This window comes from Porphyrobacter sp. MBR-155 (assembly GCF_040547625.1).
Taxonomy (GTDB): Bacteria; Pseudomonadota; Alphaproteobacteria; order Sphingomonadales; family Sphingomonadaceae; genus Erythrobacter.
Map to the genome: position 1 here is coordinate 1 of NZ_JBEPQB010000007.1, position 55,055 is coordinate 55,055.

General features: G+C 63.1%; 59 protein-coding genes and 2 tRNA genes (1 of these 61 running past the window's edge). 37 read left to right on the top strand and 24 right to left on the bottom strand.

Features of this window, described 5'->3' with window-relative positions:
• Window positions 1–670: 670 nt before the first annotated feature.
• The 3 genes from ABIE62_RS08870 to terL are packed head-to-tail and all read left to right on the top strand — an operon-like array spanning window position 671 to window position 4,036.
• Window positions 671–1,987 carry a site-specific DNA-methyltransferase gene (locus tag ABIE62_RS08870; RefSeq protein WP_354325322.1) on the top strand — a complete coding sequence of 439 codons (1,317 nt, stop codon included), beginning with the start codon at window positions 671–673 and terminating at the stop codon, window positions 1,985–1,987.
• Complete coding sequence (locus ABIE62_RS08875; protein ID WP_354325323.1) at window positions 1,984–2,553, top strand: DUF5681 domain-containing protein; 570 nt, start codon at window positions 1,984–1,986, stop codon at window positions 2,551–2,553. The genes ABIE62_RS08870 and ABIE62_RS08875 overlap by 4 nt, the downstream gene beginning before the upstream one ends.
• Entirely contained in the window at window positions 2,546–4,036 is a 1,491-nt protein-coding gene (gene terL, locus ABIE62_RS08880) for a phage terminase large subunit (protein ID WP_354325325.1), read from the top strand. The genes ABIE62_RS08875 and terL overlap by 8 nt, the downstream gene beginning before the upstream one ends.
• 158 nt (window positions 4,037–4,194) lie before the next feature.
• Here terL and ABIE62_RS08885 read toward each other — a convergent pair whose 3' ends face one another.
• A complete protein-coding gene (locus ABIE62_RS08885; protein ID WP_354325641.1) occupies window positions 4,195–6,306 on the bottom strand; it encodes a prolyl oligopeptidase family serine peptidase in 2,112 nt (703 codons plus the stop codon).
• Window positions 6,307–6,404: 98 nt separating this feature from the next.
• Complete coding sequence (locus tag ABIE62_RS08890) at window positions 6,405–6,632, bottom strand: Fe-Mn family superoxide dismutase (RefSeq protein WP_354325327.1); 228 nt, start codon at window positions 6,630–6,632, stop codon at window positions 6,405–6,407.
• Window positions 6,633–6,830: 198 nt separating this feature from the next.
• Between ABIE62_RS08890 and ABIE62_RS08895 the strand changes: the two genes are divergently transcribed.
• The 11 genes from ABIE62_RS08895 (at window position 6,831) to ABIE62_RS08945 (ending at window position 11,892) form a co-directional block, all read left to right on the top strand.
• Window positions 6,831–7,121, top strand: a complete 291-nt coding sequence (locus tag ABIE62_RS08895; protein WP_354325329.1) for a hypothetical protein — start codon at window positions 6,831–6,833, stop codon at window positions 7,119–7,121.
• A gap of 257 nt (window positions 7,122–7,378) precedes the next feature.
• Window positions 7,379–7,891, top strand: a complete 513-nt coding sequence (locus ABIE62_RS08900) for a hypothetical protein (protein WP_354325331.1) — start codon at window positions 7,379–7,381, stop codon at window positions 7,889–7,891.
• A gap of 29 nt (window positions 7,892–7,920) precedes the next feature.
• Window positions 7,921–8,310, top strand: coding sequence for a DUF4440 domain-containing protein (locus tag ABIE62_RS08905; protein ID WP_502930313.1), 390 nt, complete (start codon window positions 7,921–7,923; stop codon window positions 8,308–8,310).
• A gap of 15 nt (window positions 8,311–8,325) precedes the next feature.
• Complete coding sequence (locus tag ABIE62_RS08910; RefSeq protein ID WP_354325334.1) at window positions 8,326–8,529, top strand: SDR family oxidoreductase; 204 nt, start codon at window positions 8,326–8,328, stop codon at window positions 8,527–8,529.
• A gap of 16 nt (window positions 8,530–8,545) precedes the next feature.
• Window positions 8,546–8,947: a nuclear transport factor 2 family protein gene (locus tag ABIE62_RS08915; protein ID WP_354325335.1), complete on the top strand. Its 402-nt coding sequence runs from the start codon at window positions 8,546–8,548 to the stop codon at window positions 8,945–8,947.
• Window positions 8,944–9,711, top strand: coding sequence for an SDR family NAD(P)-dependent oxidoreductase (locus tag ABIE62_RS08920; protein ID WP_354325336.1), 768 nt, complete (start codon window positions 8,944–8,946; stop codon window positions 9,709–9,711). The genes ABIE62_RS08915 and ABIE62_RS08920 overlap by 4 nt, the downstream gene beginning before the upstream one ends.
• Window positions 9,712–9,724: 13 nt before the next feature.
• Window positions 9,725–10,678, top strand: a complete 954-nt coding sequence (locus tag ABIE62_RS08925; protein ID WP_354325338.1) for a sulfotransferase domain-containing protein — start codon at window positions 9,725–9,727, stop codon at window positions 10,676–10,678.
• A 23-nt stretch (window positions 10,679–10,701) separates the two neighbouring features.
• Window positions 10,702–10,983: a hypothetical protein gene (locus tag ABIE62_RS08930; protein WP_354325340.1), complete on the top strand. Its 282-nt coding sequence runs from the start codon at window positions 10,702–10,704 to the stop codon at window positions 10,981–10,983.
• On the top strand, window positions 10,980–11,147 hold the full coding sequence (locus ABIE62_RS08935; RefSeq protein ID WP_354325342.1) for a hypothetical protein: 168 nt from the start codon (window positions 10,980–10,982) through the stop codon (window positions 11,145–11,147). The genes ABIE62_RS08930 and ABIE62_RS08935 overlap by 4 nt, the downstream gene beginning before the upstream one ends.
• Window positions 11,148–11,150: 3 nt before the next feature.
• Window positions 11,151–11,684 (top strand): purine-cytosine permease family protein, encoded by a 534-nt coding sequence (locus tag ABIE62_RS08940; protein ID WP_354325344.1) that lies wholly within the window; start codon window positions 11,151–11,153, stop codon window positions 11,682–11,684.
• Window positions 11,650–11,892, top strand: a complete 243-nt coding sequence (locus tag ABIE62_RS08945; RefSeq protein WP_354325346.1) for a hypothetical protein — start codon at window positions 11,650–11,652, stop codon at window positions 11,890–11,892. Before ABIE62_RS08940 ends, ABIE62_RS08945 begins: the two co-directional genes overlap by 35 nt.
• A gap of 306 nt (window positions 11,893–12,198) precedes the next feature.
• Here ABIE62_RS08945 and ABIE62_RS08950 read toward each other — a convergent pair.
• Window positions 12,199–12,285, bottom strand: a tRNA-Leu gene (locus ABIE62_RS08950).
• Window positions 12,286–12,369: 84 nt separating this feature from the next.
• Window positions 12,370–13,323 (bottom strand): MJ0042-type zinc finger domain-containing protein, encoded by a 954-nt coding sequence (locus tag ABIE62_RS08955; RefSeq protein ID WP_354325348.1) that lies wholly within the window; start codon window positions 13,321–13,323, stop codon window positions 12,370–12,372.
• Window positions 13,324–13,489: 166 nt separating this feature from the next.
• On the opposite strand from ABIE62_RS08955, the gene ftsE reads away from it, so the two are divergent.
• The 6 genes from ftsE to ABIE62_RS08985 all read left to right on the top strand — a co-directional run bounded on the left by ftsE (window position 13,490) and on the right by ABIE62_RS08985 (window position 18,520).
• Window positions 13,490–14,227, top strand: coding sequence for a cell division ATP-binding protein FtsE (gene ftsE, locus ABIE62_RS08960; RefSeq protein ID WP_354325349.1), 738 nt, complete (start codon window positions 13,490–13,492; stop codon window positions 14,225–14,227).
• A complete protein-coding gene (locus tag ABIE62_RS08965; protein ID WP_354325351.1) occupies window positions 14,224–15,174 on the top strand; it encodes a cell division protein FtsX in 951 nt (316 codons plus the stop codon). Before ftsE ends, ABIE62_RS08965 begins: the two co-directional genes overlap by 4 nt.
• Before the next feature lie 8 nt (window positions 15,175–15,182).
• Window positions 15,183–15,713: a YdcF family protein gene (locus ABIE62_RS08970; RefSeq protein WP_354325352.1), complete on the top strand. Its 531-nt coding sequence runs from the start codon at window positions 15,183–15,185 to the stop codon at window positions 15,711–15,713.
• On the top strand, window positions 15,710–16,402 hold the full coding sequence (locus tag ABIE62_RS08975; RefSeq protein ID WP_354325354.1) for a lysophospholipid acyltransferase family protein: 693 nt from the start codon (window positions 15,710–15,712) through the stop codon (window positions 16,400–16,402). Before ABIE62_RS08970 ends, ABIE62_RS08975 begins: the two co-directional genes overlap by 4 nt.
• Window positions 16,403–16,542: 140 nt before the next feature.
• Window positions 16,543–17,871: a TrkH family potassium uptake protein gene (locus ABIE62_RS08980; RefSeq protein ID WP_354325356.1), complete on the top strand. Its 1,329-nt coding sequence runs from the start codon at window positions 16,543–16,545 to the stop codon at window positions 17,869–17,871.
• Complete coding sequence (locus ABIE62_RS08985) at window positions 17,861–18,520, top strand: potassium channel family protein (protein ID WP_354325358.1); 660 nt, start codon at window positions 17,861–17,863, stop codon at window positions 18,518–18,520. Before ABIE62_RS08980 ends, ABIE62_RS08985 begins: the two co-directional genes overlap by 11 nt.
• A gap of 325 nt (window positions 18,521–18,845) precedes the next feature.
• On the opposite strand, the gene ABIE62_RS08990 is transcribed toward ABIE62_RS08985, so the two are convergent.
• The gene (locus ABIE62_RS08990) at window positions 18,846–19,754 is read right to left on the bottom strand and encodes a prephenate/arogenate dehydrogenase family protein (protein ID WP_354325360.1); all 909 of its coding nucleotides are present in this window, start codon (window positions 19,752–19,754) and stop codon (window positions 18,846–18,848) included.
• Window positions 19,751–20,851 carry a pyridoxal phosphate-dependent aminotransferase gene (locus ABIE62_RS08995; protein ID WP_354325361.1) on the bottom strand — a complete coding sequence of 367 codons (1,101 nt, stop codon included), beginning with the start codon at window positions 20,849–20,851 and terminating at the stop codon, window positions 19,751–19,753. The genes ABIE62_RS08990 and ABIE62_RS08995 overlap by 4 nt, the downstream gene beginning before the upstream one ends.
• 131 nt (window positions 20,852–20,982) lie before the next feature.
• Here ABIE62_RS08995 and metX point away from each other — a divergent pair, with 131 nt between their 5' ends.
• Together metX and metW are read left to right on the top strand one after the other, a co-directional pair.
• Window positions 20,983–22,071, top strand: a complete 1,089-nt coding sequence (metX, locus tag ABIE62_RS09000; protein WP_354325363.1) for a homoserine O-acetyltransferase MetX — start codon at window positions 20,983–20,985, stop codon at window positions 22,069–22,071.
• The gene (gene metW / locus ABIE62_RS09005) at window positions 22,068–22,655 is read left to right on the top strand and encodes a methionine biosynthesis protein MetW (RefSeq protein ID WP_354325364.1); all 588 of its coding nucleotides are present in this window, start codon (window positions 22,068–22,070) and stop codon (window positions 22,653–22,655) included. The genes metX and metW overlap by 4 nt, the downstream gene beginning before the upstream one ends.
• A 5-nt stretch (window positions 22,656–22,660) precedes the next feature.
• Here metW and ABIE62_RS09010 read toward each other — a convergent pair whose 3' ends face one another.
• Window positions 22,661–23,050, bottom strand: coding sequence for a VOC family protein (locus tag ABIE62_RS09010; protein ID WP_354325365.1), 390 nt, complete (start codon window positions 23,048–23,050; stop codon window positions 22,661–22,663).
• Between the two features lie 110 nt (window positions 23,051–23,160).
• Between ABIE62_RS09010 and ABIE62_RS09015 the strand changes: the two genes are divergently transcribed.
• From ABIE62_RS09015 to ABIE62_RS09030, 4 genes are all read left to right on the top strand, one after another.
• The gene (locus ABIE62_RS09015) at window positions 23,161–23,508 is read left to right on the top strand and encodes a hypothetical protein (RefSeq protein WP_354325366.1); all 348 of its coding nucleotides are present in this window, start codon (window positions 23,161–23,163) and stop codon (window positions 23,506–23,508) included.
• A gap of 67 nt (window positions 23,509–23,575) precedes the next feature.
• Window positions 23,576–24,244, top strand: coding sequence for a glutathione S-transferase family protein (locus ABIE62_RS09020; protein ID WP_354325367.1), 669 nt, complete (start codon window positions 23,576–23,578; stop codon window positions 24,242–24,244).
• 19 nt (window positions 24,245–24,263) lie between these two features.
• Entirely contained in the window at window positions 24,264–24,671 is a 408-nt protein-coding gene (gene msrB / locus ABIE62_RS09025) for a peptide-methionine (R)-S-oxide reductase MsrB (RefSeq protein WP_354325368.1), read from the top strand.
• Window positions 24,672–24,788: 117 nt separating this feature from the next.
• Window positions 24,789–26,921, top strand: a complete 2,133-nt coding sequence (locus ABIE62_RS09030; RefSeq protein WP_354325369.1) for a transglycosylase domain-containing protein — start codon at window positions 24,789–24,791, stop codon at window positions 26,919–26,921.
• 57 nt (window positions 26,922–26,978) lie between these two features.
• Here the strand turns inward: ABIE62_RS09030 and ABIE62_RS09035 are convergent, their stop codons facing one another.
• From ABIE62_RS09035 to hflK, 3 genes are all read right to left on the bottom strand, one after another.
• Window positions 26,979–28,511 carry a Do family serine endopeptidase gene (locus ABIE62_RS09035; protein ID WP_354325370.1) on the bottom strand — a complete coding sequence of 511 codons (1,533 nt, stop codon included), beginning with the start codon at window positions 28,509–28,511 and terminating at the stop codon, window positions 26,979–26,981.
• A 176-nt stretch (window positions 28,512–28,687) separates the two neighbouring features.
• Window positions 28,688–29,533, bottom strand: coding sequence for a protease modulator HflC (hflC, locus tag ABIE62_RS09040; protein WP_354325371.1), 846 nt, complete (start codon window positions 29,531–29,533; stop codon window positions 28,688–28,690).
• 4 nt (window positions 29,534–29,537) lie between these two features.
• Window positions 29,538–30,644, bottom strand: coding sequence for a protease modulator HflK (hflK, locus tag ABIE62_RS09045; RefSeq protein ID WP_354325372.1), 1,107 nt, complete (start codon window positions 30,642–30,644; stop codon window positions 29,538–29,540).
• A gap of 132 nt (window positions 30,645–30,776) precedes the next feature.
• On the opposite strand from hflK, the gene ABIE62_RS09050 reads away from it, so the two are divergent.
• From ABIE62_RS09050 to ABIE62_RS09065, 4 genes are all read left to right on the top strand, one after another.
• Complete coding sequence (locus ABIE62_RS09050; RefSeq protein ID WP_354325373.1) at window positions 30,777–31,778, top strand: Mrp/NBP35 family ATP-binding protein; 1,002 nt, start codon at window positions 30,777–30,779, stop codon at window positions 31,776–31,778.
• Window positions 31,779–31,781: 3 nt separating this feature from the next.
• Entirely contained in the window at window positions 31,782–34,067 is a 2,286-nt protein-coding gene (locus ABIE62_RS09055; RefSeq protein ID WP_354325374.1) for a molybdopterin cofactor-binding domain-containing protein, read from the top strand.
• Entirely contained in the window at window positions 34,064–35,110 is a 1,047-nt protein-coding gene (hemH, locus tag ABIE62_RS09060) for a ferrochelatase (protein ID WP_354325375.1), read from the top strand. Before ABIE62_RS09055 ends, hemH begins: the two co-directional genes overlap by 4 nt.
• Before the next feature lie 65 nt (window positions 35,111–35,175).
• The gene (locus ABIE62_RS09065) at window positions 35,176–36,591 is read left to right on the top strand and encodes a cytochrome P450 (protein ID WP_354325377.1); all 1,416 of its coding nucleotides are present in this window, start codon (window positions 35,176–35,178) and stop codon (window positions 36,589–36,591) included.
• Between the two features lie 176 nt (window positions 36,592–36,767).
• Here ABIE62_RS09065 and ABIE62_RS09070 read toward each other — a convergent pair whose 3' ends face one another.
• Window positions 36,768–36,938 (bottom strand): DUF1674 domain-containing protein, encoded by a 171-nt coding sequence (locus tag ABIE62_RS09070; RefSeq protein WP_354325378.1) that lies wholly within the window; start codon window positions 36,936–36,938, stop codon window positions 36,768–36,770.
• A 112-nt stretch (window positions 36,939–37,050) separates the two neighbouring features.
• Between ABIE62_RS09070 and ABIE62_RS09075 the strand changes: the two genes are divergently transcribed.
• On the top strand, window positions 37,051–38,319 hold the full coding sequence (locus ABIE62_RS09075; protein WP_354325379.1) for an RsmB/NOP family class I SAM-dependent RNA methyltransferase: 1,269 nt from the start codon (window positions 37,051–37,053) through the stop codon (window positions 38,317–38,319).
• 100 nt (window positions 38,320–38,419) lie between these two features.
• Here ABIE62_RS09075 and msrA read toward each other — a convergent pair whose 3' ends face one another.
• On the bottom strand, window positions 38,420–38,965 hold the full coding sequence (gene msrA, locus ABIE62_RS09080; RefSeq protein ID WP_354325643.1) for a peptide-methionine (S)-S-oxide reductase MsrA: 546 nt from the start codon (window positions 38,963–38,965) through the stop codon (window positions 38,420–38,422).
• 107 nt (window positions 38,966–39,072) lie between these two features.
• On the opposite strand from msrA, the gene ABIE62_RS09085 reads away from it, so the two are divergent.
• The 4 genes from ABIE62_RS09085 to ABIE62_RS09100 all read left to right on the top strand — a co-directional run bounded on the left by ABIE62_RS09085 (window position 39,073) and on the right by ABIE62_RS09100 (window position 41,483).
• Window positions 39,073–39,969, top strand: coding sequence for a class I SAM-dependent methyltransferase (locus ABIE62_RS09085; protein WP_354325380.1), 897 nt, complete (start codon window positions 39,073–39,075; stop codon window positions 39,967–39,969).
• An 18-nt stretch (window positions 39,970–39,987) separates the two neighbouring features.
• Complete coding sequence (aguB, locus tag ABIE62_RS09090; RefSeq protein ID WP_354325382.1) at window positions 39,988–40,866, top strand: N-carbamoylputrescine amidase; 879 nt, start codon at window positions 39,988–39,990, stop codon at window positions 40,864–40,866.
• Window positions 40,863–41,363 (top strand): 2-amino-4-hydroxy-6-hydroxymethyldihydropteridine diphosphokinase, encoded by a 501-nt coding sequence (gene folK, locus ABIE62_RS09095; RefSeq protein WP_354325384.1) that lies wholly within the window; start codon window positions 40,863–40,865, stop codon window positions 41,361–41,363. The genes aguB and folK overlap by 4 nt, the downstream gene beginning before the upstream one ends.
• A 44-nt stretch (window positions 41,364–41,407) precedes the next feature.
• Window positions 41,408–41,483 (top strand) — tRNA-Lys (locus ABIE62_RS09100).
• Between the two features lie 129 nt (window positions 41,484–41,612).
• On the opposite strand, the gene ABIE62_RS09105 is transcribed toward ABIE62_RS09100, so the two are convergent.
• Both ABIE62_RS09105 and ABIE62_RS09110 read right to left on the bottom strand, forming a co-directional pair.
• Complete coding sequence (locus ABIE62_RS09105) at window positions 41,613–42,140, bottom strand: hypothetical protein (RefSeq protein ID WP_354325385.1); 528 nt, start codon at window positions 42,138–42,140, stop codon at window positions 41,613–41,615.
• 295 nt (window positions 42,141–42,435) lie between these two features.
• Window positions 42,436–45,324 carry a M16 family metallopeptidase gene (locus ABIE62_RS09110; RefSeq protein WP_354325386.1) on the bottom strand — a complete coding sequence of 963 codons (2,889 nt, stop codon included), beginning with the start codon at window positions 45,322–45,324 and terminating at the stop codon, window positions 42,436–42,438.
• 379 nt (window positions 45,325–45,703) lie between these two features.
• Between ABIE62_RS09110 and ABIE62_RS09115 the strand changes: the two genes are divergently transcribed.
• On the top strand, window positions 45,704–46,045 hold the full coding sequence (locus ABIE62_RS09115; RefSeq protein WP_354325387.1) for an ArsR/SmtB family transcription factor: 342 nt from the start codon (window positions 45,704–45,706) through the stop codon (window positions 46,043–46,045).
• Window positions 46,042–47,112: an ACR3 family arsenite efflux transporter gene (arsB, locus tag ABIE62_RS09120; protein WP_354325388.1), complete on the top strand. Its 1,071-nt coding sequence runs from the start codon at window positions 46,042–46,044 to the stop codon at window positions 47,110–47,112. Before ABIE62_RS09115 ends, arsB begins: the two co-directional genes overlap by 4 nt.
• Here arsB and ABIE62_RS09125 read toward each other — a convergent pair.
• The 10 genes in view from ABIE62_RS09125 to ABIE62_RS09170 are tightly spaced (at most 24 nt apart) and all read right to left on the bottom strand, a layout consistent with a single transcriptional unit that may run on beyond the window.
• Window positions 47,062–48,057, bottom strand: coding sequence for a flagellar motor protein MotB (locus ABIE62_RS09125; RefSeq protein WP_454184806.1), 996 nt, complete (start codon window positions 48,055–48,057; stop codon window positions 47,062–47,064). The two genes, arsB and ABIE62_RS09125, sit on opposite strands and share 51 nt — an antisense overlap.
• A 1-nt stretch (window position 48,058) precedes the next feature.
• Entirely contained in the window at window positions 48,059–48,922 is an 864-nt protein-coding gene (gene motA, locus ABIE62_RS09130; protein WP_354325390.1) for a flagellar motor stator protein MotA, read from the bottom strand.
• A gap of 15 nt (window positions 48,923–48,937) precedes the next feature.
• Complete coding sequence (locus tag ABIE62_RS09135) at window positions 48,938–49,858, bottom strand: flagellin N-terminal helical domain-containing protein (protein WP_354325392.1); 921 nt, start codon at window positions 49,856–49,858, stop codon at window positions 48,938–48,940.
• A 14-nt stretch (window positions 49,859–49,872) separates the two neighbouring features.
• Entirely contained in the window at window positions 49,873–51,213 is a 1,341-nt protein-coding gene (gene flgK / locus ABIE62_RS09140) for a flagellar hook-associated protein FlgK (RefSeq protein WP_354325393.1), read from the bottom strand.
• Window positions 51,210–51,530, bottom strand: a complete 321-nt coding sequence (locus ABIE62_RS09145) for a rod-binding protein (RefSeq protein WP_354325394.1) — start codon at window positions 51,528–51,530, stop codon at window positions 51,210–51,212. The genes flgK and ABIE62_RS09145 overlap by 4 nt, the downstream gene beginning before the upstream one ends.
• Window positions 51,527–52,633: a flagellar basal body P-ring protein FlgI gene (locus ABIE62_RS09150; protein ID WP_354325396.1), complete on the bottom strand. Its 1,107-nt coding sequence runs from the start codon at window positions 52,631–52,633 to the stop codon at window positions 51,527–51,529. Before ABIE62_RS09150 ends, ABIE62_RS09145 begins: the two co-directional genes overlap by 4 nt.
• 14 nt (window positions 52,634–52,647) lie before the next feature.
• On the bottom strand, window positions 52,648–53,361 hold the full coding sequence (locus tag ABIE62_RS09155; RefSeq protein WP_354325397.1) for a flagellar basal body L-ring protein FlgH: 714 nt from the start codon (window positions 53,359–53,361) through the stop codon (window positions 52,648–52,650).
• Window positions 53,362–53,366: 5 nt separating this feature from the next.
• Window positions 53,367–54,158: a flagellar basal-body rod protein FlgG gene (flgG, locus tag ABIE62_RS09160; protein WP_354325399.1), complete on the bottom strand. Its 792-nt coding sequence runs from the start codon at window positions 54,156–54,158 to the stop codon at window positions 53,367–53,369.
• 24 nt (window positions 54,159–54,182) lie between these two features.
• Window positions 54,183–54,941 carry a flagellar basal body rod protein FlgF gene (locus ABIE62_RS09165; RefSeq protein ID WP_354325400.1) on the bottom strand — a complete coding sequence of 253 codons (759 nt, stop codon included), beginning with the start codon at window positions 54,939–54,941 and terminating at the stop codon, window positions 54,183–54,185.
• A gap of 3 nt (window positions 54,942–54,944) precedes the next feature.
• Window positions 54,945–55,055: the 3' end of a flagellar hook-basal body protein gene (locus tag ABIE62_RS09170; RefSeq protein WP_354325402.1), read on the bottom strand. It continues 702 nt past the right edge of the window; the window shows 111 of its 813 coding nt (coding positions 703–813); the start codon falls outside the window, past its right edge; its stop codon occupies window positions 54,945–54,947.

Sequence of the window (55,055 nt, forward strand, 5' to 3'; positions counted from 1 at the left end):
ATCCAAAGCCCTTCGTCTGGAAGGCGGACCCCGACGAAATCATCGCCGCACGTAACCGGGGGTTCCAAACGTTGGAGTCAATCCACTAGGCGCGGCACGTTAGCAAAGCCCAGCCATTTCTACACTAATGTCTGTAGCGCGACAAATGTCTGTTAAGCCGCATGCTGACCTTCGAGCGCGCGGCCTTATTGCTGATGAAGAACTTGCCGCATTGAAGGCCAAGTTGCTGGAGCAATAGCCCGCCTATGGCGCGCCTCAGAGGGGATGGAAAGGTGGATTAAAATCCCCCCCCATCACAATTTATTTTTAAAACAATTCGTTACTTGACAAATTTGGTGCGCGACGCAGTCCGTAGCGAACCTGTCTCGACACGCGTTTTTCCCATTTGCTGGGAAAGTAGTGGGAAAATCCCCATAAATGGCTTCGGAGCCGCCAAATTCGCAGTGATCCCAAGCGCGTTTCCGCAGTGTTGTGGCTTTGTTTCCCATATCCAGAATTCGTGGGAACTCCGGCTTTTTTTCTGTGAACGGGCATTCCATATCCTCCCTCTGTTCGAAATCGGCTTTTCGCGGAGTGCGCGTTGAGCTATATGCCGTTCCGCAAGCCGCATGCGGTCGGCAGATCCCACCACGGAAAAACAAGAAAGTCTGTTTTTCAGGAGTGGTGAATCATGCCAGTTTCAAATCCAAACAAGCTTCTCGCGGTCGAGTATCGACTGATCAGCGAGCTCATCCCGTATGCGAAAAATGCAAGGCGGCACTCGCAGGCGCAAATCCGGAAGCTTCAGCAAAGCTTGACGGCGTTCGGCTGGACTAACCCACTTATCATCGACGATGCCGACAACCTTCTGTGCGGCCACGGCCGGATCATCGCTGCGCAGGCAAATGGTGAAACCAGGGCCCCGGTGATCAGCCTAGGCTCCATGAGTGAAGCCGACCGGCGCGCTTACATCATTGCGGACAATCGGCTTGCTGAGGATGCCGAGTGGTCGAAGGAGCTGCTCCGTTCGGAGCTCTCAGGCCTGATCGAGCTCGGCTACGACGTCGAGCTAACGGGGTTCGATACATTCGAGATCGACGGAATCCTGTCGTTCGATGAGGTTGATGACGAAGGCGGAGAAGACAACGTCGAGCTGCTGGCAGACCAGGCTGTCCCAGTCACCCGGCCCGGAGACATCTGGCACATTGACGAACAGCGGCTTGCTGTAGGCGACTGCCGGGATATCGCCCTCGTCGAACGGCTGCTGCACGGGAACCGGATCCGGCTCGTCCAGACCGACCCGCCCTACGGCTGCAAGATCGCTAACAACGTTTCCGGCAATGGCCGGGTCAAACATGGCGACTTCCTCGCCGGTGCAGGCGAAACTTCGATGGCTGAGTTTGGCATGACGCTGCTCCGCCCGGCATTCCGTACGATCGCCGCCCACTGCCTGCCGGGCGCGATTGCGTTTGTGTGGACCGACTGGCGAGCACTGCCCTTTATGCTCGACGCGGCGCAAGGGGTGTTCCACGAACTCAAGAACCAGATCGTCTGGGTCAAGGACCCGGGGATGGGAGCATTTTACCGCTCGGCCTATGAGCTGTGCCTCGCGTTCAAGGTCAGCGAGGGCAAGCACACCAGCAACATCGCGCTCGGCCGGCGCAACCGCAGCAATGTGTGGAGGTACCCGGGTGCAAATGCATTCCGCAAGGGCCGACTGCAGGACCTTGCTGATCATCCGACGATCAAGAACCGAAAAATGATCGCCGATGCCATCCTCGATGTCACGAAGCCTGGCGATGTTGTGTTCGACGGTTTTGCCGGGTCGGGAACGACGCTTGTTGCATGCGCGCTTACCGGGCGGCGCGGGTTCGGAATCGAGCTCGACCCGAAGTACGCCGATGTGGTCCTGCGCCGGGTCAGCGAAGTGTCGAAATGCGAGCCGCTGCTGAATGGAAAGATTCCGCTGTCGCAGGTGGCTGCCGAGCGCCTGGGGGACCTGTCATGAGCGGGCAGGACGAGGGCGGAGATGCTCCGCGGTCGCCGGCAGGAGGCCGCCGCAAGGATGGCAGGCCTTACCGCGAAGACAACATGCGCGAGGACGGGAGCTACAAGGTTGGAAAGGGACGTCCGCCGGCAACTGGCCGGTTTGCGGTCGGGGACGGGCGCAAACGCGGGCGCCGGGCGAAGGGGGTGCAGAACGCCGACACCGAGTTCGCGCGCGAGCTCAACCGCAGAATGGTGGTGAAGGAGAATGGCGTAGAGCGAAAGGTGACCAAGAGTCATGCCGTCGACCTGCGGCTGATCGACAATGCGACCCGCAAAGGCGACAACCGGGCCATCGAGATGGTCGACCAGCGAAGGCGCCGGATTGCCGATGCCGCAGAACTTAACCGTCACCGCCACATCCAGAGCGATCAGGCCATCCTCGAAGCTTACCTGCGCGAGCGCGCCGATGAGCTGGCCCTCGATCCCGCCCTTCTCGGTGACCCCGTCCGCGGCGGCGACATTGCCTCCCCTGATAGCCCAGATGATGTTTCGCCGGGCTCTGGTCAGGAGAACTGCGATGGCTGACATTGATGCATCAGATGCCCTTGCGGCTGCGACCCGGCTCGACTTCGGGCTGTTCCTGCAGCGCGCGTTTGGCGAACTCGGCGGCGAAGGCGGTTACTGCCACAACTGGCATATCGACGCGATTATCCACCAGCTCGACCTCGTGCGCGGACGCGGGAATCGCCGGCTTCTCGTCACCATGCCGCCAAGGCACCTGAAGTCGCGGATCATCTCGATCGCATGGGTCGCATGGATGCTGGGTCACAATCCGGCCCTCTCGTTCCTTTGTGTGAGCTACGGGCAGGATCTCTCGGATGATTACGCGCGTGATTGCCTGAAGATCATGCAGTGCCGCTGGTATCGCGAGGCGTTCCCGAACACCGTCATCAAACGTAGCGCGGTCTCCGACATACGCACGACCGCTGGCGGTCGGCGGATGGCGACATCGGTCGACGGGGCAACAACTGGGTTCGGGGCCGACTTCATCATCGTAGACGATCCGATGAAGGGGCAGGACGCAATGTCTCAGGCCGCACGCGACAAGGTCGTGCGCTGGTTTGACGAGACCCTGTCGCAGAGGCTCAATAACCAGATGTTTGGCTCCATCATTGTAGTGATGCAGCGGCTCCACGAAGGCGATCTGGTGGGCGTGCTGAATAAACGCGAGGGCTGGCACGAGCTATGTCTGCCGGCGATCGCCACTCACGACGAGGACGTGACGCTGACGCGCGGCAGGGTCTACCGACGTCGTGAGGGCTGCGCATTGCATCCTGCACGCCTGCCGCTGTCCGAGCTGCTACGCAAGAAAGCCGACAACCCATTCGTGTTTGCGGCCCAGTTCCAGCAGCAGCCAGTGCCGGCGCACGGCAACATGATCGAGGCAAGCTGGCTGCAGGTTTACGACCCTGCAACGCTTGATCTTGGACAAGGTCAGATCGTGATGTCGCTTGATACCGCCTCGAAAGACAATCCGTTCAACGACTGGTCTGTTTGTCTTGTAGCGCTGGTGGCCGGCAAGCGCGTGTACGTGCTCGACGTATTCAGGGCGCGCCTGCAGTTTAATCCACTGAAGGCAAAGGTAATCGAACTAGCCCGCACGCATCATGCGACTACACTGCTGATCGAGGATGCTTCCTCGGGCACGGCGCTGATCCAGTCGCTCGAGGGGGACGAGCCAGTTGGTGTACCTTCTGCGATTGCGCGGCGGCCCGAGGGCGACAAGATTGCCCGCGTCATGAACGTCAGCTCGATGATCATGTCCGGGCGGCTGTTCCTTCCGTCTTGCGCGCACTGGCTTGGTGAGTTCACCGGTGAACTCCTTGGGTTCCCCTCGGCCCGATACGACGATCAGGTCGATGCCCTGTCGCAGCTTCTTATCTGGGTACAGGAAAGGGACCGCTGGCGAGCACCTGCCAACGAAGGGCCGATGGAGATGCTGCTGACCGGATCGGCACTCACCTTTGCTTCGCCGGGCAACTACAATGATCCGTGGGGAGCCTACTGAAACCTGTCGGGATCAGTTGGCATTGAACCCGAATTTGCCATCGAGGAAGCGGCGGTTGTCCATGATCACCGTGATGAGGGCGCTAAACCGAATGCCCGCTTCATGGCTTTCAGAGTTTCTGATCAGGGGCAGGTCGCCGAACGGCTGGGCGCGAAAGTTCAGGGCGGCGGGGCCGCCGCTCTAACTGTCCCCACCTTGTATTTTTCGAACCATGCGAGGATCGCTGATGCCTTGGCCGCGCTTTGCGATGGGCGAGCGGCAATCCCGCCGTGGCTGGCGCCGGGGACCTTGACCAGAGCCGTCGGCACGCCGCGCAGGCGCAGCGCGGTGTAATATTGCTCGGACTCGCTCACCGGGGTGCGGAAATCCTCGGCACCAACCACCACCAGCGTCGGCGTGGTGACGTTGCCGACCAACGAGAGCGGCGACTGCTTCCAGTATAGGTCCGGTGCTTCCCACGGCTGCGCGCCCAGCCAATAGCGCCCGAAGAAAGCGGGATTGTCGGCGGTGAGCACCTGAGTCGTCCAATTGATCACCGGCTTTTGCGTGGCGGCGGCCTTGAATCGGTTGGTCTTGCCCACGATCCAGCTGGTCAGCACACCCCCGCCAGAACCGCCAGTGACAAACAACGCGTCAGGGTCGGCAACGCCTTCTGCAATCGCGGCATCGACGATGCTGATGAGATCATCATAATCATTGCCGGGATAGGCTTTATCGATCCGATTGGCGAAATCCTCGCCATAACTGGTCGAGCCGCGCGGATTGGCCGAGAGGACGGCGTAACCTGCTGCGGCATAAAGCTGATTGTCAGTGGCGAAATGCGGGCCATAGGCAGCAAACGGCCCGCCGTGAATTTCAAGGATCAGCGGCACCCGCGTGCCCGCCACATAGCCCGGCGGCAGCGTTAGCCAACCTTCGATAGGAAGGCCATCAAAGCTCGACTTTGTAGTGATCTTGCGCACTTCGCCCATTGTCTTGACCGCCTTCAATGAGGCATTGAGATCAGTGAGCGTCCGGGTCTTGCCTGCCGCTGCCAGTATCAACTCCGCAGGTAAGACTGGCGCACCGCCGGTAAAGGCAATGGCATCGTTGCCTGCGACCGAAAAGTTGCCGCCAGTATAGGGCCGATCGAAGCTGCTGCCGGTCAGCCCCAGCACAACATCGCGGATCGCCCCATTGAGGCCAATCCGCGCGACCCGCGTTTCTCCGCTGATGTCGTATTGCGCATAAATCGCGGTGCCGTCAGCATCCCAGACAATCCCCATTGGGCTGAAATCCCAGCTCTCGGTAAGATTGCGAATCCCCGTACCGTCAGGGGCCATGATGTAGAGATCGTCATCCTCATAAGCGCGGCCCGCATCGTCGAAGCCTAGAAATGCGATCAGCTTGCCATCTGGCGAGACTGCGGGGCTGTGATCGGGGCCATTTCGGTTGGTGAGCGCAGTGATGGCCTCGCTGGCGATGTCAAACTCGTAAAGCTCGCTCTCGACCGGCTGGTTCTGCCAATCGGGCTTGCGATTGGCGCTGAAATAGAGCCTGCGCCCGTCCTTGGAAAAGGCCAGCATGCCGCCATCGTGATAGTCGCCAAAGGTCAGTTGGCGCGGCGCTCCGCCGGTGGCAGGAATGATGAAGACCTTCTCGAAACCGGGCCTCAGATATCCCGCCCCGTCCGCACGGTAGGCAAGCAGGTCGTAGGTTTCGAGCGGCTCGGCCCACTTGGCGCCCTCGGGCTTGCCTTCGGGGGCCTTGCCCAGTTTCAAGCCTTCGCCTTCAACCAGCATAGTGTAGGCTATTGCTGCGCCATCGGGCGACCACGTAATGCCAGAGGGACTGCTCGGCAAACTCGTGAGCCGCACTTCCTCGCCGCCTTTCAGCCACTTTACCCACAACTGCGCATCCCCGCTTGCGGTGGAGACATAGGCGAGGCGCGTGCCGTCTGGCGACCAGCGCGGCGCAAAGGCATCAGCCTCCCCCGATCCGCCCGCCAGCGGGACCTGCTCGCTTGTGCGGGTGTCGACGAGCCAGATCGAGCGACGCGCCCGGTCGGTCATGATGTCGTTGCTGACCCGAACATAGGCAATGCGACTGCCATCCGGGCTGATCTGCGGATCGCTCGCCATCGACAGGTCGAACAGGTCCTGCGCGGTAAAGCGCCGCTCCGGACCGCTAGGTGCGGCAACAGAGGTGGCCGCTTCCTCAGGTGTTGATTGCGCCAGCGCGCCATCGGCAGCCAGCAGCACCAGCGCTCCGGCAAGGCAGGTTGTCTTCATCATCAACCGCAATCCCTTGTTGTCCGTCCGACAATGAAGCGCGAACGTGCGTTGGTCAAACCCGCTTACTTCGTCCCGGATGCCGCCGCGAAGCGAAGCTAGACCTTGCCCCAATTCACCACCTGCCACCATCCTTCCAGATGGTTGCTCCGGCGGCTCTGGTGCTCAAGGAAATAGGCGTGTCCCCACACTTCATTGCCAAGGATCGGCGTGTCCTTATCGGTGGCATAGAGAGGCGAGGTCGGCAACGACTCAGTCAGATACTGGAGAATCAAAGGCTGCCAAGTTTCTTGGTAGCAATCCTCCTTCTTGGCTCTGGTACGCATTTGCAGGTTCTCTCACCCTGTCCGCGGTCGCACTTAGATGGTGACTAGAGATTTTTGGGGATGGCGTGGTTCCCGTCGCACTTTTCTTCCCTGTCATTCTTGTTTGCACGCTGGTCGGAGGGATTGGCCCCGGCTTGTTCGTCCTCATCATTGCGATGGTTGCTGTCAAAATCCCTTGGTCCGCCCGGGATGCCGCCGATGGATGACGCGGCACGCGATGCCTATTTCGGCTTCGCCGCTCGTGGGATCTTCAATGGCAACCAAGCGGACCGCGCGGCCTATTGCCCAATGCTCGATGGGCTGCACGCCGCCATGCCCGACCCATTTGATAGCTCGATTGCCTTCCCCGCGATCTGGATAAGGCATAGCAATCTCGTCATGAAGATCTATTCGGAGTGCATCCACCCCGCCAACATGTTCGGCTTGATGAACCTGTGGATCGATATTGATCCCTTCAACCGCACGATCCGCGATCCCCGCTGCGCTTGAGCGCGCACGAATTGACGCTTTTTTGACGGTCTGCCCGGTTGACCGAACGCAGCGTTCAGCCGCATTCATTGGCCCACAAGCAAACGTCAATCTGGCTCCTGCACTGACGCTCACCAAACGGCTTGTTCAGGGCGCAGGAGAAGTGTTGCCGTCGAAATCCGCAGTCGAGGGGGGCGCGGATAGAGTGGGCCCCGGAGGGCGATAATGCGACCCGGTCGCCCGCTGGCATTCACCCCCCAGGCAAGGGGGCATTCAAGATGACCAGCACCGCAACACCCGCAAGCGATCTGCATCACGCCTATGTCGCGGCGATCAATCCCAACGATACCGGCCGCAACGGGGGCGCTGATATGGCCAAGCTCCCTTTCTGGTCTGCCGCCGCGTTCTTCTTGGCGCCGCTTGCGGCTTCCGCCAACAGCAGCACCACTCTCGAACAACAGGTCGTCGAGGACGATCAAATCAACTATGTGACCGGCGACCCCGCGACCTGGCCTATTGAGCTGGAGGCAACCATTGCCGCGCCGGACAATCACAAGATCCTGTTGGAGAATGAGCGCGTCCGTGTGCTTGAGGTCACGCTTGGCCCCGGCGAGGTCGAGCCGCTTCATTTCCATCGCTGGCCCAGCGTTCTCCATATCATGCAGGCCGATGAATGGATTGACCGCGACGCCCACGGAAACGTGATCTTCGATTCGCGCGCTGGGCCTTCCTTAGAGCTGCCCCTAACCATGTGGAAAGGCCCTGAAGCCCCCATTCTCCAGTCAACCTGAGCGATAGTGTCGAAGTCCGATTGATCCGGGTGGAGATCAAGGACGATACTGGCAAGGCCGATCTGACGCCAATACTCGACAACCGCACCCGCGTGATAATCAAAGGCATCCGCTCAGGCGATGTGTCGGGGATCATGGCGCTTTATGGCCCCGGTTCGGTGTATTCGGCTGATAATGCAACGCTGCTTTCGGACCTCGAAGCCATCAAAGCCTTCTGGGTTGGTGTTGCCTCCAGCGCTGCGCATGATGCCACGCTAGAAGTGCTGAAGATCGAACGGCTTGGCCCCGATTCTTTTGTGGAAATTCAGAAATACGATGTCTTCGACGCGGCAGGCGAACGGCTGTTCGGCGGCTATGCCTCGCTCCTTTGGCGCCGCGTGGACGGCCGCTGGATCATCGCGGCGGACGTGTCGAATTGACCGGCCTTTCCGCCTTTGACCTCACCGGCAAGGTCGCCGTCATCACCGGCGGCAATCGCGGGATCGGGCGCGCTATTTCGGTGGGTTTCGCAAAGACGGGCGCGGCGGTCGCGAGAGGCCGAAGAATGTGCAGGTGCAGCGGTGTTCCTCGCCAGCGCGGTGGCGGACTTCGTGACCGGCATCACCCTGCCGGTCGACGGCGGATATTCGGTTTTCTGAGCAAGGACTGCGACTAATGAGCAATCGCGACATCATCATGGCGCTATATGCAGAGTTCGACCGGGGCGACATGGATGCCGTGCTGGCGCTAATGGCCGACGATATCGTCTGGCACGAAGCGGAAAACAATAAGTGGGCTGACGGCAATCCCTATGTCGGGCCGCAGGCCGTGGCCGCAGGCGTGTTCGCCCGCGTTCCCGAAGAATACCACAGTTTCGCGGTCGAGGTGGGGCAGGTCGTCGCAGATGACGACACGGTGGTGATGCAGGGGCGATACCGCGCCAGGGTCAAGGCAAGCGGGGCCGAGATCGCGCCGCAGATCGTCCACTGGTGGACCTTGAAGCACGGCAAGATCACCGGCTTTCAACAGCACGTCGATACCTTCGCGCTCGCCAAGGCAATGGGTGAACCGGCGTGACGCCGTTTGCCAACAAGGTCGCGATCGTTACCGGCGCGAGCACCGGGATTGGCGAGGCAACAGCGCGTTTGCTTGCTCAGCGCGGCGCTATTGTGGTGCTCGCCGCGCGGCGTGAGGAAATGATTGCCGCACTTGCCGGGGAGATTTTGGGCGCCGGGGGCACGGCCAGTTTCATCCGTACGGATGTCAGCGATGCGGGCGAAGTCGAGGCGATGGTCGCGCATGCGATCGACACCCACGGCCGGCTCGACATCGCGGTCAACAATGCAGGCATCGGCGCACAGGTCCATTCGATCGTGGAATTGCCCGATGATTATTGGGACAGCGTGCTGAACACCAACCTCAAAGGCAATTTCCTGTGCCTGAAACATCAGGCGCGCGCGATGGTGGCGGCGGGCGATGGCGGGGCGATCATCAATGTCGGTTCGGTCAACACCTTCCTCGGCCGACCGGGCGCGGCGGCCTATTGCGCTTCCAAGGCGGGGCAACTGGCGCTGACCACCAGCGCCTCGGCGGAGTTGGCGGCGCAGGGGATCAGGGTCAATCTGGTGTGTCCCGGTGTCACCGACACACCATTGCATCACCAGATCAAGGGCAATCTCGGCCCCGATGCCTTTGAAGGCCTGAAAGCGCAGACCCACCAGCGCCGCATCGGTGAACCGGCAGAGATCGCCCGCGCCATCGCCTTCCTCGCCTCCGACGAAGCCAGCTTCATCACTGGCACCACGCTGACCGCTGATGGCGGCTTTCACATGACGCTTTGAAAGGGATCCCTCCATGCTGATCCGCAAGCCCGAAAAGGTCATTCGCACCTGGCACACCGACAGCCGGATCTGGGACAGTTTCGAACTGCACGCCGGTGACATCATCGTCTGCACCCCGCCCAAGACCGGGACGACCTGGACGCAGCGCATTGTCGGCATGCTGCTCGCGCAGTCAGCCGAGCCGCGCCAGATCATGGAAGAGCAGCCTTGGCTCGATGCGCGGTTCATCCCGCAGACCGAAGTCGCCGCCGCGTTATCCGCTGCGGAAGGGCGGCGCGGGCTCAAGTCTCATTCGCCGCTCACCGCGCTGCCGCTGCATGACGATGTGTTCTATATCAACGTCGCCCGCGACCCGCGCGATGCGGTAATGTCGTTTCATAATCATTCGATCAATTTGAGCGACGATTTTCTCGCCGGTCGTGATCAGGATGGGCTGGCGGACCCGTTGATCGCGGCCACTTATCCGCGTGCGCTGGAAGACCAGCGAGCATTCTTTCGGCGCTGGCTGCGAGATCCCGACTACGCGCCGTTTGACGATTTCACGATCGCCGAATTCATGGAGCTCGAGACCAGTTTCTGGGAAGCACGCGAGCGGTCCAATGTGCTGCTGGTCCATTACAACGACCTCAAGGCAGATCGCGAAGGCGAAATGCGCCGGATCGCGCACTTCTGCGGCATCACGACACCTGAGCCGCTGTTAGCAGAAATGGTCGAGGCAGCCGGGTTTGCCAGCATGAAGCGCGACGGGGCGAAGCTTCTGGGACTGGCCGAACAGGCCTTCAAGGGCGGGGCCGATGCCTTCCTCCACAAGGGCACAAACGACCGTTGGCGCAGTGTTCTGACCGATGAAGACCTCGCCGATTACCGCGCAGCCATCGAGGCTAGCGTTCCCGCCGATCTTGCCAACTGGCTGGAACATGGGCGCCTGACCGCCCTTGATACGACATCGGTTTCCACGCGAGCTTAAGCCGCAAAAAAGGGGGCACAATCATGGCACAGGCAATTCCGGCGGGCGCAGCGGCGCTTGCGGCAAGGCTTCCGGCGCTTTCCAAACATCGCAACGCGCAGTTTGCGACGATCACCGTGCTCTATTTCCTGCAGGGCGATGCGGCGATGCGGCGGGCGGTAATCGCTGCAACGCAGCAGGCCGCGTCCCAGCCATTGCCGCTCTGGCTGCAAGTCACCGAGGCGGGGCGACCGCTCTGCCGCAGCATGGGCTTTCGCGATGCTGCGCACATGCGGCTGCATGTTCTCCAAGGAGCAGCGCATTGACCCGCCCGCGGCCCACCGCATTCGAGGGCGAGCTTGAACGGCGTCTGGCGATCCTCGCGCAGGATGAAGGAGCCGATCGGCGCCTGCCTGTGGCGGACACCATGGCGCTCGCAGCGATCACCATCGGATCCTTCGCGGTCGTTCTTATTGCACAGGCGTTCTAGGGCATGGCGGTCACCAACAATATCGAAGCTGCGCTTGCCGAAACGCTTCCCCTGCTACCAGAAGAACGCAGTTGGTCGTTCCGCGATATGCTGGCGGTCAAAAGCGGGCTTTCGATCGCTACGTGGGGATTCTTGTTCGGCGGAGCGACCGGGCAGCTTGTCGGCTTTGTTGATGGTGCTATCGCGCTGTTCTTTGGCACGGCCATCGGCCTTGGCATCCTGTTTTTCGCGCTGCTGCTGCCGGTTTATCGAACCGGCACCGAAAGCTTCGTCTACATGCGCAGCGCGTTCGGCCCGAGCGGAACAAGCCTGCTGGCTGTGCTGCTGGTGATGAGTGTTGTCCCGTTCAGTTCTGCAATCCTTTCGATCATGGCAGGCGATGCCACACGCGAAGTGCTGATCGGGCTCGATTTTCTCGCCCCAGCGCCTGTCTGGCCGGTCGCGCAAGCGACAGCTCTTGGCGTGCTCGTAATCAGCTGCCTGCTTGCCGCGCGGGGAGGCGATGGAGGTTCGGCAATTGGTTCTGGCCTCTCCTGAGCTCAGTCTCAATCAGCTTGGTAAGCGTGAGGGCCGCTGCCGCACCCAGCTTGGCAAGCTGTTCCGGATATCATGGTTGAGCCCGCGCATCGTGGAATCGATCATCGATGGTCGTCAGCCGGCGCGGCTCGATCGCAGGATGCTGCTTGAGGCGGACCTGCCGCAGTGCTGGACAGATCAGAAGCGGATGCTTGGGTTCGCCATCTGAGGTCACCGGTCTCTTGAAATATTCGACGCGGAGCGGCGTCGGCTCCGCGTCCCTCGTTCGATGACTCCATGGCCAAGCAAAGAGTCTCAGCGCACTTTGTGCCAGTGATCTCAACGCACTCTGCGGTGACTTGCGGTCAGTTTTTCAGGGGCAGAGATTGGGCTGAGATTTGCGCCTACGTTTGGGCCTCAAACGCCGTCTCTGGCACACACTCGGCACTTTCCACGCGCAGAAAGGCGCAGAACTGCGCGCTTTCTGGCGATGCTTTAGGGAAGTAAAATCCTTGCAAAACAAGGACTTACTGTTTGGTGCGGTCGAGAAGACTCGAACTTCCACGGGCTTTCGCCCACAACGACCTCAACGTTGCGCGTCTACCAGTTCCGCCACGACCGCACTCGGGTATGTCGGGGCAGCCAAGGTGCTGGCCCCGCGGTAGGAGCGGCCCACTAGCAAGGGGTTTAGCACCGCGCAAGCCGCTTAATTGGGCGCCCAACCCAGATCGGCAACCGCCGCGCCGGGAGGAATGTTGGCGATCGCTTCGGTCACGGTGACGGTTTCTCCTGGAGCCAGCTGGCGTTTGGCCGGAACCACCACCCAATCACCGACCTTGCGTTCGCGCGCGTCGCTGAACACCACCAGCAGGTTGGGCGCGGTCAATGTTTCGCGCGCGGTGTTGGTTATGGTGCCGCGCACCCGGAACATGGTCTCGCCGTTCTCCAGCGTTTCGGGGCGCTGTTCGGCGGGTGGGAAATCGAGTTCAAGCCCCGGTTGGCCGATGCCGAAGGTCGGTTGGCTTAAGGGAAACCAGTCCGGCAGGCTGTAGTAATTGACCGCAACAATTGTCCCGGTTGCCAGCACAGCAAAGATTGCCGCAGCAAAAGTCCACAATTTTAACGTGTTGCGCCGCCGGATGAAGGGGGCGCGGTACCCGAAGCGCGATTCCTCATCTGCAAATTCCTCATCTGCAAACGGGGGGTCAGCATCCGGTTCGGCATAGGCCTCACGTTCGTCAGGCGCGGCGGGCGGATCGGTGCGGGGGATTACCCGGCTTTCATCGCCATCTGCCGTGTTCTGGCTAAGCCCGCGTCGCAAGGCGCGCACCGCAATCGACGATTCGTCATAATCGGTCGCTGAAGATGCGGGGGTATCCGATGTGCGCCAATGGTTGATCGAAGGGCCTTCGCCGGACGCTTCAGGAGCGGGCTGCGGCATCGCTGGTTCTGGTGCAGGGGTAGCGGGCGGCGGGGTGGGGGCAGCAGCGGCGCGGGGCGGTGCCGCCGCAGCGTCAACCGGGTTTTCCAGATCGAGCACCTGCGGGTCCTGAAACCAGCTATGCTTGCACTTGGCGCAGCGCACAGTCCGCCCGTCGCTGCCGATGGCAGCATCGGGCACCGCGTAGCGGGTGCCGCAGGCTGGGCAGGCGATGATCATCTCTTGAATTGCAATAGCCTTCGTTCATCCGCGCACAAGGGCAAGCACCCCCACACAGGCGATTTCAGCGGGTTTTTCCACATCGTGAGCGATTTTTCGGCACTCTTTGTTACGAGCGTGCGATGTTCGCCTTCCCCCGGCCTTGCCGCGCTGATAGGTGCGCGCAATGAATGATCGCCTTGCCGGACACGTGAAGTTTGACAATGTCGGCCTGCGTTACGGCACCGATCCCGAAGTGCTGAGCAACCTGTCTTTCACGCTTTACCCCGGCAGCTTCTATTTTCTGACCGGCGCGAGCGGGGCGGGCAAGACCAGTTTGTTGAAACTGCTTTACCTCGCGCAGCGGCCATCGCGCGGGGCGATCCGGATGTTCGGGCAGGATTTGATCACCATGCCGCGCGAACGCCTGCCCGATCTGCGGCGGCGGCTGGGGGTGGTGTTCCAGAATTTCCGGCTGGTGCCGCACCTTACCGCCTTTGACAATGTCGCTTTGCCGCTGCGGCTGGCAGGCGCGGATGAAAAGCGGGTGGTGAAGGCGGTTGCGGAGATGCTCGACTGGGTCGGGCTCACCCACCGCGCCCATGCGATTCCGGCGACGCTGTCGGGTGGGGAGCAGCAGCGCGTGGCCATTGCCCGCGCCGTGATCGCGCGCCCGCAAATGCTGATCGCGGACGAGCCGACCGGCAACGTCGATCCCGAAATGGCGCTGAAACTGCTGCGCCTGTTCGAAGCCTTGAACAACCGCGTGGGGACGACCGTGGTGGTGGCGACCCACGATGTCCACCTGCTCAAGAAAGTGCCCGATTCGCTGATTATGCGGCTGAACAAGGGGCAGTTGTCCGATCCGACCGGCGCACTGCGTTATCCCCCTCGCCCAGCCGCCTCGGGTGAGAGTGGGGCATGAACACGCCGCCGCCGCCTCTGTCGGATGCACCCGAAACCGATAGCGCCGCCGATCTGGCCACCCCTGCGCGCAACCGGGCAGCGGCGCGGCTGCTGCCTGCAAGCCGCTTTGCCGGGCCGATCCCTTGGGTCATCGCGATCCTGATCGCGCTGGTGGTGATCGCGGCGGCGGGCGGGCTGGCGTTAAAGAACCTGGCGACCAGCGCCAGCGCCGATCTGTCGGCGGCGGTGACGGTGCAGGTGATCGAACCCAACCCCGATTTGCGCGCGGCGCGCGGCGCTGATGCGGTGCGGGTGTTGACCGCAATGGATGGGGTGCGCGCGGTGCGACTGGTGCCCGAGGCAGAATTGGTCGCCCTGCTTGAACCCTGGCTGGGTGAAGGCGCGGCGAGCGGCGATGTGCCGATCCCGGCGCTGATCGATGTCGAGCTGTCGCGCAGCGCTGCCCCTGATGATATCGCCCGGATCGCGGCGGCGCTTGAACAAACGGTTCCCGGCGCGCGGGTTGATGCCCAATCGGACTGGCTGCAACCGGTCTATCGCGCGCTGTCGGCGCTGCAATGGCTGGCGCTGGGGCTGATTGCGCTGGTGGCGCTGGCGACCGCGGCGGCGGTATGGCTGGCGGCGCGCAATGCCTTTGCCGGCGCGCGCGACACGGTTGAGATCATTCACCTGCTCGGCGCGACCGATCGTCAGATTTCCGCCGTGTTCCTGCGCACCGTGCTGCGCGAAGCCGCTTTCGGAGCGGTGGTCGGCGCGGGTCTGGGCGTGGCCGCGGTGTTGCTGCTGGGACAGCAATTCGCCGCGCTGGATAGCGGTTTGACCAGCGGCGTTGGATTTGGCCTTGCTGAGTGGCTGGTGATCGCTGCCGTTCCGCTTGCCGGGGTGCTGATTGCGTTGCTGACAGCGCGGATCACCATTGCGCTTGCCCTCAAGGACATGCTCTAGGGGCAGGCATGATCCGGCGCGGTGTTTCTTTGGTGTTTCTGGTCTGGGTGATCGGCTTCCTGTGGTTCGTCGTGACGCTTCCGGAGGAGGCATCCGACGTGACAACCGACGCGGTGATCGTGCCGACCGGCGGGGCCGGGCGGATCGCGCGCGGGCTGGAGGTGCTGGATCAGGGGTTGGCCGCCAAAATGCTGGTCAGCGGGGTCGATTCCGAAGTGCGCCCCGGCGAATTCGCTGCCGAATTCGGGGTTGCGCCGGAACAGATGGAATGCTGCGTCACGCTGGGCTTTGCGGCGGTGGATACCCGTTCCAATGCGGCGGAAACTGCCAAGTGGGTGGCGCAGAACGAAGTCACATCGATAAGGCTGGTGACGACCGATTGGCATATGCGCCGCGCCGCGGGTGAGGTTGAACGGACGCTGCCCGACCATGTCACCGTGATTCGCGATGCCGTGCCTTCGCAACCGGATTTCGGCACATTGTTTCTGGAATATCACAAACTGATCGCCAGCCGGGCGGCGGGGCTTGCCGAGTTATGATCTTCCTCCTCGCCGCGCTGCGCAGCCTGGCGTTTTATGTGCTGTTTTATGGCGGCAGCGTATTTCTGGTGAGCGCATCGGTGATCGCGATTGTCGCGCGCAAGGCGTGGCTGCGCCCGGTGGTGGCCAAGTGGGGCGGTTGGCATTTGTGGTGTGTGGAACACGTGCTCGGCATCGAAGTGGTGATCGACGGCGAAATCCCCGATATGCCGGTGCTGATCGCGGTCAAGCATGAGAGTTTCTTCGAAGCGATTGATACTCCGCGCCTGTTCACCTTCCCGGCGGTGTTCGCCAAGCAGGAATTGTTCAGCATCCCGGGCTGGGGCTATTCGGCGCTGACCTATGGGTTGATCCCGGTGGCGCGCGACAAGGGGGCGAAGACTTTGCGCGAAATGCTCGCCGTGGCAAAGCAGCGCGTGGCAGAAGGGCGTCCGCTGGTGATCTTCCCCGAAGGCACGCGCGTGGCGCAAGGCACGCGGCCGGGGTTGCAGGCGGGGTTTGCCGGGCTTTACAAACTGCTGCGCCTGCCGGTGGTGCCGATCGCGGTGGATAGCGGGGCGGCCTATCACCACGTGGTCAAGCGCCCGGGGCGGATCACCTACAAGGTCGGCGAGACGATCCCCGCGGGCCTGCCGCGCGATGAGGTCGAGGCGCGGGTGCATGACGCGATCAACGCGCTGAACAGGTGAGGTTTCCATCTGCCATGTCCGCTGTCGGGAGAGAACGGCAGCGGCGCTGATGACCGGAAGTGGGTCGATTGCTGCCATACTCACACTGGTAATTCCACCAAGCTGTTGCCTACCGAACGATTCGTCGGCAATTCACCCTGATGAAGCTAATGCGCAATCCGATCCGGCTGGTGCCGAGCCTTTTTCTGCTCGCAATAGCTGTGGGAACTGTGCTGCTAAGCCTGCCGATTGCTACCGCTGACGGCACCCGGGCGCCGTTACTGACAGCCTTGTTTACAGCAACTTCGGCGATCGCCGTCACCGGGCTGGTGGTGGTCGATACGGGTACCTACTGGTCACCTTTTGGGCAAGCCGCGATCCTGTTGATGTTTCAGATAGGCGGACTTGGGATCATGACGGCGGCAACCCTGTTTGGCCTGATCGCCGGTCGCGGCTTTGGCTTGCATGATCGCATGGCCACGCAGGTTGAGCGCGGACGGCTTGAACGCGGCGATGCGCTATCTGTGCTGAAGCTGGTTTTCACCATCACGATTATCGTCGAGGCGGCGGTGGCCACAATCCTCGCGCTGCGCATGGCAGCAAGTTACGATATGAGTGTGGGCAGCGCGATATGGCACGGGGTGTTCCATGCGGTCAGCGCCTTCAACAATGCTGGGTTCTCTACCCATGCCGACAGCGTGATGGGGTATCAGTCCGATCCGGTGATCCTGGTGCCAATCATGCTCGCTGTGATCCTGATGGCGCTCGGCTTTCCGGTGATGCAGGATTTGCGCGACAAGCGGTTCGCGTGGAAGCGGTGGTCGCTTCATTCCAAGATTACCGTCTACGGCACAGCCGCTCTGCTGGCGTTGGGCTTTGTCGCAATCCTGGCGATGGAATGGACCAATGCGGCAACGCTTGGCCCGATGGGCGTGGGAAGCAAGCTGCTCAATGCCGCGTTCCATTCGGTGATGCCGCGCACCGCCGGCTTCAACAGCGTCGATGTGGGCGCGTTCCACGATCAGACGCTGATGGTAAATTACCTCCTCATGTTCATTGGCGGCGGCAGTGCGGGCACAGCGGGCGGGATCAAGGTAACGACCTTCATCGTGCTGTTCGCGATCGTCCTGTCCGAAGTGTTGGGCCGCCGCGATGCCGGATTGTTCGACCGCCGCTTCGGCAGCGAGATTGAGCGGCAGGCGCTCACCGTGACCGCGCTGGCGGGCGGCATCATCTTCGTCGCCGCCACTTACATCTCCGCGATCACCACGCTGCCCCTTCCCACGATCCTGTTCGAGTGCATCTCCGCCTTTGCCACCGTCGGCCTGTCTACCGGCATTACCGCCGATCTGCCGCCATCCGCGCAGGTGGTGCTCGTGCTGTTGATGTTCATCGGCAGGGTGGGAACAATAACCGTCGCCACCGCGCTTGCCGTAGGACGGCCGCCGCGGCCCTATCGCTATCCCAAGGAGAATCTCATTGTCGGCTGACAAGCGCAAACCCGTTCTGGTCGTGGGCCTTGGCCGCTTCGGCGGCGCGGTTGCCCGGACGCTCACCAACATGGGCAGCGAAGTGCTGGGGGTGGATAGCGATCCCCACCTGGTGCAGGAATATGCAGCAGACCTCACCAAGGTGGTCGAGGCCGATTGCACCGATGGTGATATGCTGCGGCAGTTGGGTGTCGCTGATTTCGAGGCGGCGGTGGTCGCGATCGGCAGCGATATCGAAGCTAGCGTGCTGACGGTGCTGGCGCTCGCCGATCTGGGCCTCACCAACATCTGGGCCAAGGCGAGCAATGCGAAGCACGCGCGGATCCTCGAACGCATCGGCGCGACCCATGTCGTGTTCCCCGAACAGCGCATGGGCGAACGGGTCGCGCATCTGCTTAACGAGCGGCTGCTGGATTTCATCGCCTTTGGCGATGAGTTCGCGATTGCGCGCCTTCGCGCTCCCGAGCCGATAATCGGCCTGCCGCTGGTGACCAGCGCATGTCGCAAGAAATATGATGTCACTGTTGTGGGCGTGAAGCGTGCGGGTGAGGCGTTTATTCATGCTGTGCCCGACACGATCATCTTCCCCGACGACGAATTGGTTGTGTCAGGCAGGATCAAGGATATCGAGCGCTTTTCGGCGATCTGATCCAGCATGGGGCAGCTGTCGGGTCGTCAGTTCCTTTCGCGGATGTCTAGTTCGGCGCCATTCCCCGAATGGCGGCTTTTATCGCGAAGGCTCGCCAAGCCGACCTGCTTTCCTACTCTGGCGCGACCTGTCAGCGTGGCCTGCATGAACCGTCCGAAATCCGCCTTCGCCATCCCGCAAAACCGCCCTGTGGCGGCCGGCGCGGGGCGGCGGATTTTTCTGCTTCTGGACAGTGTAACATGTGTCTCCAACAGGCGGGCCGGAAGGAGGCGCAGGAATGAGGGAGCGGGCGTCTATTCCCCGTGCCCCCTATTCCCCGTGCCCCCTATTCCCCGTGCCCACGTCCGAAATCGGGCCGCTCATCATCCTGCCCCTGTTCGATCACCTGCCGCCGGATCGCGCGGGTGCGGGTGAACAGATCGAACAGCGTATCCCCGTCGCCTGATCGGATCGCGCGTTGCAGCGCGGTGAGGTCTTCGGAAAAGCGCCCCAGCATCTCCAGCACCGCGCCTTTGTTGGTCAGGAATACATCGCGCCACATCACCGGATCGGACGCGGCGATGCGGGTGAAGTCGCGGAAGCCCCCGGCGGAATATTTGATCACCTCGCTTTGGGTGACATCCTCCAGATCGCTCGCCGTGCCGACAATCGTGTAGGCGATCAGGTGCGGGATGTGGCTGGTCACGGCGAGCACCAGATCATGGTGCGCGGCGTCCATCAGTTCGACCTTCGAGCCGAGCGCCGCCCAGAAGTCCGAAAGCGCCGCCAGCGCCGCCGGGTCGACGCCATCGGGCGGGGTGATGATGCACCAACGGCCCGCGAACAGCGTGGCAAAGCCCGCCTCCGGCCCGCTCTGTTCGGTGCCTGCGACGGGGTGGGCAGGGATGATGCAGGCCTCCGGCAATGCGGCGGAGAGCGCGTCTGCCACGGCTTCCTTGGACGAGCCGACATCGCTGATGATCGCGTGGGGGGAAAGGCCGGGGGCAAGTTCGCGCGCCGCATCGCCCATCGCGCCAACGGGCACGCAGAGGATGACAAGATCGGCACTGGCAACGGCCTCAGCGGCGGTATCGCATACCCGGCCCACCAGCCCGCGCTCCGCCGCCTTGGCGCGCACCTGCGGGTCGCGGTCCCAGCCGGTGGTGGCAATGTCCAGCCCGCGCGCCTGCACGGCGAGCCCGATCGAACCGCCGAGCAGCCCCAGCCCGATGATCGCGACGCGTTCGATCGTCACGCCGGTTCTCCGCACAGGGCGCGCAAGGCGGCGATCACGCCGGTCATGGCGTCCGCCGTGCCGATGGTAATGCGCAGCGCGTCTGGCAGGCCCTGTCCGGGCAAATGCCGCACCGCATATCCCGCGTCGGCCAGCGCAGTGAGTGCGGCTGCGGCGGTCACACCGCCGCCGAAATGCACCAGCACGAAATTGGCCTCGCTGGGGGAGGCGGTCAGGCCGTGATTGCCCAGCGCGGCGATAGCATCGCAAAACCGCGCGCGTTCCGCCGCGTTGTGGGCGCGGCTGGCGGCGACGAAACCCTGATCGCCGAGCGCCGCAATCGCTGCCTTCTGCCCGCTGGTGGAAACATTGAACGCCCCGCGCAGCCGGTTGATGAGGTAGATCAGCTCCGGCGCGCCGGTCGCCCAGCCCACGCGTTCCGATGCAAGTCCGTAAGCCTTGGAAAATGTCCGCGTGACCAGCACGTTGTCATGCGCTGCCGCCAGATCAAATGCCGCGTGCTGATGCGCGGGGTCGACATATTCGGCGTATGCTTCATCCACCACCAACAGCACCTGCGGCGGCAGGCCCGCGTGCAGCCGCGCCACTTCGGCAGGCGGCAGGAAGGTGCCAACCGGGTTGTTGGGGTTGTCGAGCAGCACGACCTTGGTGTTCGGCGTGACGGCGGCGATCAGCTTGTCGACCGACGCGGCATAGGCTGCATCATCCGCAAACACCGGAACCGCGCCGACCCGGTGCGCCAGCAGTGGGTAAAGCGAAAAGGAATAGCGCGAAAACACCACCTCATCCCCCGGCCCGGCCACGGCCTGCACCGCGCATTGCAGCAATTCGCCCGAACCCGCACCACACACGATCCGGTCGGCATCAAGCCCGTGCAACGCCGCGATGGTTTCGCGCAGCGCCCGCGCATCGGGATCAGGATAATCGGCGGCGATATGCGGCATTGCCAGCGCCGCCAGCGCCGCCGGGCTGGAGCCGAGCGGGTTTTCATTGGCGGACAGCTTGACCAGCGGCGTGCCGCTGGCCGAGCGCGATGCGCCCGGTTGATAGGCGTGGATCTGGGCGATCCAGAGTTTGGGCTGAGGTTTGGTTGTCATCGCAAGCCCGATTAAAGAAAAACAGCCCTTCGACAAGCTCAGGGTGAGCGGTTATGGGGCTAACCTCAAAATTAATCCGCTCGTGCTGAGCTTGTCGAAGCACTGCCCCTTGTTCGGTTAAGTGCCACGTGTTGAACCCTTCGCTTGTATTTCAGATCCCCCAGCCCCTGCCGCTCGATAGCGGGCAGGCGCTCGACGGCGCGCAGATTGCCTATCAGACCTATGGCGCGCTTGCGCCCGATGCGTCGAATGCGGTGCTGGTGTGCCATGCGCTGACCGGGGATCAATATCTTGCCAGCGCACACCCGATCACCGGCAAGCCGGGGTGGTGGGAACGCATGGTCGGCCCCGGCAAGCCGATCGATACCAACCGCCATTTCGTGATCTGCGCCAATGTGATCGGTTCCTGCATGGGATCAACTGGCCCCTCCAGCATCGCGCCCGATGGGCAGCCCTATGCGATGCGCTTCCCCGTCATCACCATCCGCGACATGGTGCGCGGGCTGGTGGCGCTGCTTGATGGGCTGGGGATCGCGCAACTCCACGCCGTGGTGGGCGGATCGATGGGCGGGATGCAGGCATTGAGCCTCGCCGCCAACTGGCCCGAACGCGCCGCGCGGGTGCTGGTGCTGGCGTCAACCGCGCGCCATTCGGCACAGAATATCGCGTTTCACGAGGTTGGGCGTCAGGCGATCATGGCCGATCCGGCGTGGGCGGGCGGCGATTACTACGCCAGCGAGGCGCGGCCCGATAATGGCCTCGCCGTCGCCCGGATGGCGGCGCATATCACCTACCTGTCCGAGGCTGGGCTGACCGAAAAGTTCGGGCGACGCTTGCAGGATCGTGAGGCCAAGGGTTTCGGCTTTGATGCCGAATTCCAGGTGGAAAGCTATCTGCGCTATCAGGGCAGCGGGTTTACGCGGCGCTTCGATGCCAATTCCTATCTCTACATCACCCGCGCGATGGATTATTTCGATCTGGCCGAGGAACATGGCGGCAAGCTCGCCAACGCCTTTGCCGGGACGCAGGCGCGCTTCTGCCTGATCAGCTTTGATACCGACTGGCTGTATCCCACTGCGGAAAGCCGCCACATCGTCCACGCGCTCAACGCCGCGGGCGCGAAGGTCAGCTTTGTCGAACTCAGCGCAGCCCATGGGCATGACAGTTTCCTGCTCCCCCACGATCAGTGTGATCGGGTGGTTAAGGGGTTCATCGAATGACGCTCCGACCCGATCTGGCCGCTATCGCCGCCCATGTCGCACCCGGCAGCCGGGTGCTCGATATCGGCTGCGGCGACGGCGCGTTGATGGCGGAACTCCAAAGCGTCAGCGGATGCGATGCGCGCGGGATGGAGCTGGACGGCGCGCTGGTGGAACGCTGCGTTGCGCGCGGGCTATCGGTGGTGCAGGGCGATGCCAATGTCGATCTGGCCGAATATCCCGACAAGGCGTTTGACTACGCGATCCTCAGCCAGACGTTGCAAACCGCGACCCGGCCCGATCTGATCCTCGATGAGCTGCTGCGCGTCGGGCGGCGGGCGTTTGTTTCCTTCCCCAACTTTGCCCACTGGCGCACCCGCGCGGCACTGATGTTCGGCGGGCGGATGCCGGTCACGCGCGCCTTGCCGGTCAGTTGGTACGAGACGCAGAACATCCACCATGTGACGGTGGAGGATTTCCGCGATCTGGCGCGGGAAAAAGGCGCGAGGATCGAACGTGCGTGGTTCTTTGCCAATGAAAGCGAAATCGGCGCGCCAGCAGCGAACTGGCGCGCCGAATTCGCGGTGTTTGAATTAAGCCGGTAAGATCATCACGCGCGGTGCAACATACACAGCTTGTGACCATCAAGATCGAGCACATAGCCGAGGTTCATCGTCCCCATCGCGCCGACTCGCGGGCCCGGCGGGTCTTCGATCGACGTGCCGCCCGCTGCAACGGCGGCATCGTGGAAGGCCTTTACCTGCTCCAGACTGTCGCAGGCGAAGCCGATGGTCGAGCCGTTGGCGACGCAGGCAGGGGCATCGTTGATCGGCTGGCTGATCGAGAACATCCCGCCATTGTGCATCCAGAACGCGCGCTTGTGCCCGGTGGCGGCGACGTTGACCATTCCCGGCCCTGCGCCGAGCGTGGCCAGCACGGCATCATAAAACGCCTTGGCACGGTCAAAATCGTTGGTGCCAACCATTATGTGACTGAACATATTTTGGAGTCTCCTCTTATAAGACAAGTTGCGGATTAGGACGGATTTACGCTTGCAGCAATGCGGATTTCGGTAGCATCAGGTTCATATCGCGGTGCATAGGGTGGCCTATGCTCACTTCGCTTCTCGCCGCTGCGCTCATGCTGCAGGCTGCCCCCGCCCAGTCTCCCGTCCTTTCTCAGGAAAACCGCGCGCTGTTGCGCTGTGCAGCGGCGTTTGCGGTGGTGGCGAACGGGCAGGCGAACAGCGATGTGGCGGCGCAGCAATGGCCTGATCTGAGCACGCGGGGCCGCGAATTCTTCGTGCTGACAATGGCGCAGCTGATGGATGCCAGCGGGCTGGATCGCGCCGGGATCACCCAGCTTGCCAAGGACGAGGCGCAGGCGCTGATCACCAATGATGAGGTGCACAAGATCATGCCGACCTGCCTGCTGATGCTGGAATCCTCTGGCGTCTGATTACTCCCCGGTTACCGGGTGCAGGGCATGGATTTGCGTTAAAAATTGCGGCAAGGAACGCGGCACCATGTGGCTCCTTTATCAATTCCCGCTGTGCCCTTTCAGCCGCAAGATCCGTCTGCTGCTGGGCGAAAAGAACGTCGCCTATGATCTGGTGCGCGAAGATCCCTGGGCGGCATCGGACATGTTCTTCAACTTGAACCCCGCTGGACGCACGCCGGTGATCGTCAATCGGGACAAGAACATCATCATTCCCGATAGCAGGGCGATTGCCGAATATTTCGAAGAGGTGGTCGAACGCAGCCCGATGATCAACGGCTCGGCCACGCAGCGCGCCGAAATCCGCCGTTTGGTGGCGCTGTTTGACGAGAATTTCTACGCCGATGTCACCGCGCCGCTGCTGTCAGAACGGATGAGGAAGCGCATCTTGCGCCAGCCGCCCGATAGCGGTGCGTTGCGCAATGCGATGAAGCTGGCCCACGGGCACCTGGATTACCTCGACTGGCTGATCGACAACCGCCCGTGGGTAGCGGGTTCGACCATGAGCCTCGCGGATCTGGCCGCTGCCGCGCAGATTTCGGTCGCGGATTATCTCGGCGGGATCGACTGGACGGGCCACGAACAATCGCGCGGCTGGTATGCGGTGTTCAAAAGCCGCCCGAGCTTCCGCCCGCTACTGACCGAGCGGATGGACGCGATCAAACCGCCGCCGCATTATGCGCTGCTGGACGGGTGAGCTATCAAGAGGTGCCGCTATGACTGACGATCCCCGTAGCCTGACCGATGCCGAATGGCGCGAACGCCTTTCGCCGATGCAGTATCATGTGCTGCGCGAAGCGGCCACCGAACGCGCCTTCACCGGCGAATATGACAAGTTTTACGATGAAGGCGAATATCATTGCGCCGCCTGCGGCACGCAGCTGTTCTACAGCACCGCCAAATACAATTCCGGCTGCGGCTGGCCCGCCTTTACTCAGCCCGCCGATGGCGAGGTGGTCGAGGAACACCGCGACACCGCCCACGGCATGATCCGCACCGAAGTACGCTGCGGCAAGTGCGGCGGGCATCTCGGCCATGTCTTTCCCGATGGCCCGCCCGAACAGGGGGGGCTGCGGTATTGCATCAACTCCGCCGCGCTGATTTTTACCCCGGCAGAGGAATGAGGCCGCGCGGCCAACCGGGGAGAGTTTTGCAGACGCAGGTTCACCCCCGGTTACAACTCGCCTATGCATGGCGCGCGTTTCCGCCCCTGACCGGTGGGCATCAAATGGGCACAGGCCATGTCAAAAAGGGGTGAGCGATTGCAGGACAGGGGCGCGCGCGGAAAGCGCCGGGCGGCGGCGCAGCGGTCGGCACCCGCGGCAGCACGCAAGCCGGACAATGCGCCGCCTTCGCGTCTGCGCCGCTGGTTCAAACGCGGGATGTTGTGGGGCGGCGCGTTGGCGCTGCTGGGGTTGGTATTTCTCGCCTTTGCGGTCGGGTTCGCGGCGCAATCGCTGCCCAGCTACGCCGCGCTCAAGGCAACCCAGCCGGGGCAGACCATTGTCGTGCGCGCGCGCGACGGGCGCGAACTGGTCGAACTTGGGCCAAGCTTTGGCGAATGGCTCGATTATAATGAGATTCCCGAAAACATGACCAACGCGATGATCGCGGTCGAGGACAAGCGGTTCCATTCGCATCTCGGGGTTGACCCGGTGCGCCTGACCGGCGCGATTATCGAAGGGATGACCGGGGATGACCGGATCGGCGGCACCTCGACAATCTCGCAGCAGCTGGCGCGCAACCTGTTCCTCAACAACAACCGGTCATTCGACCGCAAGGCGCGCGAAGCGGTGCTGGCGATGGCGCTCGAATGGAAATTCTCCAAGCAGCAGATTCTCGAACTCTATCTCAACAAAGTCTATTTCGGCGGCGGGGCCTATGGGATCGACAGCGCCAGCCGCAAGTTCTTCAGCCACCCGGCCACCGAACTGAGCGTTGCCGAAGCCGCAATAATCGCCGGATTGGTCAAAGCGCCGAGCCATTATTCCCCCACCGCCGATGTGCAGGCCGCGGTTGACCGTGCCCAGGTGGTGCTTCGGCTAATGCGCGAACAGGGCTATATCACCCCCGATCAGGCCAGGGTCGATGTCAGCGCGGTGCAGTTGAAACAGCAGGCGGGGCAGAATTCGGTGCGCTATTTCACCGATTGGGTGCTGCCGCAGCTCGATATCATCCTGCCCGAAACCTACGAACCGATTGAGGTGTGGACCACGCTCGACATCGGAATGCAGCGCGCCGCGACCGCCGCGATCGAGGCCAACACACCCAGCGGCGCGCAAGGCGCATTGGTCAGCCTTGACCGCGACGGAGCGATCCTCGCGCTGGTCGGCGGCACAGATTACGTCGCCAGCAATTTCAACCGTGCTACCACCGCGATGCGCCAGCCCGGGTCGGCGTGGAAGCTGTTCGTCTATCTCGCCGCACTGGAAGCGGGCTACACGCCGGAAGATAAAGTGGTCGATACGCCGGTGACTATTGACGGGTGGAGCCCGCGCAATTCGAACGGGCGCAATGTCGGCGAAACCGATCTGCGCACCGCGTTCGCCTTTTCGATCAACACGGTCGCAGCCCAGTTGGGCAACGAAGTCGGTTTTGGCACGGTTGCGTCGATGGCGCGGCGGTTCGGGATCAGCTCGGATGTGGCGACTTACCCCTCGATGGTGCTCGGTTCATCCGAAGTGCGCGTGATCGAAATGACGCAGGCCTTTGCCGGGATCTCTGCCAAGGGCGTCGCGGTGCAGCCCTATGGCATCACCAAGGTCACAGGCGCGAGCGGCGATGTGCTCTATCGCCGCGACGAACCGCGCAAGGTGCAGCAGGTGCCCGATTACGTGGTCGCCGGGGCGACCGATCTGCTGCAAGCCGCAGTGCAGACCGGCACTGGCCGTGCGGCGCAGATCGGGCGGCCAGTGGCGGGCAAGACCGGCACCACTTCATCGAACAAGGATGGCTGGTTCATCGGTTTTTCCAGCGGAATCACCACTGGCGTATGGATGGGCCGCGATGATGCCAAGCCGGTGGCGGGCCTGCAGGGTGGGCGCGCCCCCGCGCAGGCGTTCGCCGCCTATATGCGCTATGCCGTCAAGGATCGCCCGGTTGAGGAGTTCGACATCACGCTCGAACTGCCCGAATGGCAGCTCGAACCCGATGAAGAGGCGTTGTTTGGCGAGCCTGACGATTATTACTACATCGACGAACAGGGCAATCTGGTCGAGCCGGGGCGGCGTGAACCTGCGCCCAGCCCATTCGGGATCGAAGGTGAGCGCGGGCCTGCTGCACCCCCTGCGGCCAGCCAGGATTTCCTTGAAGAAGCCACCGGCGGCGAAATCCCACGCCCGTCAGCCCCGCGCCGTCCACCGCCTGAGTTATGATAAAAAAGGGCGCCGGAATTGCTCCCGGCGCCCTTTCTGTTTTGCGATATCAACCGATCAGCGCAGTCGGATCGGGAAGAACGCCGGAGGCTGCGTGCGGCGCTGGACGCGTAGCAGGATCGCCTCGCGCCCCTCGGTCGCGGCAGCCTTGACCTGCTCCGCCAGCGCTTCGACTGAGGCAACCGCCTGATAATTGGCCGACAGGACGATGTCTCCGCGCCGCAGACCCTTGCGCGCCGCGTCGGCATTGGGATCAACCGCTGCGATCACCACGCCCTGCGTTTCAGCCGGCACGCCAAGCGAGCGGGCAATCGCTGCGGTCATCGGAATCACCTGCAAACCCAACTTCTGTTCGATCGTCTCGTTCGAGGCGCCCGGTGCCATCGGCTCTTCGGAATCGGGATCGAAAGTCTGAGTCTGCTGCTGCAATTCCGCTTCACTTGGGCGTTTTCCGAGCGTGACGTTGAGTGCGAGGCGTTTGCCATCGCGCAGCAATTCGACCGGCACCTGCGCGCCGGGTTCCATATTGGCGACCAGGAAGGATACCGTCTGTTCCCCAGTCACGTCTTTGCCGTCGACCTTGGTGACGATGTCGCCGGGCTTCAAACCCGCGCGTGCTGCCGGGCTATCATCCTGCACGGTCTGCACCAATTCGCCGCGCCGTTTGGGCAGACCGAGCGATTCGGCGAAGTCTTCATCAATCGGCTGGAGGCCGACGCCGAGATAACCGCGCTGAATTTCGCGCCCGTCGCGCAGTTGCTCGACGATCGGCGCGGCGATTTCAGCGGGGATCGCAAAGCCGATGCCGACGCTGCCACCCGAAGGCGAGAAGATTGCATTATTGATGCCGATCACATTGCCGCGCATGTCGAACAGCGGCCCGCCCGAATTGCCGCGGTTGATGCTGGCATCGGTCTGGAGATAGCGGTCATAAGCGCCGCCCTGGCCGGTGTTGCGATAGACTGCGGAAATGATCCCGCTGGTCACCGTGCCGCCAAGGCCGAACGGATTGCCGATTGCCACGACCCAATCACCCACGCGCGCCGCGCTCGAATCGCCGAAGGTCACGAACGGGAAGGATCGGTTGGCCTTGATCTTGAGCACCGCGAGATCGGATGCGGCATCAGCGCCGACCAGTTCGGCTTCGTATTCGGTGCCATCGGGCAAGGTAACGGTGATCGATTCCAGCTTGGCGCGGCTATCGGGGGAGACCACGTGATTATTGGTCACCACAAAGCCATCGGCCGAAATAATGAAGCCCGACCCCAGCGACTGCGCCTCACGCGTTTGCGGCTGACCGCCGCCGCCCTGACGGCGGCTGAACAGGTCGGCAAAGGGTGTCCCAGCGAATGGGTTATTGGCAACCTCGATCCGCTGGCGCGTGGCAATATTGACCACCGCAGGCTGTAATTGCGCGGTGAGATCGGCAAAGCTGACAGGGGCACCTTCAATCGGCACCACCCGGTCCATCACCGCATCATCATTCTGCGCCACCTGCGCGCCCAGCGGCGTTCCGGTGATCAGCGAAATGGCAGCGCCGCCGACCAGCAGCGCGCTCGACAGTCCGTATACATAGCGCACGTTCTTCACGTCCTCTTGGTCCTTATCATCAAGCAGGAACGCGCGGGGGTCGCTACGTTCCTTACACTGTCAACGGGGCCAGCCGAACAGATGGCTGGATTGCCCCAAATGCACCTTTCGGGCCTGAACGCTGATTGAACGCAACATTACATTCGGCGCTCAGGATCATCCCCTGGTCGAACGCGTTAGCGTTTCCCCCTGAACTGGCGGAAATATTCGCTGTCGTCCGAAAGCACCATCGCGCTGTTGCCTTCCCCGGCCAGAAAGGTCTGGCGATAGCTTTGCATGGCGCGATAGAAATCGTAGAATTCCGGGTCTTTTCCATAAGCATCGGCATAGATGCGCGCGGCCTGCGCCTGGGCTTCGGCCTGAGTGATTTGCGCATCGCGTTGCCCGGCAGCGCGGATGGTGGCGGCTTCTTCCTGCCGATCGGTTTCCATCCGGGTGAAGGCGGCATCAAGCGGGCGACCTTCGGGAAGGTCTGCCGCCTTGATCCGCACGTCGAGCACCTGCGCGCCGTAATTGCGCGCCTGCGTATCCAGCGTGCGGGTGATGTTGGCCATCGCGGTGCCGCGCTCGGCATTGATCAGCGCCGAAAACGGCCGCCGCCCCAGTTCCTGCCGCAGCACCGAAGTGAGGATCGGCAACAATTGCGATTCGAGCTGTTCTTCCGTCCCGGCACGCTCCACCATCCGCACCGGATCGATGATGCGATAGCGGGCATAGGCATCGACCTGCAGGCGCTGCTGATCGTTGGAGAGCACCTGTTGCCGGGTCATGTCGAGATCGAGCACCCGGCGGTCAACCATCTGCACCGCTTCGACAAACGGGATGCGCCAGTTGATGCCCGCACCGGTCTGGCCGTAGGGCAATTCGGGCCGGAACTGGTTGAACACCCGGTCGGGCTGACCGGTGCGGATCACCACCGCCTGATGGGTTTCGGGCACGATCACCACGCTGGACAGCAACGCCACCAGAATGACGATGGCGGCGATCAGGATCGCTTTGTAGTTCTGAAACACAGCATTCATGGCGTTATTCCCCTTGCGGCCGCGGCGGCTGGGCTGCGGTCTGCGCCCGGCGCTGCAATTCGGGCAGCGGCAGATAGGGCGTTACATTGCCGGATTCGACGATGGTTTTGTCGGTCTTGGACAGCACCGATTCCATGGTCTCGTAATACAGGCGGCGGCGCGTCACTTCGGGGGCGAGGCGATATTCCGCATAGATATTGTTGAATTCGCTCGCATCACCCTGTGCCCGCGCCAGCACTTGCTGGGCGATCGCCTGCGCGCGGTTGACCGCCGCATCGGCATCCTGCTGCGCCGAAGACACGTCCTTGAACGCTTCTTCAACCCGGCTTGGCGGGTCGGTCTTGTTGATTTCAACGCCCTGCACGGTGATCCCCGAACGATAGGCATCAAGCCGCGCCTGCATCCGTTCGCGCACCGCCTGTTCGATTTCCGCGCGGCCTTCACCGGTCAGAACCTCGTCGAGTTTCTTGCGCGCCACTGCCGCGCGCATGGCGGCTTCGCCGATTTCAAGCAGCGCGTTGCGCGGATCGGCCAGCTGATATTTGTAAAGCGTCAGGTTAGAGATGTTCCAGCGCACCACGTAAGACAGATCGACCAGGTTCTGATCCCCGGTCAGGATCAGTTTTTCGGTGTTGGTGCCGGGAATTTCCTCCGACCGGATCTGCGTGACGTTTTCCTTTTCGACCATGTTGATCGGCCAGGGCGCGGTGAAATTGGTGCCCGAATCAAGCGTGTCCGAATATTTCCCGCCGAGCCATGTGACCACCGCCTGTTCGCCCGGCTGGACGAAATGGACGCTGCTTGCGGCGACCCAGATCAATGCAACTGAGCCGATAATGACCGGAAGCCAGCTTTTGCCGCCGGGCCGTTCTGGCAGGCGGAAAGCGGGGCCGCCGGGGCCACCACCCGCGCGGCGCGGGCCTTCGGGGCCGCGACCCTTGAAGATATCTTCGATACTGGCCGAGCGCCGCTTGCCAGGTTCACCCCCGCCGGGCAGCCACGGATTGCGCGGGCCATCCGGCCCGCCGCTGCCGCCTGCACCGCTGCCGCCATCGCTGCCGGGCTCATCGCCCTTGCCCGATCCGCCCCACGGATTATTTTTGCCAGCCATGGCAAGGCCGCGTGCGGCCACACCAAGACGTTCTCTCCAACCGACCAATCTTTGCATAATGCCGTTATAGGCACGCTCTGCGGCGAAAAACAGGGGTTGGCAGCGTGAATTTGATGGTAGAGGCGTTCCGCGATGAGCAAACCACCCGAACCATCCCGCGAACCGACAGCTGAAGAAGCGCTGATCCGCGCCGCTTTGCCGCCTGAAATCAACCAGCGTTTGCAATCGGCCCGGATCATTTCGCGCCGCGCGGTGGTTGTGGCTGAGGCAGGTGACCTGTCCGATAGCGCCCGCGCCGAACTGGAAAGCGCGATCACCGCCGCGCTAACCCCGCTGGCTGAAGTCGACGTCGTGCGCATCGCGCTGACGGGGGAACGCCGCCGCCGCCGCTTGATCGCGGTGGGGTCGGGCAAGGGCGGGGTCGGCAAATCGACGTTGACCACCAATCTTGCGGTTGCGCTGGCGCGGATGGGGCGCAAGGTGGGCGTGATTGACGGCGACATTTACGGCCCCTCGCAGCCCAAATTGCTGGGAACCGAGGGGATCAAGCCTGCGGTCGAAGGCGACAAGCTGGTGCCGATTGCCAGCCGCCACGGGGTCAAGGTGCTATCGATGGGCCACCTGGTCGCGCCTGGAAAGGCACTGGCTTGGCGCGGGCCGATGACCGGAAAGGCGCTGGCGCAACTGGTCGATGCCGAATGGGGCGATACCGATTTGCTGCTGGTCGATCTGCCGCCGGGCACCGGCGATGTGCAATTGTCGATGCTGTCCGCCCACCGACCCGATGGCGCGATCCTCGTTTCAACTCCGCAGGATCTCGCGCTGATCGACGCTGCGCGTGCCGGGCAATTGTTCGAACAGGGCGATGTGCCGATCATCGGGCTGGTTGAAAACATGGCGGGCTATGCCTGCCCGCATTGCGGCGAGATCAGCGATCCGTTCGGGCAGGGCGGGGTTGAGAAATTCGCCGCTGCACTGGAAATCCCGTTCCTGGGCCGGGTGCCGTTGACATTGGCGACGCGGATTGCGGGCGACACGGGTGAGCCGCCGGCAGCCCGCGATGACGAGGTCGGCGCGCCATTTGCAGCGATTGCGCAGCGTCTTGCGCGCTGGCTTGATACAGGGGCGGTCTAGGCGATGCAGGTCTCGCGGCGGGGTGTGCTGGCAGGGGCAGCAGCGGGGGGCGGCCTGCTGATCGCATGGTGGCTGATGCCGCGCAGCTATGCCAGCCCGCTGGTGGCGGCGAAGGGCGAGCAGGTGTTCGGCGCATGGCTCAAGATCGCCAATGATGGCGTAGTCACCGTGGCGGTGCCGCAGCTGGAAATGGGGCAGGGCATCACCACCCTGCTACCGCAGATCGTGGCGCATGAATTGGGCGCGGACTGGCGGCAGATTGCCGTGGAGCCTGCGCCGGTTTCGGGTGCCTATGCCAATGTGCCGCTGGCGCAGAAATGGATCGCGTTGTGGGATCCCGTTGCCGCCGGGCTGTCTGCCAGCACCGATGCCCTGATGGCGCAGCGATTTGCCGGGGCGCAGCGGTTCAACGCTACCGCCGCTGGCACCGCGATCGAAGCCTATGAACTACCCTGCCGCGAAGCTGCCGCCGCTGCCCGCGCGATGCTGGCGCAGGAGGCCGCCTCGCGCTGGGGCGTAGCTTGGGAAGAATGCGAGGTCGCAGAGGGCTTTGTCTCGCATAGCGAACGGCGCGCCACCTTTGGCGAGTTGGCCGAAGCCGCCGCCGCGTGGACTCCGCCCGACCCCGCGCCGCTGCGCCCCGAACCTTTGCGCGAAGCCCCGCTATCTGCCGAATCCGACGCGGCCCCCGCCTTTCCCCGACTTGATCTGCCGTCCAAGGTTGATGGGTCGTATCGCTTTGCCGGCGATGTGCGGCTGCCGGGGATGGTCTATGCCTCGATCCGCCACGGGCCTGCCGATGGATCGGAACTGACCGGGTTCAATCGCGATGCCGCTGCCGGGATCAAGGGGTTGGCCGGGATCATCCAGTCCAAACGCTGGCTTGCGGTTGCGGCCGACACATGGTGGAGCGCGGATCAGGCGCTTAATGCGATGAAGCCCAGATTCGCAGTGACCTCACCGGTCAACAGCAATGAAATCGCCGCCCGTCTTGATACCATGCTTGATGGCGGGGAAGCCTTTCCGATTGCCGAAACCGGGTTTGGCGGCGCGGCGCTGAAGCGCGTGGACATGGCGCGCCGTTACGAGGTCGAGCCGGGCTATGCCGCCCCGCTCGAAACCGCGACCGCCACCGCGCGCTATGCCGACGGGCGGCTCGATCTGTGGATCGCCAGTCAGGCCCCCGAACAGGCGCGCATTGCCGCCGCCCGCGCGATCGGCATCGCTACTGAGGACGTGGCGCTATACCCGATGCCCGCAGGCGGCAGTTTCGATGCGCGGCTGGAACATGACCACGCCATCGAAATCGCCCTGATCGCGCGCGAGCTTGCCAAGGAAGCGCCGCGCGCTGTCCAACTCACCTGGCCCCGCCGTGACGAGATGATCCGCAGCCGCCCGCGTGCGCCCGCATGGCTGCTGATCGGGGCGCAGCTTTCCCAGGCCGATCCCGGCGCGATTGATGCGCTGCGGCTACGCATCGCGACGCCGTCCGCCGCGCGCGAATTTGGCAAGCGTTTGTTCGGCAACCTCACCAGCATGGCCGCGATCCGCGAAACTTCCGGGCAGGCTGATGCGATGGCGTGCGAAGGTGCGGTGCCGCCCTATCAGCTGCCTGCGCTGCTGGTGGAGCATATCCCGGTTGACATCGGCCTGCCGGTCGGGCGGGTGCGCGGCAATGCCCATGGGCCGACGACCTTCGCGATTGAGTGCTTCATCGACGAAATCGCCGCGAAATACGGGCGTGAACCGCTGTCGTTCAGGATGGCGATGCTGGGCGGCGATGTGCGGCTGGCGGCGTGTTTGCAACGCGCAGCGCAGCTGGCGGGATGGGATGGCGGGGCCAACCAAAGCGGGCAGGGCATTGCCTGCGCACGGATTGGCGAAGGGCCGGGGGCAGCGCGCATCGCCTGCGTGGCCACTGCGCGGCAAGGCGAAGGCGGGGTGCGCGTTACGCGCCTGTCGGCGGCGGTGGATATTGGCCGGATCATCAATCACGACATCGCGCTCCAGCAGATTGAAGGCGGGCTGGTGTTCGGGATCGCCACGGCGCTGGGCAACCCGGTCAAACTGCGCGGCGGTGTGCCCGAAGTGGTCGATTACGAAGCGCTGGGACTGCCCGTGCTGGCCGATTGCCCGGATATGCGAATTGAATTCATCGCCAGCGAAGCCCCGCCTGCCGATCCCGGCGAACTGGGCGCGGTGGTGGCCCCTCCGGCGGTTGCCAATGCGTTGTTTTCCGCGACGGGGTTGCGCCTGCGCCGCCTGCCCTTACTTTCGGACGGCATATGACCTGGCAAACCCAGCGCCTTCCGGGCGACCACCCCCCTGTATCGAGCGGCCAGATCGGCGTCTTGCTGGTCAACCTTGGCACGCCTGACGGGCCTGATCCGGCTTCGGTGCGGCGCTACCTCAAGCAGTTTCTGTCTGACCGGCGCGTGATCGAGATTCCGCCGATTGTGTGGCAATTGATCCTGCGCGGGATCATCCTCAACACCCGCCCGCAGAAAAGCGCGAAAGCCTATGCCAAGATATGGACGGAGCGCGGATCGCCGCTGGCCGATATCACTTCGCGTCAGGCGGAGGCGATGGCCAAGGTGATGGAACCCCGGTTCGGTGATAATATCGTGATCGATTACGCCATGCGTTATGGCAACCCTTCGATCGAACAGCGCATTACCGAACTGACAGGCAAGGGCTGTGATCGCATCCTGATTGCGCCGATGTATCCGCAATATTGCGCGGCGACCACGGCGACGGTGTTTGACGAGGTGGCCCGCGTGCTCGGCGCAATGCGCTGGCAACCGGCGCTGCGGTTCGCGCCGCCTTATCACGATCACCCCGATTATCTGGGTGCGCTGGCGGATGATCTGACCCGGCAGGTGCAAGCCCTCAGCTTTACTCCTGAGGTGATGCTGATGAGTTTTCACGGGATGCCGCTGCAAACGCTGGAAAAGGGCGATCCCTATCATTGCCATTGCCAGAAAACCGCGCGGCTGCTGCGCGAGCGGTTGGCAGCGCGCCCTGAATTTGCGGGCGTCAGGTTTGAAACCACGTTCCAATCGCGCTTTGGCCCGGCGCGCTGGCTTGAACCCTCCACCGACACCACGCTGATCGCAGAAGGGCAGAAGGGCACCAAACGCCTGATCGTCGCCGCCCCCGGCTTTGCCGCCGATTGTGTCGAGACGCTGGAGGAACTGGCATTGGAAGGCCGCCGTGAATTCATCGAGGCGGGCGGTGAGGATTATGCTGTGCTTACCTGCCTCAACACCTCGGACTCAGGCCTTGCGATGGTCGAAGCAATGCTCCGGCGTGAGCTTTCGGGGTGGATTTGACCGCTGCGATTATTTACATCAGGGTCAGTTGCTAATCCGAACCCGATACGGAGCCTGATCTGACCATGGCCACCCTTGCCGACGCCCCGCATTCCGCCAATGCCCCCTTTGCCGATGCGCCGCGCGATTGGAGCGAGGGGCGCCTCAGTGAAGCTGACCTTGCCCACATCCCCGGCGATGCGGGCTGGCCGGTGGTGGGCAACACCTTCACCATGCTGGCTGATCCCCATGGCTTTGCGCAGCGGATGATCGATACCCACGGGCGGGTTTATAAAAACCGCGCGTTCGGCGGGTGGCAGGTGGCGCTGATCGGGGCCGAGGCGAACGAGCTGCTGTTGTTCAACAAAGACAAGATTTTCTCCAGCGAACAGGGCTGGGGGCCGGTACTGGACCAGCTGTTCCCGCGCGGGCTGATGCTGCTGGATTTCGATCACCACCGGATTGATCGCCGCGCCCTGTCGATCGCTTTCAAGCCTGAACCGATGCGCCATTATTCGGGCGCGCTGAACCGCGGGATTGCCCGCGAAGTGGCGGATTGGGCGGGCGATTTGCGGTTCTATCCCGCGATCAAGAAGCTGACGCTTGATCTCGCTGCAGACAGTTTCATCGGCCTGCCGTGGGGGCCGGAGGCGGACAAGATCAACGCCGCTTTCGTCGATATGGTGCAGGCCTCGGTCGCGCCGATCCGCAAGCCGCTGCCTTTCACCAAGATGAAAAAGGGTGTCGATGGCCGGGCGTTTCTGGTCGATTATTTTACACGTGAAACATTGCGCCGCCGCGAACAGGGCGGCGGGCAGGATATGTTCAGCCAATTCGCCACCGCCACCCGCGAAGATGGATCATTGCTGCCGGTCGATGAAGTGGTCGATCACATGAACTTCCTGATGATGGCGGCGCATGATACCATTACATCATCGGCCACATCGCTGATCTATCACCTCGCCGCCAATCCCGCATGGCAGGAAAAACTGCGTGAGGAGATTTTCGCGGTCACTGGCGGGCCGGATGGGCAGGGCAATCCACGCGGTCTTGATTATGATGATCTGGCCAAGCTGGAACTCACCGAAATGGCGTTCAAGGAATCGCTGCGGATGATCCCCCCGGTGCCTTCGATGCCGCGCCGGGCGCTGCGTGAATTTGAATTTGGCGGATACCGCATCCCGGCGGGCGCGATGGTGGGGATCAATATCCACTGGACCCATCATTCGGCCGATTACTGGGACAATCCCGCCGTTTTTGATCCCATGCGCTTTACCCCCGAACAGGTGCGCGCGCGGCACAAATACGCCTGGGTGCCGTTTGGCGGCGGGGCGCATATGTGCCTGGGGCTGCATTTTGCCTATATGCAGGTCAAGATTCTGCTCGCCCAATTGCTGCAACGCTATCGGATTGAAGTTGAGGCTGGCTATGCTCCGGCGTGGCAGGACTGGCCGATCCCGCAGCCCAAGGATGGGCTGAAGGTAAAATTCAAACCGTTATAAATTGTTTCACGTGAAACATTGGCAAGAGGGGGTCTAGCGGGGGTCTAGGCTAAGGTGGCATTCGTCATTGCGAGGAGCCGGAGACGACGTGGCAATCCATGATCCGCCCGCGCCATTTACGCCGAGGCCCGAAACTGGATTGCTTCGCCTTCGGCTCCTCGCAATGACGAAGTTTACTAGAAATCCCACGCGATGCCGTCTTTCTCCCAATCGCCGTAGCGGGTGGGGGAGAGTTCCTTCGGTTCACCCTTCAGCGGATCGACCTGTTTGGGCGCAGGCACCGGGTCGTTGGTCCAATGCGCGGGTTTGGTGAACTGCTTGGCAGCGTCGGATTTCTGCTTGGTCATGTCACCCAAATGCGCGTGCTGGCGCTTGGTTTCAATACGTCCTTTTGGGCCAGCATCGCTGTAGGCGAAAAACCGGTTCCCACTTTTCCGCGCGATGCTTTAAGGGCCGCCCATGCCCACCACCCCCGGACTTCCCGTGCGCCGCGCTGCGCTTCGTTTGCTTGATGCGGTTTTGCGCCGGGGGGAGACGCTGGAAATCGCCGAAGGCGCGGCGCTCAGCTCTATTCGCACCGCGCCCGACCGTGCGCTCGCCCGCGCGATTGCGAGTGAGACCCTGCGCTGGCTGACTGACATTGATGCGCTGATCGACAGCGTCACCAAACAACGCCTGCCCGATGATGCCAAGGCACGGATGGTGCTGCGGATCATGCTGGCGCAGGCGCTGCGATTGGACACCCCGCCGCACGCGGTGATCGCCACCGGGCTGCCGCTGCTGGCAGGCGGGCCGCGCCGCTTGGCGCATGGCGTGTTCTCCACGTTGATGAAGGCCGGGGGGGTGAAGCCGGGTGTGAGCGTGCTGCCCGATGCGCCCACCTTGCCCGAATCGGTCGTCGCCCGTTGGAGCGAGGAACGCGCAGCCGCCATCGCCCCCGGCCTCGCCTTCCCGCCCGAACTCGATCTGGCGTTGAAAGACGCTGCCGAAACCGAAACCCGCAGCGTTGCGATGGGCGGGGTGACGTTGGCGCCGGGCCATGTCCGCCTGCCGCGCGGCGCGGCGGTCGAAAGCCTTGCCGATTTCAAGGCGGGCGATTGGTGGGTGCAGGATCTCGCCGCCTCGATCCCGGCGCGATTGCTGGGTGTGGGGGCTGGCAAGCACGCGCTTGATCTGTGCGCCGCGCCGGGCGGCAAGACCATGCAACTGGCGGCGGCCGGGTGGAACGTCACCGCGCTCGACATGAGCAAACGGCGGCTGGAACTGCTCAAAGACAACCTCAAACGCACCGGGCTGAAAGCCTCCCCCGTGCGCGCCGATGCGCTGGTGTGGGAACCGAAGCACCGCTTCGATGCGATCCTGATCGACGCGCCCTGCACCGCGACCGGCACCTGCCGCCGCCACCCCGATGTGCTGCACCGGATTGGCGCGCGGCAAATACCCGAAATGGTCGACCTGCAACGCAGCCTTGCCGCCAAGGCAGCGGAATGGCTCAACCCCGGCGGGGTGCTGGTCTATGCGGTATGCTCGCTGGAGGCGGAGGAGGGCGAGCAGCAGGCCGCGTGGATTGACGCCAATTGCGGCCTCGCGCCCAAGCCGATTACGCCGGAGGAACTGCCCGCAGGCCTCACCCCCACCGCCGAAGGCTGGCTGCGCACCCATCCGGGGATGCTGGCGGACGAAGGCGGGCTGGACGGATTTTTCGTGGGGCGGTGGGTGAAATCATAACCCATCGTCGCCCCGGCCCCCGAGCCGGGGTCCCGCTGCCTTGAGGCCGACAAAGAAAGCGGGATCCCGGGTCAAGCCCGGGAAGACGAAAGGTGGAGAATCACCCCTTCACCTTATCCGCAAAACTCTTACGTAATTTCATGATCTTGGGCGGGATCACTGCGAGGCAATAGGGGTTGCGCTGGCCTTCGCCGTCCCAGTATTCCTGATGGTAATCCTCCGCCGGATACCATTCGCAGGTCTGCGCGCCGCCCGACAGGCCTTCGATCGAGGTCACTGCCAACTTGCCGTTCTCGGCATTCCAGCGCCCGATTGCCGCTTTCGCTTCGCCGCCCTGTTCGTCCGATAGCGGAAAGATCGCGCTGCGATATTGCGTGCCGACATCGCCGCCCTGGCGGTTCAATTGCGTCGGATCATGCGTGCCCAGAAACACGTCATACATCTCGCCAAGGCTGATCGCGTGGGGATCAAACGTTACCCGGATCGCCTCGGCATGGCCGGTCGCGCCGGTGCATACTTCCTTGTAGGTCGGGTTCGCCTTGGTTCCGCCGATATAGCCGCTTTCGACCTCGCTCACGCCCACCACATCGCGGAACACCGCCTCGGTGCACCAGAAGCATCCGCCTGCGACAATAATCGTTTCCAAATTGCTCACTCGAAATCTCCGCTGATTTCTGCCAGAGATAGGGTGACGGATCGGAAATGCCACTGGTGTGTTCCGGTTACGAAGCGTTCCCAAGGGAGAATTCCACCATGAACAAACTGATCCTTGCCCTCGCCACTGCGAGCGGCCTTGCCATCGCCGCACCCGCCATTGCCGATCACCACGGCGGGAAGGAAGACGTGGCGAAGATGCACAAGGACATGTCACCCGACGAGATGTCGGCGATGTTCCTCAAGCATCATGCCGAGGCATTGTCGGGCGCGATCAACCATCCAACCCGCGCCGAAGACCGCGCGCGCGATGCGTACCGCCACCCGGCCGAAACGCTCGCGTTCTTCCACGTTGCCCCGCACATGAAGGTGGGTGAATATGCCCCCGGCGGCGGCTGGTATTCGCGCCTGCTGGGGCATTATCTGGGCGGCGAAGGCGAATTGGTCGGCATCTATGCCAACCCCCGGCTGGCGACCAGCGATCCCGAGCGGCAGGAGCGTATCCGCGTTCAGGCGGCGGGCTTTGGCGATGAGGTTGCAAGCTATACCGGGCTTGCCGCTGATAAGTTCACTGCTGTCACGCTGGATGCCGTTCCCGATGAACAAAAGGGCACGTTTGATCGCATTCTGGTGATCCGCGGGCTGCACGGCATCACCCGGGCGGGAATTGCCGCTGCTGAAATCCGCGCGATGCGCGATCTGCTCAAGGATGATGGCATGATCGGCATCGTTCAGCACCGCGCCAAAGCGGATGCGCCGTGGTCTTACGCCAACGGCACGCGCGGTTATCTCAAACAACAGGACGTGGTGGATTTCATGCGCCTGCACGGGTTTGAACTGGTCGCAGCGAGTGAGATCAACGCCAACCCCAAGGACACCGCCGATCATGAACGCGGCGTGTGGGAAATGCCCCCGGTGCTGACGACCAAGCGCGAAGACCTGAAAGATCTGGGCGAAAGCGACCGCATGACTCTCTTGTTCAAGAAAGCAAAGTAATCATGTAGGGGCGGCGGCATGACATCCATCACCGTCGCCGCCCTGCAATTGTCGCTTGGTTCAGCGGACGAAGCCGCCAACATTGCCGCCGTCGCCGCGCTGGTGGAGGATGCCGCGGCCAAGGGCGCGCAGCTGATCCTGCCGCCCGAACTGTTCAGCGGCCCCTATTTCTGCCGTGAGGAGGATGAGGCGCTGTTTGCGCTCGCCCGCCCTACGCTTGAGCACCCCAGCGTGACCGCGATGCAGGCGCTCGCGGCAAGGCTCAAGGTGACGATCCCGACCAGCTTCTTCGAACGCGACGGGCATCACTATTACAACACGCTGGCAATGATCGGCCCCGATGGCGGGATCATGGGCACCTATCGCAAGAGCCACATCCCCGATGGGCCGGGGTATGAGGAAAAATACTATTTCCGCCCCGGCAATGATGGTTTCAAGGTGTGGGATGTGCCGGGTGAGGGCGGGGCGATCGTCCGCGTGGGGGTCGGCATCTGCTGGGACCAATGGTATCCCGAAGCTGCGCGGGTGATGGCATTGCAGGGTGCGGAACTGCTGATGTATCCCACCGCGATCGGGTCTGAACCTTACGATAGCGATCTCGACACCAGCCGGATGTGGCGGCGCGCGATGGTCGGCCATGCGGTGTCGAATTGTATGCCGGTGGTGGCCGCCAACCGCATCGGTGTAGAGGGGCCAGAGGATGGCGCGCAGCGGTTCTACGGCCACTCCTTCATCGCTGACGAATGGGGCGATCTGGTCGAATCCTTCGGTGCGGGCGAAGCGGGCGTGTTGGCGGCGCGGCTCGATCTCGCGCGCGCGGCGCGACACCGGGCGGGCATGGGCTTCTTCCGCGACCGCCGCCCGCAGCTCTACGGCCGGATCGCGCAGGACATTTGAGCAGCCATTATCTGATAGCGTTGGGCAGCAACCGGCACTGCGGGCAATATGGCCCGCCGCGGCAAGTGGTGCGCGCGGCGATGGAGGAACTGGCGGCGCTCGGTCTGGTGATTGCGCGCTCCCCGATAATCGCCACCCCGGCGATGGGCGCGGCGCAGCGCCGATTCGCCAATGCGGCGCTGGTGCTGGAGAGCGAACTTGCCCCGCCCGCGCTGCTCGCCGCGCTCAAACGGATCGAGCGTGAATTTGGCAGGCGGCGCGGGCAGCGCTGGGGCGACCGGGTGCTTGATTGCGATATTGTGCTGTGGAGCGGCGGGGAATGGCGTTCGGGGCGGCGGTCACAGGCGCTCACCATCCCGCACCCCGCCTTCCGCCAGCGCGCCTTCGTGCTCACCCCGGCGCGCGCGATTGCCGCCGATTGGCGCGACCCGTTGAACGGTTTGACGCTCGCTCATCTTCATGCCCGCTTGACCCGCCGCCGCCCCCTGCCTAGGTGAGCGCGCTCGCCGCCACAATCGCGGCGCCAAAGACCATCAAGCGTGGGCCCGTAGCTCAGTAGGTAGAGCAGCTGACTTTTAATCAGCGGGTCACAGGTTCGAATCCTGTCGGGCTCACCAATTTTCAATGACTTAGATGCGACTTGTAACCTGCGCCTTCCGGCGGGGCACCAATGGGGCATCAGATCTTCTTGAGCCGGCTCAAGTCAATAGAATTGGCTGAAATGCGCCAATTTTGGACTGGAGTTGTCACACAGCATCAATCAGCGATCTAACCCGCATGGCAAGTTGTGCGAACTGCACGGGCTCCACTAACGACTGGAGACGTGACAATGCGATTGAGCCTTGCGGAGGTAGGTCCCGCTCTGCGACAACGAAAAACTGCCACTGCTGCGGATCGCGGTGATCAGCGGCGTCGCTCGTGTCGGAGTGCCATGCAAAAACAAAGACTTCGGCGTTTCGACTTGGCTTTGCGACCCAGCGACTGCCGTCTTCCCACCGCCCAGTTTTCTCTTTGATCGAAAATCTAGGCCTAGGCAGCACTAGGTTGTCTTTGTGCCACGTCTGACGAGCTGCTGACTGTTTGACCTGGATGCCGATCTTCCGCGTCGAATGGACCAGATCGCACGACCCCCAGTCGGTCGAGCAAAGTCGCCATTCGGGTTCCAGCGCTGCGGCGACGATCTCCTCGACGAGTTCGCCGCGAAGGTCATTCCTAATGATGGGACACCCATACAGGCGCTGGGTGAGGCGGCGAATGACGGATGACGCGTCCATGCGCATAGTTTAGCGCACGAGATAAGGTGCCCCGTCAAGCGTCTCAATCTGCACGCTTCAATATCGCGTGAGCCCATGCTCGCGGCCTTGATGGGGTTTTAATCGGTGGGCCCTAGGTTCGAGCCCTAGTGCGTCAACCACCTTTTCAATGACTTAGATGTGATTTGCGGCCCACGCCTTGCGGCGGGGCACAATGGGGCATTCGCTCATCGTCTTCAATGACGTTCGCCTCTTCGATCAGGTTTCGAAGATGAACGGCAAGATGGGCTGTCAGCGGCCGGATGCCGCTGCGCCATTACGAACCGGCGGGCACAACCCTGATCTCGACCGCCCCGGCACCTGCCAGATAGCGGCGGGCGGCGGTCTGGAGGTCGGCGGCCGTGAGCGCTTCGAGAATGCCCGTTCTGGTTCGCCGTTGATCGAGAACCCGCGGATCGCTCTGAGCCATGACGACAGGGCCGGTCCAATCGAGGTTCTGGCTTTCGGCGCGCTTGTAGCTGTCACGCATCGGGTTGCGCGCGCGTTCGATCAGGTCGTCCGGCGCTGGCCCTTCCACCAGTTCCGCCGCAATCGCGCGGATCGCTGCGGCGGTCGCATCCATCGCTTCGGGCGAAACGGTAGTGTAGGCCGTCAGGTGGCCCAGGCCCTCGAACCGAAGCTCTGAATAGCTGGTGGCCACGGGCGAATAGGTCGCGCCCAGCTCTTCACGCAGTTTGTCCTGCAGACGCAATTGCATTACCGCCGCGAGCAGATCGCGGGTGATGTCGTCGCGCTGATCCGCAGCGTCGTCGGTCTGCCAGCTGAGCGCCAGAACGCCCTGATCGCTCGCCCCGGCATGATTGAGCACCACCACGGCAGGATCGCGCACGAAGGTGACGGGTTTGCCACCGGCCTTGGCCTCCTTGCGCGCGGGCCGTGTCGGCAGCGTGCCTAGCGTCCGCGCGACTGCGGCGATTGCCGCATCAGGATCGAAATCGCCGACCAGGCCCAGCGCGATCGACCCTTTGTCCAACTGCGGAGCGACCGCGGCGCGCACATCGTCGAGCGAAAGCTGCGCCAGACTCTCCGGGTTCACCAGCCCGAAGCGCGCGTCTCCACCGGTTAGCGCCGCGTTGAGCGCAACCGAAAACAGCTGGAGCGGATTGGCGCGGATGTTCTGCACGATGACCGGCGCGACTCCGGCCCATTGCGCCTGCGTTTCCGGACGCCATCCAGTGGCGGTCAGCCGCGCGGCCAGCAGATTGAGCTGCATTTCGAGATCGGCCGGTGTGGTAGTCCCGTTCGCCTGAAGCGCATCTTGGCCTGCCGCGAGGCCGGTGCTCACCGCCTTTCCGGCCAGCACCCGTCGCAATTCGTCGGCATCATGCGCCACCAGCCCATCAATGCTGACGATAAACGGCAGGATTTCGCGCAGGCCTGGTTTGTCTATCGGGAAGTCGCGGGCGCCATCGCCCACCCGCATCGCGAAGGCCACCTTGCCGGGCTCGAAGGCGGTGACCTTGAGGTTTAGCTCGAGCCCGTTCGCGAAGCGTACTGTGCGGATGCCGAGATCGGCGATGGTGCTATCGCTCACCACCACGCCGGGCGCACCCCAACCCTGATAGGCAAAAGTGGCTGCTGCGGCCTCAACCGGTGCGGTGATGGCGACCTTGGCGCTGTCCTCAAGCGCGGTGAGGATGGCCGTCTTGCCGCCCTCGATCAGTTGCTTGGTCGACACGTGAACTACCGTCGGCCCGCCCTGCCAAGCGGCACGGAACGCCGCGCTCACGCTTTCGGGGGTGATTGTGGGCGCGATGGCCTGGTAGAAGGCGAGATCGGTCGCTGGCGCGGTCGGCACGATATTATCGAGACTGGCGGCGACAAGGGCGTCGGCGATGCGCGAGCTGGGCCTACCGGCGGCCTGCGCGGCGGCATTGGCCAGCGCGGTGGCGATGTTCGCCTTGGCCTCCTCTAGCTCTGCCGCTGTGAAGCCGAATTGCTGCGCGCGGCGCAGTTCCTGCTCCGCCAGCGCAAGCGTATCCTGCCAGCGGCCATCCTTGGCAACGATCAACATGCCGTAGGACCGCGCGCTGCGGAACAATGGTTGATCCGCAGCCTGCGCGCCGAGCGTGGGGGAATCGGCGTTGCGTGAAAGAACAGCGATTCGGTTGGACAGGGCTGCCGCCGCCACGGCGCGCAGGACTTCCTCGCGCGCCTCGGCGGCGGTATTGCTCGAAGGAACCCAGGGTGAGATCCGCTGGAGATCGATGATCTCCGGCGTCGCGGGGTCGACGAAAGTCCCGACCGCCGGCGCACCGACCACCTCCGGCACCGGCGAGGCATAGCGGGGCCGCGCTTCGCCTTTGCCCTGCCAGTCCGAGAAGACCGTCTCGATCTTGGAGCGCATCGCGGCAGGATCGAAATCGCCGACGATCACCAGCGTGGCTCGCTCGGGGCGGTAATAGGCCTGATAGAAGGCGCGCAGTTCGTCTGCGGAGATGGTGCGGATGCGCTCGACATCGGCGCGAACGCGAAAGCCGAGCCGGGAATCCGGCAACGCAGTTTGGAGATAATCCGTGATGCGCCGCCGCGCCGGATCGTTGCGTATCTGCGCTTCGCTCATGACGACGCCGCGCTCGCGCTCAACTGCTGCCGGATCGATGGTCAACTCACCCGCCATATCGCGAATGACCGTCAGCGCGGCGTCGACCGTTTCCCCATTGGTGCGGGGCAGGTTCAGCATATAGGTCGTGTATTCGAGCGACGTCACGGCATTGGTGTCTGGACCGAAGGCCAGTCCGAGCCGTTCGAGCATCGGCAGCAGTTGGCCTTCGGGGATGTTGGTCGAACCGTTGAAGGCCATGTGCTCGACGAAGTGGGCGGCACCATTCTCCGCATCGGTTTCCTCCTTGCCGCCGACGGCGACGGAGAAGCGGATCACCGCTTCACCCGGAGGATTGCCGTTGCGCCGCAGGGCATAACGCATGCCGTTGGGCAGGGTGCCGAACACGATGTCGGGGTCGGCAGGAAAGTCGGTGCTGGCGATTCCCCAAGCCGGAACGCCCGTCGCCGGGGCTTGCGCCGTCGCGGCAGGCTGCTCACCGTGCTCCTGCGCCAGCGCTGCGGGTGCCCCGGAAAGAACCAGCCCTACCGCGATGGCAAGGCATGATACGGCGCGAACTGAACCTTTGGCGGTGCGACCCACGTAATCTCTCCTCAGAATGTGTTACCCGGCAGAACTATCTCAGCTTTTTCACATTAAGCAGTGACGCAAGGCCAAGGCAACCTTGTTCCCGTTTCATTGCTAACCCTTTGAAACAGACCTTCAGGGCCCCACCCGAACCAAGTCAACTTTATACCAGCGCGCTAAGATGCTGACGCATCACGCGCTGGAAATGCTCAAGCGCCGCACGGGCTTAACCAAAGTCCGATGAGTCAGGCTCATCGCGCTTTGGTATTACTACAGCGGGGCGCTCCTCCATCTTGTCAGGCAGTTCTCGTGCCAACCACCGGGCTGCCGAAGGCGCTTGACCGCTAAACCATTCTCCCATATTTCTATATTTATCGAATTATTGGAGTTTTCCTTGCAACCCGATCATGCCATCCGCGCGCTCGCTGCTCTGGCGCAGGAACATCGCCTCGCCGCGTTCCGGTTGCTGGTGAAGGCTGGCGCGCAAGGCATCCCTGCGGGCGTGCTGGCCGACCGGATCGGCGTTCCTGCGTCATCAATGAGCTTCCACCTTGCCCAGCTCGCCCATGCCGGGCTGGTGACACAGCGACGCGCAAGCCGGTCGATCATCTATTCAGCCGACTACGACGCGATGAACGCGCTGATGGGCTACCTCACCGAAAATTGCTGCGGCGGCGAGGATTGCTCGGTCGCTTTATCCGGGTCGGATTCATGTAAGGAGCCGATGATTCGATGAACACCATCACCGCCGATACCGGGCCCGCAGCCGCCGGGCTGGGCCTATTCGAAAAATGGCTGAGCGTCTGGGTCGGCGCTGCGATCCTGGCCGGGGTTGCGCTGGGCAATGCTGTGCCGGGCGCCTTCGCGTCGCTCGCGGCGCTTGAATATGCCTCGGTCAATCTCGTGGTCGCGGTGCTGATCTGGGCGATGATATTCCCGATGATGGTCGCAGTCGATTTCGGTGCGGTGCGGCGCGCGGGCGACAAGCCAAAGGGGCTGATCATCACGCTGGCGGTAAACTGGCTGATCAAACCGTTCACCATGGCCGCACTGGGCGTGTTGTTCTTCGAAATCGTGTTTGCCGATCTGATCGCGCCCGCTGATGCACAGCAATATATCGCCGGGCTGATCCTGTTGGGCGCTGCGCCATGCACTGCGATGGTGTTCGTGTGGTCGCAGCTGACCAAGGGCGATCCGGCCTATACGCTGGTGCAGGTCGCCGCGAATGATCTTATCATGATCGTTGCCTTTGCCCCGATTGTCGCGTTGTTGCTGGGCGTGACCAGCATTTCCGTGCCGTGGGAAACGCTGCTGCTGTCGGTCGCGCTGTATGTCGTGGTGCCGCTTGTCGCAGGGGCGTTCGTGCGCCAGCGGCTGCTCGCCAACCACGACGGGAACGAGGCTGCGGTGGCGGATTTCACTGGGCGGATGAAGCCGCTGTCGGTGATCGGCCTGCTTGCCACCGTGCTTTTGTTGTTCGGATTTCAGGCCGAAACCATTGTTACCCGCCCGGTGCTGGTGGCGCTGATCGCGGTGCCGATCATCATCCAGAGTTATGGCATATTCTTCATCGCCTATGGCTGGGCCAAGGTGTGGCAGGTGCCCCACGCCATCGCCGCGCCCTGCGCATTGATTGGCACGTCGAACTTCTTTGAACTGGCGGTTGCCGTGGCGATCGGCCTGTTCGGATTGGGCAGCGGCGCGGCCTTGGCTACCGTGGTCGGCGTGCTGGTCGAAGTGCCGGTGATGCTGTCACTGGTTGCTATTGCCAACCGCACGCGCGGGCGCTTCGTTGCGGGTTGAGACGCTGGCGGGGGCGGCGGGGGGCGCTTTGAAGATCGGCTTACCCACCGGCCCGGTGCGCGCCGGTTTCGAAGCGGCGCGATTATCAAGCAGCAGCAACGAAATCCGGCGGTTGCGCGGATCGGCAGGATTATCCGCGATCAGCGGTTCGGTATCGGCGACGCCTTCAATCCGCGCAATCCGCGGCATTGGCACCCCGCTCAGCACCAGCGCTTGCCGGGTCGCCTCGGCCCGCCCGGTGGACAACGACCAGTTATTGGCCGCAACCCCGCTGCGCCACGGCAGCGAATCGGTGTGACCGCGCAGGATCAGCGACGCGTTTTCATCCCGTAACGTTTCGCCCATCACCTCGAGCAGCCCGCGTGCATCCTTTGTAAGGATGGTGGTGCCCAGTTCGAACATCGAAAAATCGGCATCATCCATCAGATCGATACGAATGCCTTCGGGCGCGCGCATCACCCGCACCTGCCGCGCGAGGTGCGACAACTGGCGGCGCTGCACCAGTTTCTTTTCAATCTTGTCGCGCAGTTCCTTGAGCTTGTCGGAATCGAGCTCGCCGCGCCCACCGCCTTCGACCGGGCCACCGGTAACGCCGCGCGGAATGGTGATCGAACGCGTGCCAGTTTGGCCCATTGCATTAGGATAATTATCCACATCGGTAAGCGACGATCCGCCCAGCATCCCATCAGAGCCCGCACTTTCCTTGCGCATCTTGACCAGCGTGGGGGAGAAATAATCGGCGATCCCCTTGCGCTGCTTCTCCTCAGTCGCACCGAGCAGCCACAGCAGCAGGAAAAACGCCATCATCGCGGTCACGAAGTCGGCATAGGCTACCTTCCACGCCCCGCCGTGGTGTCCGGCTTCCTGGATGGTGATCCGCTTGATGATGATCGGTGCCGGGATGTGCTGGGCCGGGGCCAGCATTTTGGGGTCAGCCTCGGCCACTTTACCGCCCTCGCATCATGTCGAGCAGATCGGTCAATTTCGGGCGATGCGCAGGCGGCAGGCCCGAACGTGCGGCTTCGAGCACCAGCGGCTGCGGATAGCCGTGCAAGGATGCGATGATCACCTGCTTGATCGAATAGAAAATCTGCTGATCATGGCCGTTGATCTGTTTCAGCTTGCTGCCAAGCGGCGAGGCAAAGCCATAGGCCAGCAGCACCCCCAGAAACGTCCCGACCAGCGCGCTGCCAATCATCTTGCCGAGGATTTCAGGCGGTTCGTTGATCGCGCCCATCGTCTTGATGATGCCCAGCACCGCCGCGACAATCCCCAGCGCGGGCAAGGCATCGGCCAGCGACTGGATCATATGTTCCGGCTCGCTCATTTCGTGCAGCTGGGTCTTGATCGCGCTGTCGATCACGTCTTCGACCGCATGGGTATCCAGCGTGCCCGACGACACCACCAGCAAGGTCAGCGGATCGCAGATCATCCCGGTCACGACCGGATCGCTTTGCAAGCGGGGATATTCGCTGAAGATGGTCGAACTGCCCGGTTCGGTAACGTGGCTTTCCAGCGCCACTGCACCCTCGGATCGCAATAGCTTCATCAGCTTGCTGGTCAGCGCGATCGCGTCAATGTGATCTTCGTGGGTGTATTTCGGGCCTTTGAACACCTTGCCCAACCCCCCGCCGAGCAATTTGATAGCGTGCATCGAATTGCCGATCAGCGTCGCCCCCAGCGCCGCGCCGCCAATGATCATGAATTCGAGCGGGGCGGCTTTCAATACCGGCCCCATGGCGCCACCAGCGAGCATGAACCCGCCGAACACCATCACCAGCAGCACGACAATTCCGATTGCAACAAACACGGGTCAGGGCTCCTGTCAGCGCAACGCGTTGAACAGCGACAGCGAACTGATGCGGGCAAATGCCGCCTGGCTCGCTTCGAGCGCGGTCAGCGATTGCTGGAGCCGCGCGATGGCTTCGGCGATGTCAGTATCGCCCACCCTTGAACGGCGTTCGGCCAGTTCGATGCTGCGGGCTCCCTGTTGCTGCTGCACCTGTTCAACCCACGCCAGCCGCGTGCCGAGAATGGTCTGTGCGCGGTTCGCCGTATCGAGCGCGGCGTCGATCCCATCAATCGCCGCCAGCGCCGCACCCGCCGGATCGGGCGAGCCGCCGTTAAGCGCCGCCGCCAGCCCGCTCAGCACCGCAAAGGCGCTTGACGGGGTGCCACCAAGATCGAATTCGAAAACTTCATTGCCCGGCAGGCCGCGTTCAATGGCGGTGCCCGGCGCAACTGGCACCACGCCGCTGGTGGGCGTGCCGATATAGGTGACATTGCCTGCCGCATCGCGGGTGAATGCCGCGCCGGATGACAGGCCCGCAAACAACGGTTCGCCTGTCAGCGCAGTGCCATTGGCGCGCGAAAACAGTTCTTCGGTGAGCTGTTCCAGTTCAAATGCAATCGCCTGCCGTCCATCAGCCCCGGTCGGGGTGTTGGCGGCCTGCACCGCCAGTTCACGCGCTCGCTGGAGCAGCGATTTGACCGCTTCGACCTCTTGCGAGGCTGAGCTGATGTCCTGCCCCAGCCGCGCGGTATTATCGCCTTCGACGCTGGCAAGCCGTTCGCGCCGGGCAACGTTGCGCAGCTGTGCGGCGGCAACGGGATCGTCCGATCCGCGCTCGATCTTGTTGCCGGTGGCAATCTGGGTGCGGGCGCGTTCGATACCCGCGCGCAAATCCGCCATCTGAGCGAGTGATCGGTTGAAGAACGAACCGGTGGAATTGCTGACAAAGCTCATGCCTCTTGCTCCCCTTACCGCAACGCCAAAATCGTATCGAACAGGTCGGCGGCGACCTGGATCACCCGGCTGTTGGCTTCGAATGCCTGTTGCAGGCGGACGAGATTGGCGGCCTCGTCATCCAGATCGACCCCAGTTTCCCGCAGCAGTTCCGCTTCGGCGCTGGCGGCGACCACGCCCAACCCATCGCGCCAGGTTTCCAACGCGGCGACCCGGCTCGACAGGTTCAGCAGCAGGGCATCGGCCCCGGCAGACGGGCCAGTTGCCGCCCCAAGCGCACCAATCAGCGCGGCAAGATTGCCAGTATCACGGCTGCCCGCAGGCGATCCGGCAGGCGCGGTGGCAAGCCCGTCTGCCGAACCAAGCACCATGACAAGATCAGCCGCGCCGGTTCCGGCAAATAGTGGCTGGCCCTGCGTTCCATCGGTGCCGACGCCGTTGGCCTGCGCGCTATTGGCAATGGTGATGAGCGAAACGGCAAGCGTATCGAGCCCGTTTTGCAGATCCGCCATCTGGCTGAGCGCCGCAGCGCGGCCCGCCATCGCCCCGCCGCCGGGGACAAAGCTGACCCCGCCAACCGCAAACGCCAGCGTGCCATCAGCAGCAACGCTGATGCCGACGCTATCCGCCACCCCGCCAGTAACCAGCGCAACCGGCGGCGTGCCGTTCAACGTGACATCAACGGTGCCATTGGCGTTGATTGTGGGGGTGATCGCAAATTGTTCGGCAAGGCCGCGCAGCGCCTTGTCGCGCGCATCGAGCAGCGCCGCACGCCCTGCGGTGCCTTCGCGCGTGCCCACCAGATCGCGGTTGATCTCGGCCAATTCGGCCGCAAGTTCGTTGACGGTGAGCACTTCGGCACTCGCCTCGCCCTGCACCAGACTGCGGGTGTTGGCGAGCGTGGCACTGGCAATCGCGAAATTGCCTGCCAGCTGCCGTGCGCTTTCCAGCACAGGCACCCGCAAGGCTGTTTCAAGCGGGTTGGCTTCCAACCGGGTCAACGCGGCCTCGAAATCGACCAGGCCGGTGAACACCCCCGAATTTTCAATCGCACTTTCGGCATCACGCATCGCGGAAAACTCCGCCTCGGCAGCGGCCAGCGCGGACGATGCATCGCGCGCCTGACGCTGCACCAGCGCACTTTCAGCGCGTTCGATCACGCCGGGGCGCACCCCGCCGAGCGAATCCGCGGCATTGATCCCGATCGACCCGGTCATCACCAGCTCGCCCTGAGACAGGGTGCGGCGCGAATAATCGGCATTGGCGGCATTGGCGATGTTCTGCGCGGTCAGCTCGATGCTGGCGCGGGCCACGGAAAGGCCGCTGCGTCCGATGGTGAAGATTGCGCTCGTCATCGGCTACCCCCTTGCCCTGAAAGGTGTTGCGTAAGCTGCGCCTCGATACTGCGTGCAAACCCGAAGGCACCGGTTTTGGCGGCGATGTCGGCGAAGTGTTCGTCGCGCATTGTCTGGAACTGCTGCATCCCGCCGCCGGTCAGCGGGGTATCCTCGGCAAAGCTTGATGCGCGCGCGGTGGCAAGCATCCGGCGCAGCATGATCGCCTCGAACCCCTCCGCCGCCTTGCGCAGCTCGGCGTGCTCCGGCGATAGGGCCGGAGCAGCCGCCGGGGTGCGGGGGGCAACTGGCCCTTGGGGGGCAATCGGGCCAGTCACAACACGATCATTTCAGCTTGCAGGGCGCCTGCCTGCTTGAGGCTTTCGAGGATCACGGCCAGATCGGACGCTCCCACCCCCAGCAGGTTCAGCGCATCGACAATTTCGGACAAGGACGCCGCGCCGGGCATATAGGCGACCCGGTCCGATCGTTCCTCAACCGTAATATCGGTCGCTTCCTCCACCGCGGTTTCGCCGCGTGAAAATGGGGCGGGCTGGATCACGGCGGGGTTTTCCTCGATCCGGATCACCAGCTTGCCGTGACTGACGGCGGCTGGCGACAGGCGCACCGCGTCGTTGATCACGACCGTGCCAGTGCGGCTGTTGATGATCACTTTGGCTGCGACCGGGGCCGGGGTCACGCCCAGCATCTCGATCTCGGCCATGACGGCAGATCGCAGGTCATTGCCATCGGGCAAGGCGAGTTCGATGCTCACCCCGTCAGCGATGGTGGCAATGCCGGGATAGCGGCTGTTGATCGCATCGCGCACGCGCGCGGCGGTGAGGAAATCGGATTTGTGGAGGTTGAAGCGCAACGGGCCAGCACGGTCGAACCCGGTGGCGACCGCGCGTTCAACGCTGGCCCCATCGGCAATCCGGCCCACGGTAGCGACATTGACGGTCACCTGCGAACCATCGCGCCCGGTCACGCCCAGCCCGCCCACCGCGACATTGCCCTGCGCCATGGCGTAAATCTGCCCGTCCGCGCCGTATAGCGGGGTGAGGATCAGCGCCCCGCCACGCAGCGAAGACGACTGGCCAAGGGTCGAAACGGTAATATCGATGCGCTGCCCTGGCTTGGCAAAGGCAGGCAGTTCAGCCGTCACGATCACAGCAGCCGCATTGCGCAGCGTCGGGCTGACGCCGGGAGGCAACGGCAGGCCGAGGCGTCCGGAAACGCCGCGCATCGCTTCGGTGACATAGGCAAGGTTGTTGTCGCCGGTGCCTTGCAGGCCGACAACCACGCCATAGCCCGTCAACTGGTTAGCGCGCAGGCCTTCGAACTGGCCGAGATCGCGGATGCGTTCGGCCAGTGCCGGGGTGGGAGCGAACGCCGCCAGCAGTGCCAGTAGCAGCGGCAGTAACCGGGTGAGATTGGACATGGTCAGGTTCCCCATCAGAACGGCGAAATCATGCCGAAAAACCGGCTGAGCCAGCCCGGACGGCTGGCCTGTTGCACTGCGCCCTTGCCCGAATAGATCATCCGCGCATTGGCGACCTGCGACGATGCGAGGCGGTTATCGCCGTCGATATCGACCAGCCGGATGCGGCCAGCAAACTGCACCCATTCATCGCCCTGGCTGAACATCATCTGCTTTTCTCCGACCACTTCGGCGGTGCCGTTGGGGTAGACTGCGGCAATGGTTACCGCGACCGCACCGTTCAGGCGGCTTTGCTGCGCAGCATTGCCCGCTCCTGTGAACGACCCTTCGCCCGCAGCTTTAAGGGCATTGGGGTTGAGAAAATCGAGCGGGCCCGAGGTGGGTGGGGTGATTCCGAAGCTGCCTTCGCGGTTGGTGCGTCCGGTTGTGCTCTTGTTGGTGGTGGTCGCTTCGACCAGAATGATCGTCACCATATCGCCCAGCGCGCGGGCGCGGGTGCCGGTAACCAGACCCGCATAACCCTGCCCAGTCTGAAAGATTGCGCCCGCGCTTACCCGTTGGGGCTGCGACGGAGCAATGGCGAAGGGATCGCCTGTGGTAGCAGCCGTGATTGCAACGCCCGGTGGGGGCGGCGCGGCAAAGCCCGGCTGCGGGCCACTGCTACCTGCACCCATGCAGGCAGACAGCACCAGCGGCGCGGCGAGGAACAGGGTTCGACCCTTCATCATCTGTCTCACAATGTCTGGTTGGCGTTGCGCAGCATCTCGTCGACTGCGCTGACCATCTTGGAATTGATTTCGTAAGCGCGCTGGGCCTCGATCATTTCGACCAGTTCTTCGACCACGTTGACGTTGGAGGCTTCGAGCATTCCCTGACGCAGTTGCCCGCGCCCGTTCTCTCCCGCAGCGCCGATTTCGGCCGGGCCGCTGGCTGCGGTTTCCAACAGGAAGTTGTCGCCAATCGCGCGCAGACCCGCCGGGTTGACGAAGCTGGCGATGCTGAGCTGACCCAGCAGTGTCGGTTCGGAATTGCCGGGGGTGATCGCGCTGACCGTGCCGTCGGGGGAAATGGCGATTGACTGCGCGCCTGCTGGCACCTGCAATGCAGGCTGCACGGCATAGCCTTGCGAAGTGATCAACGTGCCATCGGCCGAAAGCGTGAAATTGCCCGCGCGGGTAAAGCCGACCTGGCCGCCCGGCGGCAGCTCCACCTGGAAATAGCCCGGCCCGTCGAGCGCCACGTCAAACGCATTGCCGGTGGTATTGAGCGTGCCTTGCGCCTCGATCCGGCTGGTGCCCTGCACCTGCACCCCGGTGCCAAGGTTCAGGCCGACCGCATAGGCCGTCTGCCCGGTCGATTGCTGCCCGGCGACGCGCTGTTCCTGATAGGCCAGCGTCGCAAAATCGGCGCGGTCGCGTTTGAACGCCGTGGTGCCGATATTGGCAAGGTTGTTGGCGATAACGCGCATCCGCGCATCCTGCGCTTCAAGCCCGGTGCGGGCGACGTGAAGGGCTGAAGTGGGCATTGGTCAGGTCTCCTGTAAAACGGATCAGCGCAGCGACATCAGGCCGCTGGAGGCTTCATCAAGCTCGCCTGCGGTGCGGATGATCCGGGCGCGCTGTTCAAAGGCACGCTGGGCTTCGATCATCTGCACCAGCGTATCGGCGGTTTCGACGTTGGATTGTTCCAGCGCGCCGGCGGTCAACCGCGCAGTCAGATCGGGCGGCAAGACGCCGTTTGCGCCATTGACGCCCGGCACTTTGAGAAAGCTGTCGATACCCTTGGCGAGCGGGCTGCCTTCCGGGTTGACCAGCCGCAACCGGTCGATCGGTTCGGGCTGGGCATTGGGGTCGCCCGGATCGCTGGCGAGGATCACTCCATCGGCGGCAATCGCGATGCTGAATCCCGGCGGCACCGTGATCGGCGTTCCGCCTTCACCCAACACCGCAAGGCCTTCGCCGTTTTCAATCACGCCCGATGCAGCAACCCTGAGATCGCCGCGGCGCGAATAAACCTCGCCCTGCCGATCGGGTGCCTGATAGGCGAGCAACGCCTTGCCTTCGAGCGCGACGTCCATTGGATTGCCGGTTGGCACCACCCGCGCCGCGGTCATATCCGCGCCGCGCACATTGCCGCGCGCCATGGCGCGGGCCTCCAACGACCCGTCCTTGAGCGTCGCCGGTGTGACCGCGAAGACTTCCTGACGAAAGCCCGGCGTTGAAGCGTTGGCGAGGTTGTTCGCCACCGTCCGTTGCCGGTCCATCGCCGCGTTCATCGCGGTCAGCGCGGTGTAGATCATCCGGTCCATGGATTATTGCCGCAGGTTCAGAACGGTCTGGGAAATCTGCGTGGCGGTATCGATCGCGCGGGCGTTGGCCTGGAAATTGCGCTGTGCAGACAGCAGCGCCACCATTTCCTCGGC

What these genes read in the sequence shown, in the direction of transcription:
- ABIE62_RS08870 (WP_354325322.1), top strand. Translation starts at nt 671, where the DNA reads ATGCCAGTTTCAAATCCAAACAAGCTTCTCGCGGTCGAGTATCGACTG.
- ABIE62_RS08875 (WP_354325323.1), top strand. Translation starts at nt 1,984, where the DNA reads ATGAGCGGGCAGGACGAGGGCGGAGATGCTCCGCGGTCGCCGGCAGGA.
- terL (WP_354325325.1), top strand. Translation starts at nt 2,546, where the DNA reads ATGGCTGACATTGATGCATCAGATGCCCTTGCGGCTGCGACCCGGCTC.
- ABIE62_RS08885 (WP_354325641.1), bottom strand. Translation starts at nt 6,306, where the DNA reads ATGAAGACAACCTGCCTTGCCGGAGCGCTGGTGCTGCTGGCTGCCGAT.
- ABIE62_RS08890 (WP_354325327.1), bottom strand. Translation starts at nt 6,632, where the DNA reads ATGCGTACCAGAGCCAAGAAGGAGGATTGCTACCAAGAAACTTGGCAG.
- ABIE62_RS08895 (WP_354325329.1), top strand. Translation starts at nt 6,831, where the DNA reads ATGGATGACGCGGCACGCGATGCCTATTTCGGCTTCGCCGCTCGTGGG.
- ABIE62_RS08900 (WP_354325331.1), top strand. Translation starts at nt 7,379, where the DNA reads ATGACCAGCACCGCAACACCCGCAAGCGATCTGCATCACGCCTATGTC.
- ABIE62_RS08915 (WP_354325335.1), top strand. Translation starts at nt 8,546, where the DNA reads ATGAGCAATCGCGACATCATCATGGCGCTATATGCAGAGTTCGACCGG.
- ABIE62_RS08925 (WP_354325338.1), top strand. Translation starts at nt 9,725, where the DNA reads ATGCTGATCCGCAAGCCCGAAAAGGTCATTCGCACCTGGCACACCGAC.
- ABIE62_RS08930 (WP_354325340.1), top strand. Translation starts at nt 10,702, where the DNA reads ATGGCACAGGCAATTCCGGCGGGCGCAGCGGCGCTTGCGGCAAGGCTT.
- ABIE62_RS08940 (WP_354325344.1), top strand. Translation starts at nt 11,151, where the DNA reads ATGGCGGTCACCAACAATATCGAAGCTGCGCTTGCCGAAACGCTTCCC.
- ABIE62_RS08945 (WP_354325346.1), top strand. Translation starts at nt 11,650, where the DNA reads ATGGAGGTTCGGCAATTGGTTCTGGCCTCTCCTGAGCTCAGTCTCAAT.
- ABIE62_RS08955 (WP_354325348.1), bottom strand. Translation starts at nt 13,323, where the DNA reads ATGATCATCGCCTGCCCAGCCTGCGGCACCCGCTACGCGGTGCCCGAT.
- ftsE (WP_354325349.1), top strand. Translation starts at nt 13,490, where the DNA reads ATGAATGATCGCCTTGCCGGACACGTGAAGTTTGACAATGTCGGCCTG.
- ABIE62_RS08965 (WP_354325351.1), top strand. Translation starts at nt 14,224, where the DNA reads ATGAACACGCCGCCGCCGCCTCTGTCGGATGCACCCGAAACCGATAGC.
- ABIE62_RS08970 (WP_354325352.1), top strand. Translation starts at nt 15,183, where the DNA reads ATGATCCGGCGCGGTGTTTCTTTGGTGTTTCTGGTCTGGGTGATCGGC.
- ABIE62_RS08975 (WP_354325354.1), top strand. Translation starts at nt 15,710, where the DNA reads ATGATCTTCCTCCTCGCCGCGCTGCGCAGCCTGGCGTTTTATGTGCTG.
- ABIE62_RS08980 (WP_354325356.1), top strand. Translation starts at nt 16,543, where the DNA reads ATGAAGCTAATGCGCAATCCGATCCGGCTGGTGCCGAGCCTTTTTCTG.
- ABIE62_RS08995 (WP_354325361.1), bottom strand. Translation starts at nt 20,851, where the DNA reads ATGACAACCAAACCTCAGCCCAAACTCTGGATCGCCCAGATCCACGCC.
- metW (WP_354325364.1), top strand. Translation starts at nt 22,068, where the DNA reads ATGACGCTCCGACCCGATCTGGCCGCTATCGCCGCCCATGTCGCACCC.
- ABIE62_RS09010 (WP_354325365.1), bottom strand. Translation starts at nt 23,050, where the DNA reads ATGTTCAGTCACATAATGGTTGGCACCAACGATTTTGACCGTGCCAAG.
- ABIE62_RS09015 (WP_354325366.1), top strand. Translation starts at nt 23,161, where the DNA reads ATGCTCACTTCGCTTCTCGCCGCTGCGCTCATGCTGCAGGCTGCCCCC.
- ABIE62_RS09020 (WP_354325367.1), top strand. Translation starts at nt 23,576, where the DNA reads ATGTGGCTCCTTTATCAATTCCCGCTGTGCCCTTTCAGCCGCAAGATC.
- msrB (WP_354325368.1), top strand. Translation starts at nt 24,264, where the DNA reads ATGACTGACGATCCCCGTAGCCTGACCGATGCCGAATGGCGCGAACGC.
- ABIE62_RS09030 (WP_354325369.1), top strand. Translation starts at nt 24,789, where the DNA reads ATGTCAAAAAGGGGTGAGCGATTGCAGGACAGGGGCGCGCGCGGAAAG.
- hflC (WP_354325371.1), bottom strand. Translation starts at nt 29,533, where the DNA reads ATGAATGCTGTGTTTCAGAACTACAAAGCGATCCTGATCGCCGCCATC.
- hflK (WP_354325372.1), bottom strand. Translation starts at nt 30,644, where the DNA reads ATGGCTGGCAAAAATAATCCGTGGGGCGGATCGGGCAAGGGCGATGAG.
- ABIE62_RS09050 (WP_354325373.1), top strand. Translation starts at nt 30,777, where the DNA reads ATGAGCAAACCACCCGAACCATCCCGCGAACCGACAGCTGAAGAAGCG.
- ABIE62_RS09055 (WP_354325374.1), top strand. Translation starts at nt 31,782, where the DNA reads ATGCAGGTCTCGCGGCGGGGTGTGCTGGCAGGGGCAGCAGCGGGGGGC.
- hemH (WP_354325375.1), top strand. Translation starts at nt 34,064, where the DNA reads ATGACCTGGCAAACCCAGCGCCTTCCGGGCGACCACCCCCCTGTATCG.
- ABIE62_RS09065 (WP_354325377.1), top strand. Translation starts at nt 35,176, where the DNA reads ATGGCCACCCTTGCCGACGCCCCGCATTCCGCCAATGCCCCCTTTGCC.
- ABIE62_RS09070 (WP_354325378.1), bottom strand. Translation starts at nt 36,938, where the DNA reads ATGACCAAGCAGAAATCCGACGCTGCCAAGCAGTTCACCAAACCCGCG.
- ABIE62_RS09075 (WP_354325379.1), top strand. Translation starts at nt 37,051, where the DNA reads ATGCCCACCACCCCCGGACTTCCCGTGCGCCGCGCTGCGCTTCGTTTG.
- ABIE62_RS09085 (WP_354325380.1), top strand. Translation starts at nt 39,073, where the DNA reads ATGAACAAACTGATCCTTGCCCTCGCCACTGCGAGCGGCCTTGCCATC.
- aguB (WP_354325382.1), top strand. Translation starts at nt 39,988, where the DNA reads ATGACATCCATCACCGTCGCCGCCCTGCAATTGTCGCTTGGTTCAGCG.
- ABIE62_RS09105 (WP_354325385.1), bottom strand. Translation starts at nt 42,140, where the DNA reads ATGGACGCGTCATCCGTCATTCGCCGCCTCACCCAGCGCCTGTATGGG.
- arsB (WP_354325388.1), top strand. Translation starts at nt 46,042, where the DNA reads ATGAACACCATCACCGCCGATACCGGGCCCGCAGCCGCCGGGCTGGGC.
- ABIE62_RS09135 (WP_354325392.1), bottom strand. Translation starts at nt 49,858, where the DNA reads ATGAGCTTTGTCAGCAATTCCACCGGTTCGTTCTTCAACCGATCACTC.
- flgK (WP_354325393.1), bottom strand. Translation starts at nt 51,213, where the DNA reads ATGACGAGCGCAATCTTCACCATCGGACGCAGCGGCCTTTCCGTGGCC.
- ABIE62_RS09150 (WP_354325396.1), bottom strand. Translation starts at nt 52,633, where the DNA reads ATGTCCAATCTCACCCGGTTACTGCCGCTGCTACTGGCACTGCTGGCG.
- ABIE62_RS09155 (WP_354325397.1), bottom strand. Translation starts at nt 53,361, where the DNA reads ATGATGAAGGGTCGAACCCTGTTCCTCGCCGCGCCGCTGGTGCTGTCT.
- flgG (WP_354325399.1), bottom strand. Translation starts at nt 54,158, where the DNA reads ATGCCCACTTCAGCCCTTCACGTCGCCCGCACCGGGCTTGAAGCGCAG.
- ABIE62_RS09165 (WP_354325400.1), bottom strand. Translation starts at nt 54,941, where the DNA reads ATGGACCGGATGATCTACACCGCGCTGACCGCGATGAACGCGGCGATG.